General features: G+C 70.1%; 38 protein-coding genes, 1 tRNA gene and 10 pseudogenes (1 of these 49 running past the window's edge). 20 read left to right on the plus strand and 29 right to left on the minus strand.

Going from position 1 to position 57,671, the window contains the following annotated elements; translation table 11 throughout:
- Nucleotides 1-129 precede the first annotated feature (129 nt).
- Nucleotides 130-525 carry a DUF6281 family protein gene (locus ACZ6TU_RS26095; protein WP_467675934.1) on the plus strand — a complete coding sequence of 132 codons (396 nt, stop codon included), beginning with the start codon at nucleotides 130-132 and terminating at the stop codon, nucleotides 523-525.
- 430 nt (nucleotides 526-955) lie between these two features.
- Here the strand turns inward: ACZ6TU_RS26095 and ACZ6TU_RS26100 are convergent.
- Nucleotides 956-1,156 (minus strand): annotated as a pseudogene (locus tag ACZ6TU_RS26100) (sensor histidine kinase); the annotation flags it as partial.
- 525 nt (nucleotides 1,157-1,681) lie between these two features.
- Here ACZ6TU_RS26100 and ACZ6TU_RS26105 point away from each other — a divergent pair.
- Nucleotides 1,682-3,874 carry a transglycosylase domain-containing protein gene (locus ACZ6TU_RS26105; protein WP_467675936.1) on the plus strand — a complete coding sequence of 731 codons (2,193 nt, stop codon included), beginning with the start codon at nucleotides 1,682-1,684 and terminating at the stop codon, nucleotides 3,872-3,874.
- Between the two features lie 170 nt (nucleotides 3,875-4,044).
- Nucleotides 4,045-4,350 (plus strand): hypothetical protein, encoded by a 306-nt coding sequence (locus ACZ6TU_RS26110; protein ID WP_467675938.1) that lies wholly within the window; start codon nucleotides 4,045-4,047, stop codon nucleotides 4,348-4,350.
- On the opposite strand, the gene ACZ6TU_RS26115 is transcribed toward ACZ6TU_RS26110, so the two are convergent.
- Nucleotides 4,323-5,471 (minus strand): acyltransferase family protein, encoded by a 1,149-nt coding sequence (locus tag ACZ6TU_RS26115; RefSeq protein ID WP_467675940.1) that lies wholly within the window; start codon nucleotides 5,469-5,471, stop codon nucleotides 4,323-4,325. The genes ACZ6TU_RS26110 and ACZ6TU_RS26115 overlap by 28 nt on opposite strands.
- A 275-nt stretch (nucleotides 5,472-5,746) precedes the next feature.
- Here ACZ6TU_RS26115 and ACZ6TU_RS26120 point away from each other — a divergent pair, with 275 nt between their 5' ends.
- Nucleotides 5,747-7,252 carry a S53 family peptidase gene (locus ACZ6TU_RS26120; RefSeq protein ID WP_467675941.1) on the plus strand — a complete coding sequence of 502 codons (1,506 nt, stop codon included), beginning with the start codon at nucleotides 5,747-5,749 and terminating at the stop codon, nucleotides 7,250-7,252.
- 116 nt (nucleotides 7,253-7,368) lie between these two features.
- On the opposite strand, the gene ACZ6TU_RS26125 is transcribed toward ACZ6TU_RS26120, so the two are convergent.
- Both ACZ6TU_RS26125 and ACZ6TU_RS26130 read right to left on the minus strand, forming a co-directional pair.
- Nucleotides 7,369-8,739, minus strand: coding sequence for an RICIN domain-containing protein (locus ACZ6TU_RS26125; protein WP_467675943.1), 1,371 nt, complete (start codon nucleotides 8,737-8,739; stop codon nucleotides 7,369-7,371).
- 30 nt (nucleotides 8,740-8,769) lie between these two features.
- Nucleotides 8,770-10,200: an endo-1,4-beta-xylanase gene (locus tag ACZ6TU_RS26130; protein ID WP_469551416.1), complete on the minus strand. Its 1,431-nt coding sequence runs from the start codon at nucleotides 10,198-10,200 to the stop codon at nucleotides 8,770-8,772.
- Between the two features lie 378 nt (nucleotides 10,201-10,578).
- On the opposite strand from ACZ6TU_RS26130, the gene ACZ6TU_RS26135 reads away from it, so the two are divergent.
- Nucleotides 10,579-12,036, plus strand: a complete 1,458-nt coding sequence (locus tag ACZ6TU_RS26135; RefSeq protein WP_467675947.1) for a non-reducing end alpha-L-arabinofuranosidase family hydrolase — start codon at nucleotides 10,579-10,581, stop codon at nucleotides 12,034-12,036.
- 95 nt (nucleotides 12,037-12,131) lie between these two features.
- Here the strand turns inward: ACZ6TU_RS26135 and ACZ6TU_RS26140 are convergent, their stop codons facing one another.
- The 4 genes from ACZ6TU_RS26140 to ACZ6TU_RS26155 form a co-directional block, all read right to left on the minus strand.
- Nucleotides 12,132-13,553 (minus strand): DEAD/DEAH box helicase, encoded by a 1,422-nt coding sequence (locus tag ACZ6TU_RS26140; RefSeq protein WP_467675948.1) that lies wholly within the window; start codon nucleotides 13,551-13,553, stop codon nucleotides 12,132-12,134.
- 182 nt (nucleotides 13,554-13,735) lie between these two features.
- The gene (locus ACZ6TU_RS26145) at nucleotides 13,736-15,673 is read right to left on the minus strand and encodes a S41 family peptidase (protein WP_467675950.1); all 1,938 of its coding nucleotides are present in this window, start codon (nucleotides 15,671-15,673) and stop codon (nucleotides 13,736-13,738) included.
- 51 nt (nucleotides 15,674-15,724) lie between these two features.
- Entirely contained in the window at nucleotides 15,725-17,665 is a 1,941-nt protein-coding gene (locus ACZ6TU_RS26150; protein WP_467675952.1) for a DNA/RNA non-specific endonuclease, read from the minus strand.
- A 429-nt stretch (nucleotides 17,666-18,094) separates the two neighbouring features.
- Nucleotides 18,095-23,326: a family 43 glycosylhydrolase gene (locus ACZ6TU_RS26155; protein WP_469551423.1), complete on the minus strand. Its 5,232-nt coding sequence runs from the start codon at nucleotides 23,324-23,326 to the stop codon at nucleotides 18,095-18,097.
- Nucleotides 23,327-23,816: 490 nt separating this feature from the next.
- Here ACZ6TU_RS26155 and ACZ6TU_RS26160 point away from each other — a divergent pair.
- Together ACZ6TU_RS26160 and ACZ6TU_RS26165 are read left to right on the plus strand one after the other, a co-directional pair.
- Nucleotides 23,817-24,032, plus strand: a pseudogene (locus tag ACZ6TU_RS26160) (hypothetical protein); the annotation flags it as partial.
- 42 nt (nucleotides 24,033-24,074) lie between these two features.
- Complete coding sequence (locus ACZ6TU_RS26165) at nucleotides 24,075-24,638, plus strand: CGNR zinc finger domain-containing protein (protein ID WP_469551426.1); 564 nt, start codon at nucleotides 24,075-24,077, stop codon at nucleotides 24,636-24,638.
- Nucleotides 24,639-24,706: 68 nt separating this feature from the next.
- Here the strand turns inward: ACZ6TU_RS26165 and ACZ6TU_RS26170 are convergent.
- From ACZ6TU_RS26170 to ACZ6TU_RS26195, 6 genes and pseudogenes are all read right to left on the minus strand, one after another.
- Nucleotides 24,707-24,894 (minus strand): annotated as a pseudogene (locus ACZ6TU_RS26170) (6-pyruvoyl trahydropterin synthase family protein); the annotation flags it as partial.
- Between the two features lie 85 nt (nucleotides 24,895-24,979).
- Nucleotides 24,980-25,362: pseudogene (locus ACZ6TU_RS26175) on the minus strand (GNAT family N-acetyltransferase); the annotation flags it as partial.
- A gap of 169 nt (nucleotides 25,363-25,531) precedes the next feature.
- Nucleotides 25,532-26,146: a GTP-binding protein gene (locus ACZ6TU_RS26180; RefSeq protein WP_274814497.1), complete on the minus strand. Its 615-nt coding sequence runs from the start codon at nucleotides 26,144-26,146 to the stop codon at nucleotides 25,532-25,534.
- On the minus strand, nucleotides 26,094-26,537 hold the full coding sequence (locus tag ACZ6TU_RS26185) for a DUF742 domain-containing protein (RefSeq protein WP_467675958.1): 444 nt from the start codon (nucleotides 26,535-26,537) through the stop codon (nucleotides 26,094-26,096). Before ACZ6TU_RS26185 ends, ACZ6TU_RS26180 begins: the two co-directional genes overlap by 53 nt.
- A 48-nt stretch (nucleotides 26,538-26,585) precedes the next feature.
- Complete coding sequence (locus ACZ6TU_RS26190) at nucleotides 26,586-27,062, minus strand: roadblock/LC7 domain-containing protein (protein ID WP_274814499.1); 477 nt, start codon at nucleotides 27,060-27,062, stop codon at nucleotides 26,586-26,588.
- The gene (locus tag ACZ6TU_RS26195) at nucleotides 27,043-29,562 is read right to left on the minus strand and encodes an ATP-binding protein (RefSeq protein WP_469551431.1); all 2,520 of its coding nucleotides are present in this window, start codon (nucleotides 29,560-29,562) and stop codon (nucleotides 27,043-27,045) included. The genes ACZ6TU_RS26190 and ACZ6TU_RS26195 overlap by 20 nt, the downstream gene beginning before the upstream one ends.
- Before the next feature lie 528 nt (nucleotides 29,563-30,090).
- Here ACZ6TU_RS26195 and ACZ6TU_RS26200 point away from each other — a divergent pair.
- Complete coding sequence (locus ACZ6TU_RS26200; protein WP_469551434.1) at nucleotides 30,091-31,251, plus strand: substrate-binding domain-containing protein; 1,161 nt, start codon at nucleotides 30,091-30,093, stop codon at nucleotides 31,249-31,251.
- A gap of 150 nt (nucleotides 31,252-31,401) precedes the next feature.
- Here ACZ6TU_RS26200 and ACZ6TU_RS26205 read toward each other — a convergent pair.
- The 5 genes and pseudogenes from ACZ6TU_RS26205 to ACZ6TU_RS26225 all read right to left on the minus strand — a co-directional run.
- Nucleotides 31,402-31,482: transfer RNA gene (locus tag ACZ6TU_RS26205), tRNA-Val, on the minus strand.
- Nucleotides 31,483-31,522: 40 nt separating this feature from the next.
- Complete coding sequence (locus ACZ6TU_RS26210) at nucleotides 31,523-32,461, minus strand: D-alanyl-D-alanine carboxypeptidase family protein (protein WP_467675964.1); 939 nt, start codon at nucleotides 32,459-32,461, stop codon at nucleotides 31,523-31,525.
- Nucleotides 32,462-33,132: 671 nt separating this feature from the next.
- Entirely contained in the window at nucleotides 33,133-35,385 is a 2,253-nt protein-coding gene (locus ACZ6TU_RS26215; RefSeq protein WP_469551438.1) for an FG-GAP repeat domain-containing protein, read from the minus strand.
- A 171-nt stretch (nucleotides 35,386-35,556) separates the two neighbouring features.
- Nucleotides 35,557-36,600, minus strand: coding sequence for an ABC transporter ATP-binding protein (locus tag ACZ6TU_RS26220; RefSeq protein ID WP_469551442.1), 1,044 nt, complete (start codon nucleotides 36,598-36,600; stop codon nucleotides 35,557-35,559).
- Nucleotides 36,597-36,890: pseudogene (locus ACZ6TU_RS26225) on the minus strand (ABC transporter permease subunit); the annotation flags it as partial. The pseudogene ACZ6TU_RS26225 and the gene ACZ6TU_RS26220, both read right to left, overlap by 4 nt.
- Nucleotides 36,891-36,894: 4 nt before the next feature.
- Here ACZ6TU_RS26225 and ACZ6TU_RS26230 point away from each other — a divergent pair.
- The 4 genes and pseudogenes from ACZ6TU_RS26230 to ACZ6TU_RS26245 form a co-directional block, all read left to right on the plus strand.
- A complete protein-coding gene (locus tag ACZ6TU_RS26230) occupies nucleotides 36,895-37,521 on the plus strand; it encodes a hypothetical protein (RefSeq protein WP_469551445.1) in 627 nt (208 codons plus the stop codon).
- Between the two features lie 132 nt (nucleotides 37,522-37,653).
- On the plus strand, nucleotides 37,654-38,412 hold the full coding sequence (locus tag ACZ6TU_RS26235) for a DUF899 domain-containing protein (protein ID WP_467675972.1): 759 nt from the start codon (nucleotides 37,654-37,656) through the stop codon (nucleotides 38,410-38,412).
- Between the two features lie 145 nt (nucleotides 38,413-38,557).
- Nucleotides 38,558-38,893, plus strand: a complete 336-nt coding sequence (locus ACZ6TU_RS26240; protein WP_469551449.1) for an alpha/beta fold hydrolase — start codon at nucleotides 38,558-38,560, stop codon at nucleotides 38,891-38,893.
- 314 nt (nucleotides 38,894-39,207) lie between these two features.
- Nucleotides 39,208-39,387 (plus strand): annotated as a pseudogene (locus tag ACZ6TU_RS26245) (MFS transporter); the annotation flags it as partial.
- A 67-nt stretch (nucleotides 39,388-39,454) separates the two neighbouring features.
- Here ACZ6TU_RS26245 and ACZ6TU_RS26250 read toward each other — a convergent pair.
- From ACZ6TU_RS26250 to ACZ6TU_RS26265, 4 genes are all read right to left on the minus strand, one after another.
- Nucleotides 39,455-40,561 carry a hypothetical protein gene (locus ACZ6TU_RS26250; RefSeq protein WP_469551451.1) on the minus strand — a complete coding sequence of 369 codons (1,107 nt, stop codon included), beginning with the start codon at nucleotides 40,559-40,561 and terminating at the stop codon, nucleotides 39,455-39,457.
- 23 nt (nucleotides 40,562-40,584) lie between these two features.
- Nucleotides 40,585-41,142 (minus strand): RNA polymerase sigma factor, encoded by a 558-nt coding sequence (locus ACZ6TU_RS26255; RefSeq protein WP_469551454.1) that lies wholly within the window; start codon nucleotides 41,140-41,142, stop codon nucleotides 40,585-40,587.
- A gap of 153 nt (nucleotides 41,143-41,295) precedes the next feature.
- A complete protein-coding gene (locus ACZ6TU_RS26260) occupies nucleotides 41,296-43,191 on the minus strand; it encodes an ATP-binding cassette domain-containing protein (protein WP_469551457.1) in 1,896 nt (631 codons plus the stop codon).
- 329 nt (nucleotides 43,192-43,520) lie between these two features.
- Nucleotides 43,521-43,946 carry a Rossmann-fold NAD(P)-binding domain-containing protein gene (locus ACZ6TU_RS26265; protein ID WP_469551459.1) on the minus strand — a complete coding sequence of 142 codons (426 nt, stop codon included), beginning with the start codon at nucleotides 43,944-43,946 and terminating at the stop codon, nucleotides 43,521-43,523.
- Between the two features lie 101 nt (nucleotides 43,947-44,047).
- Here ACZ6TU_RS26265 and ACZ6TU_RS26270 point away from each other — a divergent pair.
- The 3 genes and pseudogenes from ACZ6TU_RS26270 to ACZ6TU_RS26280 form a co-directional block, all read left to right on the plus strand.
- Nucleotides 44,048-44,600, plus strand: a pseudogene (locus tag ACZ6TU_RS26270) (EamA family transporter); the annotation flags it as partial.
- An 83-nt stretch (nucleotides 44,601-44,683) separates the two neighbouring features.
- Nucleotides 44,684-45,391, plus strand: a pseudogene (locus tag ACZ6TU_RS26275) (B3/B4 domain-containing protein).
- Nucleotides 45,392-45,416: 25 nt separating this feature from the next.
- The gene (locus ACZ6TU_RS26280) at nucleotides 45,417-46,076 is read left to right on the plus strand and encodes an FMN-binding negative transcriptional regulator (RefSeq protein ID WP_469551463.1); all 660 of its coding nucleotides are present in this window, start codon (nucleotides 45,417-45,419) and stop codon (nucleotides 46,074-46,076) included.
- Between the two features lie 15 nt (nucleotides 46,077-46,091).
- On the opposite strand, the gene ACZ6TU_RS26285 is transcribed toward ACZ6TU_RS26280, so the two are convergent.
- The gene (locus ACZ6TU_RS26285) at nucleotides 46,092-46,748 is read right to left on the minus strand and encodes a TetR/AcrR family transcriptional regulator (RefSeq protein WP_467675987.1); all 657 of its coding nucleotides are present in this window, start codon (nucleotides 46,746-46,748) and stop codon (nucleotides 46,092-46,094) included.
- Nucleotides 46,749-46,885: 137 nt separating this feature from the next.
- Here ACZ6TU_RS26285 and ACZ6TU_RS26290 point away from each other — a divergent pair, with 137 nt between their 5' ends.
- On the plus strand, nucleotides 46,886-48,097 hold the full coding sequence (locus ACZ6TU_RS26290; RefSeq protein WP_469551466.1) for a cytochrome P450: 1,212 nt from the start codon (nucleotides 46,886-46,888) through the stop codon (nucleotides 48,095-48,097).
- Nucleotides 48,098-48,117: 20 nt separating this feature from the next.
- Here the strand turns inward: ACZ6TU_RS26290 and ACZ6TU_RS26295 are convergent.
- Nucleotides 48,118-48,675: pseudogene (locus ACZ6TU_RS26295) on the minus strand (dihydroxy-acid dehydratase); the annotation flags it as partial.
- Between ACZ6TU_RS26295 and ACZ6TU_RS26300 the strand changes: the two are divergent.
- Nucleotides 48,661-49,149: pseudogene (locus ACZ6TU_RS26300) on the plus strand (zinc-binding dehydrogenase); the annotation flags it as partial. The pseudogenes ACZ6TU_RS26295 and ACZ6TU_RS26300 sit on opposite strands and share 15 nt — an antisense overlap.
- A 27-nt stretch (nucleotides 49,150-49,176) precedes the next feature.
- Here ACZ6TU_RS26300 and ACZ6TU_RS26305 read toward each other — a convergent pair.
- Nucleotides 49,177-50,919 carry a PP2C family protein-serine/threonine phosphatase gene (locus ACZ6TU_RS26305; RefSeq protein WP_467675993.1) on the minus strand — a complete coding sequence of 581 codons (1,743 nt, stop codon included), beginning with the start codon at nucleotides 50,917-50,919 and terminating at the stop codon, nucleotides 49,177-49,179.
- Between the two features lie 245 nt (nucleotides 50,920-51,164).
- Between ACZ6TU_RS26305 and ACZ6TU_RS26310 the strand changes: the two genes are divergently transcribed.
- Nucleotides 51,165-51,689, plus strand: coding sequence for an ATP-binding protein (locus ACZ6TU_RS26310; protein ID WP_469551470.1), 525 nt, complete (start codon nucleotides 51,165-51,167; stop codon nucleotides 51,687-51,689).
- 56 nt (nucleotides 51,690-51,745) lie between these two features.
- Here ACZ6TU_RS26310 and ACZ6TU_RS26315 read toward each other — a convergent pair whose 3' ends face one another.
- Nucleotides 51,746-53,257, minus strand: coding sequence for an MFS transporter (locus ACZ6TU_RS26315; protein WP_467675996.1), 1,512 nt, complete (start codon nucleotides 53,255-53,257; stop codon nucleotides 51,746-51,748).
- A gap of 213 nt (nucleotides 53,258-53,470) precedes the next feature.
- On the opposite strand from ACZ6TU_RS26315, the gene proP reads away from it, so the two are divergent.
- Entirely contained in the window at nucleotides 53,471-54,967 is a 1,497-nt protein-coding gene (gene proP, locus ACZ6TU_RS26320) for a glycine betaine/L-proline transporter ProP (RefSeq protein WP_467675998.1), read from the plus strand.
- A 117-nt stretch (nucleotides 54,968-55,084) separates the two neighbouring features.
- On the opposite strand, the gene ACZ6TU_RS26325 is transcribed toward proP, so the two are convergent.
- Together ACZ6TU_RS26325 and ACZ6TU_RS26330 are read right to left on the minus strand one after the other, a co-directional pair.
- The gene (locus tag ACZ6TU_RS26325) at nucleotides 55,085-55,741 is read right to left on the minus strand and encodes a DUF5701 family protein (RefSeq protein ID WP_469551474.1); all 657 of its coding nucleotides are present in this window, start codon (nucleotides 55,739-55,741) and stop codon (nucleotides 55,085-55,087) included.
- 74 nt (nucleotides 55,742-55,815) lie between these two features.
- The gene (locus tag ACZ6TU_RS26330; RefSeq protein ID WP_467676001.1) at nucleotides 55,816-56,652 is read right to left on the minus strand and encodes an alpha/beta fold hydrolase; all 837 of its coding nucleotides are present in this window, start codon (nucleotides 56,650-56,652) and stop codon (nucleotides 55,816-55,818) included.
- A 173-nt stretch (nucleotides 56,653-56,825) separates the two neighbouring features.
- Here ACZ6TU_RS26330 and ACZ6TU_RS26335 point away from each other — a divergent pair, with 173 nt between their 5' ends.
- Nucleotides 56,826-57,671, plus strand: partial view of a phosphotransferase gene (locus tag ACZ6TU_RS26335; RefSeq protein ID WP_467676003.1) — the 5' portion only. 105 nt of this gene lie beyond the right edge of the window; only the first 846 of its 951 coding nucleotides appear in the window; its start codon is at nucleotides 56,826-56,828; its stop codon lies off the right edge, out of view.

Raw genomic sequence — 57,671 nt, forward strand, 5'->3', positions numbered from 1 at the left:
CACCTGCTAATGATCACGTCCTAGACCAGCACGAGCGAGTCAATCTCCACCCACGCCAGAGACCCGACCTGCGAGTTCAAGATGAAACGATCTCACTGGGTTACCAGGCAGTCCCCATGGGAGGCGTCGATGAGATGGTCCGGGAGCTCCGCGGGTCTGCCGCTGCTGATGGCGGCCATGGCCGTGGCGGCTGCGGCGTGCACGACGAGCAACAGCAGTGACGGCGACGGGTCGGCGTCCTGCGCCTACCGGATCCTGCATCAGGACCGGACATACGTGGACGTCGCGGACGTAACATTCACGGTCGGCGGAAAGCTGGGCACCGCCACCCAGCCCGCGTGCGACGACACAGGCGGCCAGGAAGAGACCCTACCGGCGGACACGATGACGGCCTACGAGGTGAACGGCGTCCCACCCGAGGTGGCCATCGCGGTCGGCGACACACCTGCGGACGCGCGGATCGTTGCCGTCTACTCGCACAAGGAACTGCCGCCCGAGGTGCGGAAACTGATCGACGGATCCTGACGCCGGTGCGAGCGGCGCCACCGCCCCGCACCAGCCCGGCCTGCTGCTGCGGCGCTCGAACACGGCGAGGATCACGCTGAGGGCCGTCGCCGAGTTCTCGATCTTGCAAGCGGCGCGCGAAGTGTCCAGCGCGTTCAGCACCGGTTCGTACTGCTGCAGCCCGGCCACCCACCGACGATCCGCCGAGGCCGTTGCCAGCGCCTGGTCGGCGCCGGCCGACTCGGCGGCGTACTCGAAGGCCGCCTCGTGGTCGCCGATGTCCAGCAGCCCGGCCACGGTTGTGCATACGGTTGGTGAATTCGTGCTGCTGGGCGCGCAGGGCGTCGGCCGGCCCGCGCACCGAGTCCAGTTCGCGCAGCAGCCCGATCAGCTCGGTGCGGTCGCGGACGGTGACCACCGCGCCCAGTTCACGGCCGTGCAGGGTCACCGGCATCCGGTTGACCACCAGGCAGTGGTCGTCGGTCAGCACGCTGAGGTCAGTGCCGGTCAGGGTGCCGTCCAGGGCGCGGCGCAGCCGCCCGTCGGGCAGCACGTCGTCAAGCCTGCTGCCGAGCGCCGTGCCGAGGCGGAGCAGATTGCGGGCCTCGTCGTTGACGACGGTGATCCGGCCGTGGGGATCGAAGGCGATCACGCCCTCCCGGATGCCCGGTCGAGGGCCTGATCGAAGTATCGAGTCGGTCAGCCGGAGGCCATTTCGTATCGATGGAGCGGTCAACAGGGCGCCAAGCAGTCGCCTCTGCCCGGCATGGTCTGCTTAGGCTCAGCTTGGCGCCGGTCCCTCGAACCGACACAGAAGCAAAAGCGCTGGGCCGTTCACCTGCACGAAGCCTTCTCACTCGCACGCACGGTCACGCCTCTTACGACCGACTCCGGCATGCGAATCTCACTGAAGGCAGCAAGGATGAGCGATTACCGTAGCGGGCCTCCTTCGCACAAGGACCCTGCGGGCGGACAGCCCGGGATGACCCGAGCGGAGATGCGCAGGGCCGCCCGGACGGTGAACCGGCGCTCGTCGCGCAGGACGACGGCGAGACACGGACCGAGCGGGCGATCGGCCGCTTCTTCCCGGCGCGGGACGTCCGGGAAGCGGCGGCTGATCGACTATCCGCGGGCCGGCAGACGCGGTCCGCGGCGCTGGCTGCCGTCCTGGAAGCAGGTGTTGACCGTCCTCATGCTGCTCTTCGGCGGCATGGCCGGCGCGGTTGGCTTCGCCTACGCGACGGTGTCCGTTCCGAGCGTCAATCCGAACACCCAGCTCCAGAACAACGTGTTCTACTGGTCGGACGGTTCGCAGATGGCCAGCGTGGGCCAGGTGAACCGGCAGAACGTCAACCTGTCGCAGGTTCCGTCCGATGTGCGGTGGGACTTCCTCGCGGCGGAGAACGCGTCCTTCTACACCGATCCGGGCATCGACCCCCAGGGCATCCTCCGGGCGCTTTACCACATGGCGGAGGGCGGCCAGGTGCAGTCCGGGTCGACCATCACGCAGCAGTTCGTGAAGAACACCTACCTCAGCCAGGACCAGACCCTGTCGCGCAAGTTCAAGGAGATCATGATCTCTTTGAAGATCGGAGCGAAGCTCAGCAAGCAGCAGATTCTCCAGGGCTATCTGAACAGCAACTACTACGGCCGCGGGGCCTACGGCATCGAGGCCGCCGCCCAGGCGTACTACCACCTCCCGGTGGAGAGGCTGAACGTCAGCCAGGGAGCGTTCCTGGCGGCCACGGTGAACGAGCCGAGCGTGATGATGAACGCCGACGACCCGCAGGCCCGCCCCCAGGCCACCGCCCGCTGGAAGTACGTGCTGAACCGGATGGCCGCCATCGGGAAGTTGAGCCCCTCACAGGAACAGCGGTATCTGCGGGCCGGCTTCCCGGTGCCGAAACCGATGACCCACTCCGGCTCGCTGAGCGGGCAGGTCGGCTACCTCGTCCAGATCGCGCAGCAGTACGTCGAGCAGCACTCGTCCCTCACCGACCAGCAACTGAACCAGGGCGGCTACCAGATCCACACCACGTTCGACAGGCACCAGGTCGCCGAACTGAGCGCCTCGGTGGCCAGGATGCGGGGGCGGCACCTGGACCCGCGGCACCGGCCGGCGGACCGGAACGTGCAGGTCGGTGCCGCCTCCGTCGACCCGGCCACCGGAGCGATCGTGGCCCTGTACGGCGGCGACGGCTGGAACAAGGGCCACTACACGGACAACGCCAACAGTTCCGGCGTGCCGGTCGGTTCCACCTTCAAGCCCTTCGATCTCGCCGCCGCCCTGGACCACGGCGCGGTCCTCTCCCCCGGGCAGCCGCCGTCGCCGATCACGCCGGAGAGCAGGTTCGACGGCGACAACGGCATCAAGATCAAGAACCAGCAGGGCCAGTACCTCCCGGACGGCAGCGACCCCACCGGGCTGCTCCATCAGCAGAACGACGTCTCCACCAAGTGGGGTTACATCACCCTGCGCAAGGCAATGGAGCAGTCGGTCAACACCCCGTACGTCCAGCTGGGCGAGTACGTCGGGTACGACACCGTGGAGAACGAGGCGCTGGCGGCCGGCCTGCTGCGCAGCAGCCTCCAGTACAACACCGCCGGCTTCTACATCGGCACCTCCACCCCGTCGGCCATCCGCATGGCCGACGCCTATGGCACCTTCGCCGCGGAAGGGGTCCACCACGAGCCCTACTCGGTCACCATGGTCCTCGACGGCGGGCGGCAACTCCCCGGTTTCACCCCGCCCGTCGGCGCCCGGGCCATGCCCGCCTCGACCGCCGACACCGTCACCAACGTGCTGAGGGACGTGGTGAAGCACGGCACCGGCACCAACGCCTTGGGCCTCGGACGACCCGCCGCAGGCAAGACCGGCACCACGGACGACTACAAGTCCGCCTGGTTCATCGGCTACACCCCGCAGTTGTCCACGGCGGTCACCATGTTCAAGGAGGGCTCCGGCAACTCGGGCCTGCGGTCCATGTCCGGAGTCGGCGGCTACAGCAAGGTCTTCGGCGCGGACATGCCCACCCAGGTGTGGCTCGGCTACATGTCCGCCGCCCTCCAGGGCCAGCCCGTGAAGTCCTTCCCTCCGGCACCGCCACTCGGCCAGGGAGCCAACGAGAACGGCGCTCCGTCCGCCACCCCGTCGGCCTCCCCGACCGAGTCGCCCTCGAGCACCCCCTCACCCACCACACCGGCACCGTCCCCGTCCGTCACGCCGTGCAGCGACATCCCCGGCGGGTGCACCTCTCCCACCGCTCCCACACCCTCCCCCTCGCCGACCAGTCCCGGCCTGACAGGAGGTCTCCTCGGCCCGGGAGGCGGCAAGCAAGGGAACGGTGGCGGGTCATCACCACACCGATGACCTGGGCTCCGGCTCCGGCCCCGCCAGAACGTCTCAGGATGAGGTGCGCAGGCGGCGGAGCCTGATCCTTACCGCTTTAATGCCCATAAGTGAAGAAATCATGACTAAACCGCAATAACCTATGTGCGTTCAGCGACCGTTGTCGGCTTTTGTAGGTGCTTGTCGGCGCTGTGAGAGGGCCCGCCCTGTCCACGTACGCCCGGGCGCCGCGGCGACACCGCATTCGCCGCCGCGCCGACATGCCGCTCATAGGCGGCGTCCGCCCGCCGGTCGCCATCCTGATGGTGCTTCTGCTCTCGGTCGCCGGACTCACCGTCTACGCCCTCGGCTCCATCCCAGGCGAGCAACTGCCGCTTGCGGTGCGGGACAGCGAGCAGCAGATCGCCGCGGACGCTGCCGTGTCGGTCCGGGGCTCCATGAGTGCGGAGGCGAACGGGAGTTTCACCCTCTACGACTGCCGTCCGGCGGCCGGCTGACCGGCGCGGTGTTCACCCCGGGAATACCTGCGCAGGAGCAGTCGTCTGGCCGGGCGTTCCAGACCCTCGTACAAGGCCCAGGACAACCCCAGCGCCACGGCGAACGCGACGACGGTGGTGGTCAGCGCCGGCAGCACGCCGAAGTGCGGAGAGGTGCCGAGCAGGTTGGTGCCGATCCGCAGCACCAGGAGATGGATCATGTAGAAGGCGAAGGAGAGTTCGCCCAGCCGCACCAGCCTTCGGTGCCGCCACATCGAGGGGAGGCCGCGTAGGTCGGCGACGGCCGCAGCCGGGATGAGCAGGGCGAAGCCGATGAGGGTGCAGGTGGTGGCCGGGTATCCGGCGGGGACGTGGGGGACGAGGAAGTAGCCGACGATCGCCACAGCGAGTGAGGCCTGCGGGCTGGGCCCGCGCCACTGGCCGAGACCGACGATGCGGGCGACAGCGGCACCGAGGACGAACTCGGGGAGGCGGGCCGCAGGGAAGGAGTAGAGCGGCTGGCCCAGCCAGTGGTGCGCGTCCGACCAGGCCAGCACCAGCACCGCCAGCACCGACAAACCGGCCAGGACGGCCGATCCCCGGGCTCCCAGGCGGCGCAGCCAGAGAGCCAGCAGCGGAAAGGCGGCATAGAAAAATGCCTCGCAGGCAAGCGACCAGCTGACGGGATCCAGCGTCTGCCACCAGGGGCGCCACCAGGAATGCAGCAGCAACACATTGGCCAGGGTCTGATACAGGGTGGGCTTCACCTGATGGGCCAGGGTGAGGCCCATGAACAGCGCGATCGCGGCGGTGACGAGGTGGACCGGATAGATCCGGGCGATACGCCGCCACCAGAACGCCGGTGCTCGGTCGCCCGGCCGTGCGGACCACATCAGGACGAAGCCGGAGAGGATGAAGAAGAACGACACCCCGGTGGCCCCGGCCCCGAACCCCCACGTCGCGATACGCCCGCCGGTACCCCCGAAGTATCCGAAGTTGCGCACATGCAGCCCGAAGACCAGCACCGCCGCCATCCATCGCAGTCCCGTGAGCGACGGCAGTGAAGGCGCCGGAGTTGTGGAAGCGGCCTCGACTGCGGTCGCTGTGGCGGGCAGCTTCCGGGTTGCCCCGGCCGCCGCCATCACGTCACCTGCCGAGTGTTGTGCATGTGCGGCATGCGCGTGAGCCTTGCCCGATCGTCGCCTTTCATTCCGGGCTCGTGGGGAGCATCACATCGGTGTGGGCCGTCCGCTCGACCTGTTCGGCAAGGGCCATTCTTTGATCATTGTTGACAGGACGAATGTGTTGGCCCGGCAGCCGCGAGGGCTAGCCTCGCCACGTCCGCACCCCCTGTACCCACCCCCCACCTGAGGTGGCGGACGCCCAAGTCCCCTTTCGCACTCAAGGAAGGACTCTGATGGCACGCACCATCAGACGGTGGCTACTCGCGGGGGTGGGAACCCTCAGCCTCGCGGCGGCGGGCGCCGTCCCCGCGACGAGCGCGGCCCACCAGGCCGCCTATCCGCGCGTACGGCCTACCGTGGCCGACTACACACAGGTGACCACCAGCCAGACCCCACCCACCCAGTCGCAGTGCGCCTCAGCAGGACGCCGCTGCTTCACCCCGCAAGCCATCCAGGCCGCCTACAACGTGGGCCCGCTGCACTCAGCCGGGGACGACGGACGCGGTCAGACGATCGCCGTCGTCGACTCCTACGGCAGCGACACCATGGCCCACGACCTGCATGTCTTCGACCGTGCATTCGGCATCGCGCCCATGTGCGGGGAAGAGGGCGTCAGCTGTGCGTCCGGCATGCCGACCTTCAGCGAGCTTCATCTTCAGGGCTCGCCCGCCACCAAAGCGCCACCGTCCACGAGCAGCGGCCCCGGGCAGGAGGACAAGAGCGCGTGGGCACTGGAGGTGGCTCTTGACGTCGAGACCGCCCATGCCATGGCGCCCGGCGCCAACATCCTGCTGGTGACCACCCCCACCGCCGAGACCCTCGGGGTACAGGGCTTCCCTCAGATGATGGCCGCCGAGCAGTACGTCGTCGCGCATCACCTCGCCACCGTCATCTCCCAGTCGTTCGCCTCCGCGGAGGGCGCCTTCGGCAGCGCTCAGTCGCTGGAGAAACTGCGCTACGCCTTCAAGTCGGCGGCACAGAACGGCGTCACCGTTCTCGGCTCGTCGGGTGACGACGGAAGCGCCGGCTCGGCCAAGACACCTGTGGGCCAGGGCGGGTCGACGCTCTCCGGTCCCGCTGTCGAGTGGCCGGCATCCGACCCGCTGGTCACCGGAGTGGGCGGCACGAACCTGTGCACCGACCCGGGCGCCACCAGCGGCAGGGTCGTCGACAGCGCCTCCCCGCCGGGGGCTTGCCAGAACGCCCCCGGCCAGTCGGAGACCGGCTGGACCGGTTCCGGCGGCGGCTACAGCAGCGTCTTCGCCAAGCCGGACTACCAGTCGGGCACGCTGCCGGCCGGCAGCACGGCCATCGGCGCCATGCGCGGCGTTCCGGACATCTCCCTGCAGGCGAGTCCGTCGACGGGAGCTCTGGTGTACCTGTCCCTCCCGCCCGACGGCCAGAGCGGGCTGAAGTGCGGCAGCACACCGTGCAGCACGGGCTGGTACGACATCGGCGGCACGTCACTGGCGTGTCCTCAATGGGCGGGCCTGGTCTCCATCGCCGCCCAGATCAACCACGGTGGACTCGGACGGATCAACCCGGCTCTGTACAAGCTCGCGTCCGACCCGGCCACCTACGCGGCCGACTTCAACGACGTCACCGTGGGCAACAACACCGCCGAGACGTCGGTCCCGGGCTATGCGGCCGGCACAGGATGGGACCCCGTCACCGGACTGGGGACGCCGAACGCGGCGAAGCTCCTGCCCGACCTCGTCAGCGCCGTGCACGGCGGCTGACCTTCCGGGCCCCAGCCGGGCATCGCGCCGCCGGCCGGCGGCGCGATGCCCGTTGCCTCCTGGATCGGCTGGACGCCCCTGGACGGTCGTTACGACCTGTGGGTGGTGCGGGCATGTCACTGGAACTGTGCGAAGAACCTCCAGATCTCCGCTTTGGTCCAGGTGGCGACGCCGCTTTCGCCGGGGGAGCCGTCGACCGGACCGGGTATGTGGCCTCCGTCAAAAGCGGCCCATTGGACCGGGTATCCGGCACGGCATCCCGAGTAGGTGGTGGTGATGTGCGTTCGGCTGCCCGGCGCGGGCTCGCGCGGCCTCTGCGGGGTGCAGCCGTTGTTGCTGACGAACTTGTCGCGCAGGGACCGTCCTTGCCCGATGTTGAGGACGGAGTCGCTGATGCCGTGGATTCCGAAGTAGGCGATGGGCTGATTGCCGCCGCTGCACCCGCTGATCTGAGCGCCGGAGATGACCGCGACGGCCCTGAAGGCGTTCGCCCGGCTGCATGCGAGTGCGTAGCTCATACCGCCGCCCCAGCTGAAGCCCGTGGCGAAGCGCTGTGCCGGGTTGACACAGAGGCCGCCCTCGATGCGCCGGATCATGTCGTCGACGAAGGTGACGTCCTCACCGCCCGAATTGGCCCAGCCGTTGCCGAGGCCCTGGGGGGCGACGAGGATCGCGCTGTTGTTCGACTGTTCCTGTTGGCCGTAGTAGGACCAGGCGTTCCCGCTCGTGCCGCCCGAGGCGACGTCGCCGGCGGTTCCGCCCCGCCAGTGGAACGCGAAGATCAGCCGGTAGCGGTGGCTGTTGTCGTAGTTGGCGGGAACCCTGAGGATGAAGCTGCGGCTCTTGCCGCCGCTCTGAATCGTGTGCGTACCGCTCGCCAGAGTCGGGGCACTGCCGCATCCGCCGCCGCCACCCGACGACAGCTTGACCATCTGCCATTGCTGGTTGGCGCCGCCCCAGTCGGAGTACTGGACGACGTTGCCGCCGTCGGCGGTGGAGGCGCCCTGCACCTCCACCGCCTTGCCGCTGGTGCGGTTGATCAGCCGGACGTGACCCGCGTCGGAGTCGGCCAGGCGGAACTGCTGGTTGGCCCCGTTGTGGTCGGCCCACTGCTGGATCGCGGCACCGTCTGCGGTCGAGGCGCCGGCAACGTCCAGAACCTTGCCCGAATGCCGGGCCTTGAGGCGGTAGAAGCCGCCGCCGGAGTCCACGAACTGCCACTGCTGGTTGGCTGCGTCGTTGCGCGTCCACTGGCTGACCCGCGCGCCGTCGGCGGTGGACGTGCCGGAGACGTCCAGCGCCTTGCCGCTGTTGCGATTGACCAGGACGTACCAGGCATTGGTGTCCACCGTCGCCGCCTCGGCGGGCGTCGGATTCACCGCGGTGAGCATGCCGATCGCGAGGGTCGCCGCCACCACGGCGGCGACCCGGGACCACCAGCGATGTCTGCGTGGAGGGGCGGGGGAAGCCGCACCGTAGGTCTTCATCGATTCACCCCTTCGTTTGGGCAGGTCCCATCAGGCGCGGGTCCAGCGTTGGTTGCTGCCGTTCGAGCAGGAGTAGAGCTGGATCAGGGTGCCATTGGCGGTGCTGCCTGAGACGGCGTCGAGGCAGAGGCCGGACTGGACGCCGACGATGGATCCGTCGGAGTTGAGGCGCCATTTCTGGTTGTCGCCGCCCCAGCAGCCGTAGATCTGGACTTTGGTGCCGTTGCCGGTGCCGGCGGCGTCCAGGCACTTGTTGCCGTAGACCTTGAGCTCGCCGGCGGCGGTGTACGTCCACTGCTGGTTGGTGCCGTTGTGGCAGTCCCACAGGTTGAGCTGGGTGCCGTCGGTGGTACTGGTGCCGGGCACGTCCAGGCAGCGGCCCGAACCGACGCCCTTGATCGGTCCGCCATCCGAAGGGGGCGTAGTAGAGCCGCCGTTGAGTGCGTTGAGGACGGCGGTGTAGGCGGGCTTCTTGCTGCCGTTGCCGTTGAACAGCAGCGGCGTCTGCTCCGCTCGCCAGGAGTCGGTGTCGCGCACACCCCAGACGGTGATGCCGAGGCAGCGCGGGACAGCCAGGCAGTCGTTGGTCACGTTGGCGTAGGTCGTGGCCGGGGCGCCCTGGATGTCGAGTTCGGTGATGGCCACGTCGACGCCGAGGGCGGCGAAGTTCCGCAGGGTGGTGCGGAAGTTGCTGTTGTAGGGGCTGCCGCTGTTGAAGTGCGACTGGAAGCCGACGCAGTCGATCGGCACGCCGCGCTGCTTGAAGTCCCGGACCATGGCGTACATGGCCTGGGTCTTGGCCCAGGTCCAGTTCTCGACGTTGTAGTCGTTGTAGCAGAGCTTGGCGGCAGGGTCGGCGGCGCGCGCGGTGCGGAAGGCGACCTCGATCCAGTCGTTGCCGGTGCGTTGCAGGTTGGAGTCGCGCCGGGCTCCCGAACTGCCGTCGGCGAAGGCCTCGTTCACGACGTCCCACTGGGCGATCTTGCCCTTGTAGTGGGCCATCACACCGTTGATGTGGCCGATCATCGACTGGCGCAGCGAGCTGCCGCTGAGGCTCTGCATCCAGCCGGGCTGCTGGGAGTGCCAGGCCAGGGTGTGGCCGCGCACCTGCTTGCCGTTCTGCACCGCCCAGTTGTAGACGCGGTCAGCGGCGGTGAAGTTGAACTGGCCCCGCTGCGGTTCGGTGGCATCGATCTTCATCTCGTTCTCGGCGGTCACCGAGTTGAACTCACGGCCCGCGATCGTCGTGTACGCCGAGTCGCCCAGCCTGCCCGAGGCGATGGCGGTGCCGAAGTAACGGCCGCTCTGCGCCGCCGCGGCGCCGAGCGTGTTCTCGGCGGCGTGTGCGGTCGGCGGCGCGACCAGTGCGGTGACCGCACCGAGGACGCCGACGACCAGCGCCAGCAGCAGGCCGCGGATCTTCCGGCGGACAACGGGTCTGGGAAGGGCATACGAGCCCATGACTGTGCCTCCAAGGTAGAAATCAAGGAAGGACTGAAGCGCAGGAATGCGTCGTCCGCTGGTGCGAACCTCACCGGTGCACAGATTGCCCAGGGCCGACGGTGGTTCGATATTTCGAACTAAGGCCGGGTTCTCAGACAGGGATGATTGAGGGATTGACGATGCATCGTCAATACTCCTCGCAAAAAAACTTTCGATTCCTCGCCCGAAACATTCGCGTGCGAGGCGAAGCGCTGTTTGTGGACAGATCCGTGACAGGCCTTGACCAAAGGGCCCCTCATTCCTAGCTTGTGGCGTCAAAGCTTCCGGGAATTCTTCGAAATGTTTCGAGATGGTTCCTCGGGGTCCCCTCACCCCGCCCCCAAAGGAGTGCCCCTGATGCGTCTGAGACGCTTACTCGCCGTCCTCGCGCCCTTGCTGCTCGTGGCCACCTTCCTCGGGGCCCAGCCCGCCGGCGCCGCGACCGTAGACCCCAACGCCTCGTACGTGCTGGTCAACCGCAACAGCGGCAAGGCCCTGGACGTCCACAACATGGCGACCGGCGACGGCGCCCGCATCACCCAGTGGGCCAGGAACGATCAGAACCAGCAGCAGTGGCAGTTCGTCGATTCCGGGGGCGGCTACTACCGCATCAAGTCCCGCCATTCGGGCAAGGTGCTGGACGTCCACAACTGGTCCACCGCGAACGGCGGCTCGATCGTCCAGTGGGCCGACCTGAACGCCACCAACCAGCAGTGGCGGCTGGCCGACAGCTCGGACGGCTACGTGCGGCTCATCTCGCGCCACAGCAACAAGGCTCTGGAAGTACAAGGCGCCTCCACCGCCGACAACGCGAACATCGTCCAGTACGACGACTGGGGCGGCGCCAACCAGCAGTGGCAGCTCGTCAAGGTCGACGGCGGCAACCCCCCCGGCTCGTGCAATCTCCCGTCGACCTACCGCTGGACATCGACGGGCGCGCTGGCGCAGCCCAAGGCCGGGTGGGCCTCGCTCAAGGACTTCACCGTCGCCCCCTACAACGGCAAGCATCTCGTCTATGCGACGACGCACGGCGCCGCGGGAACGGGAGCGGGCTGGGGTTCGATGAACTTCGGCCTGTTCACCAACTGGCCGGAGATGGCCTCGGCCGGCCAGAACACGATGTCGGCTTCCACCGTCGCGCCCACGCTCTTCTACTTCGCGCCGAAGAACATCTGGGTGCTCGCCTACCAGTGGGGCGGCGGGAGCGCCTTCTCCTACCGGACGTCGAGCGACCCCACCAACCCCAATGGCTGGTCAGCACAGAAGGTGCTCTTCTCCGGAAGCATCACCGGCTCCGGCACCGGCCCCATCGACCAGACGCTCATCGCTGACGGCCAGAACATGTACCTGTTCTTCGCCGGTGACAACGGCAAGATCTACCGGGCCAGCATGCCGATCGGGAACTTCCCGAGCAGTTTCGGCTCGAACTACACAACGATCATGAGCGATACGGCGGACAACCTGTTCGAAGCCCCGCAGGTCTACAAGCTCCAGGGCCAGAACCGCTACCTCATGATCGTCGAGGCGAGGGGCTCGCAGGGCCGCTACTTCCGCTCGTTCACGGCCACCAGTCTGAACGGCTCATGGACCCCCCAGGCCGCGACCGAGAGCAATCCCTTCGCCGGCAAGGCCAACAGTGGCGCCACCTGGACCAACGACATCAGCCATGGCGAACTGATCCGCACCAGCGCCGATCAGACCTTCACCGTCGATCCCTGCAACCTGCAGTTCCTCTACCAGGGACGCAACCCCAACTCCGGCGGCGACTACGGCCAATGGCCCTACCGTCCGGGTCTGCTGACACTGCGGCGCTGACGGCGTGACACGAGTCCGGTTTCCGGTAGGAAGCCGGCGTGGCGGGCTCGGCGGAAGGCCGAGCCCGCCCGGGTCACGCGACCACGTCAGCGGTCTCAGCCGCCACGCCGTACCCGGGCCGCTCTGCGGGCCTCCGCGAGCTTGCGGGCCTCGCTGCTCTTGCGGGACGACCTGCCGCCGGAACCGCCCTCGGCGTCCTTGGTGCTGCCCAGGCCGCGGAACGGGGCGTTGTGGTTCTTGGGGCGCGGTACGGCCGGCCCGCCGTCGAGCAGCTTTCCGGAGGGGGCCTTGGCACCGGTGATCCGGCTCAGCTCAGCCTCGCCGGACCGCACCTTGGTGACCTTGGGGGCTACATCGGCGTCCGCCATGACCTGGCTCGTCTCGCGGCGCTGTGCCGACAGGACGAGCGTCACGACGGTGCCGGAGCGGCCGGCCCGGGCCGTGCGGCCCGCGCGGTGCAGATAGTCCTTCGGGTCGGTGGCGGGGTCGACGTTGACCACGAGGTCGAGGTCGTCGACGTGCAGGCCGCGTGCGGCGACGTTCGTCGCCACCAGCGCGGTGACCTGCCCGTTCTTGAACTGGGCCAGGGTCCGGGTGCGCTGCGGCTGAGATTTCCCGCTGTGCAGGGCGGCGGCGGCCACGCCGCTGGCCCGCAGGTGCCGCGTGAGCTGGTCGACGCCGTGCTTGGTGTCCAGGAACAGCAGGACGCGGCCGTCCCGAGCGGCGATCTCCGTGGTCACGGCGTACCGGTCCGGGCCGTGCACGACGAAGACGTGGTGCTCGATCGCGAAGACCGCGCTGGACGAGGGGTCCACGGAGTGGACGGCGGGGTCGCGCAGGTAGCGCTCCACCAGTTCGTCGACGTCACGGTCGAGGGTGGCGGAGAACAGCATCCGCTGCCCGTCGGGACGCACTTGGTCCAGGATCTCGGTGACCTGCGGCAGGAACCCCATGTCACACATCTGGTCGGCCTCGTCCAGGACCACGATGCGGACCCGTCCCAGCCGGCAGCCCTTGCGCTCGATGAGGTCGTGCAGCCGACCGGGCGTGGCGACGACGATCTCCGCGCCGTCCCGCAGCACGGCGGCCTGCCGTCCGATGGACACTCCGCCCACCACGGTCGCGAGCCGCAGCCGCAGCGCCTCGGCATACGGGGTGAGCGCCTCACCGACCTGCTGCGCCAGCTCCCTGGTGGGCACCAGAACGAGCGCCAGCGGCTCTTTGGGCTGCGCGCGCCGCCCGGCCGTCCGGGCGAGCATCCCCAGGCCGAAGGCGAGCGTCTTACCGGATCCCGTGCGGCCCCGGCCCAGGACGTCCCGTCCCGCGAGCGCGTTCGGCAGCGCCGCCGCCTGGATGGGGAAGGGTACGGTCACACCGTGCTCATCGAGCGCCCGCAGAACCTCGGCCGGCAGCCCCAGCTGCGCGAAGGACGCCGCCCTGGGCACCACCGAAGTGGCGCCCGACGCCTCGGACACCTCGTCCTGCTGCCGGGCATCGGCACGTACTGATTCGCTCACAGAGAGCCTTCCTCCGAAGGGACCGTACCGAGGAAGGCGCGGCGGGGACGCGGCCACCAGCCAGAGACACCGAACGGAGACCGGCACAGCGACGCTGCAAACGCGCAACGTTAGCACGGTCCACGCCGCCCGGGCCTGACCTGGTTGCGCCGCTCACAACCAGGTCAGGCCCGAATGGAGGCCTACGGCAGGTCCCTGGTCGTGCTGGCGACCAGGCGGCCGGCCTCGAAGCCCTCCAGGTGGGCGGTGTGGGCGGAGGCGGCGCCGTGGACCAGCAGGTCGGCCTGGCTGCCGGTGAAGTCGACCGAGGCGCGGGGACGCTGGTCGAGGTAGACGTCGACGCGGTCGATGTTCTCCGCCGTGAGCTTCAGACGGAGCCCACCGTCGGCGGCGGCGGCCTCTGTGATCGTCACGGCGTGCGGAGCCAGACCCTGCAGGAGCCGGCCCGCGTGGTCCAGGAGATCGGTGTTGCCCTCCAGCAGGTCGCGGCGCGTCATACGATGCAGCTCGTCGGGGACGACTCCCAGGTCCTCCACCGGCGTGCCCGAGTTCGGGCCGACCCGCAGCGTGCGGCGTATCGACACCCGCATCCCGGCGCCCTTCGGCAGGCGCGTGTAGGGCGTGCCCGGGTCGTCCGCCAGGAACTCGGACAGCAGGTCGTGCGTCCAGACGTTGGCGCCGCCGGCGCCCGTGTTCTCGTCGGTGCCGAGCACGGGGCCGATGCCGTGGTCCTGGAAGCCGGCCGCGAAGATGTCCGTGGCCGAGTAGCACCGGGCGTTGGTGATGAGCACGACGGGCCCGAAGTACTGCTGACCGATGGCGTTGGCGCCGTTCTCGGGGCTGATCGGGAAGGCCCCGGAGTACACCGAGCCGGTCTCGACGGCCTGTTCCATGGACGGCACCCACGGGCCCAGATCCAGACCCGGACCACCCTGGAAGCGCCGGCAGATCCGCAGATTGAGCGGGGTGTTGACGAACTGCACCGGTTCGGGGGTGATCCGGCGCGGCGTCAGCGCCTGCAAGGTGAACTCGGCGGCGTGGATGTGCCCTCCGCCGTTGTCCCGGACGTCCACGATCAGACCGCCCTGCGGAAGTTGCCGGATGAGCCGGACGAACTCGGCGACGAACGTGCCGGGGCTGTCGACGTTGAACGTGAAGATGCGGATGTGGCCGAACGTTCCGGACGGCGTGGTGACGGCCCGGGCCCGGAACACCTTGGGCATGGTGGTGACGATCTCGCCCGCCTCCAGGTCCGGCAGGGGTTCGTCCGCCTCGGCTGCCCGCTCCTGGGCGACCACCCGGGGCGCGAACAGCAGCACCTTGGCCCGCTGGGTCTCGTCCCCGTCGAGGTCCAGGCCCTGGGACACGGCCGTGCCCCGGTCCGCGGAGACGAACGAGGGCAGGTTCTCCACGATCTGCCAGCTCTGCCGGAGTTCCCGGGCCGTTCCGGCGAGGTCGAGGTAGCTGACCGTCACCCACTCCTCCAGCGGCGGGAGATGGATGGTGAGCGGCCGGACGGTCAGCGACTGCACACCCCGGCTGCGCCGGGCCGCCGTGTTGCTGCCGGCGAACCGGGCCGCGTTGAGGTCGACGGCGTCCAGGACGGGGATGCCGCTCCAGTGGGTGATCTCGACCCCCGGCTCGAAGCCCGGCGCCGAGAAGCCGCTCGCCACGTGGGTGACCAGGAACCGGGTGCGGTCCTGGTCCGTGCAGGACTCGACGAGGAACGGCAGGAAGGCGATCTTGCCCTTGAAGGGGTCGGGCAGCAGGTAGTTGGTGTGCAGGTCGCGCACCGAGTGGAAGATCTCCGACATCTCCGCGTGGAACTGCCACTCCCTCGGCATGGTCTGCGGTGTCTGCCGCTCCATGCGCCGGCGCAGCAGCCGCAGCCGCTGGACCGGGTTGACGGCGTGCATCGCGGTCTTCAGCGGCAGGTGGACGTAGTTCTGCTCCAGCAGGAGCAGGGCCTGGTCGACGAGGAGCCGGCGGTCCTCCAGGGACAACTGGCCGGCGCCGTGCAGGAAGGCGGGCAGGGGAGCCGCACCGAGCAGGTGGTCGCGTACCGGTTCCGCCGCATTCTGCAGGAACTCGGGTGCGTTGTCATGAACCGGTCGGGTCATGGTGATGCACCAGTCCTTCGGGGTGTGTGATCGGGGGTTTGACGAGGGTGGTCAGTCCCACTGGATGTCGGCCGTGGTCTCCAGCGGCGCGCGGTCCGCCGCCGCCTCGGGCACACGCAGGGTGTCGCCCTTGTGGAGGGCGGCGGGGAAGCGCACCCGAGTGCGGTCCTCGACCTCGCCGAGGGTGACCTGGAAGACCCGGAACTCGTCCAGTTCCAGCGCTTCGAGCTGGTCCAGGTTCTGGGTGAGCAGAAACGCCCTGGCCTTCAGTTCTCCGTTCTCGGTGAAGGCGATGACCTTGTAGAACTCCCGGGCTATCCGCACGCCCCGGTAGACCCGGTCGTCGTCCTGGAAGACCGGCCCGCCGAAGACGCTGATCCTCAGGTCGTCGACGTCGACGTCGTCGAAGACGGCGTCCTCCAACGCACCCCACACCCCGTTCTTGGAGCTCTGGTTGAAGTCGTCCATCTGCGGGGTGATGTTCGTGTAGAAGAAGGAGTCGGTGTTGGCCTTGCGCGCTTCCGGCAGGCTGCCCCAGAGCAGGTCGGCGCGGCGGGCGATGTGTCCCCGGTCGAGCCGGTTGGCCTGGTAAAGCTCGTTGCCGACCTGCGCCGTGCCGGGCAGCCGCTGGTCCTTGACGAAGGGGATGCCGCTGCGGCTGAGCTTCTTCAGCGAGCCGCCGTCGACGTTCCAGGCCACCCAGAACGGGAAGCGCCGCTTCTTGCTCAGGGTGAGGGAGAAATGCGTGTACGGGATGACCGGCGAGCCGTCCAGGAGTGCGGCGTCGCGCGCGAGGTCGGCGTCCAGCTCCGGGGCCTCGACCCGTTCGCCGAGGAAGTCGGCGTCATAGCCGGCGATGATCTCCAGTTGTTCCGGCGTCGGCTGGCTGAGGGTGATGTCGAGCTTCTCGAACACCGAGGTCGACAGGCAGGCGAGGGCGTGCTCGTCCGGGTCACCGGTGCCTTCGCCGGCGAAGTGCAGGCCGGCCAGCACCGTGCTCACGCGGTCGTCGCCCTCCTTGAACAGCCACACCGCGCCGGAGTCACCGCCGCTGCTGACCTCACCGTCCGCCGACGGATGGTCGGGGTCCGGGCCGATCTCGAAGCACCCGATGGTCTGCAGGCCCGTCACTCCGCCGTAGTCGATCTTCGCTACGGTGTCGACGCGGCGGACGATGCCATGGGTGACCCCGGTGGACCGGCCGCTCTTGACCACCTTGTCGTCGAGCTCGGGCTCCCCCATGGTCCGGGGGGCGACGTCCAGTTCGAGGAACTCCGGTCGGAAGTCGCGGTCCTCGATGGTCGCCACCGCGCAGTCCCCGGCCACGCCCAGGTGGGAGCGCTTGAGCACGCCCATCCTGTTGCGGTCGATGCGATTGTCGTCCCGTGTGCCGGGCTGCACGACCTCGATCCCCAGCTCGCCGAACGGCCCGTGCAGCACATGCCAGTTGCTGAGCACGTACGGTGTGCCGTCGGCCCGGTCGAAGACGACGCAGCCGATGGTGCCGGCCGACACCGTCACGGCGCCGACGCTGGCCCCGGGCCGGACGGGATCCAGCCGGCTCTTGCGCGTCGGGCTCTCGACCTCGGCCACCATGTGGAAACTCGGCTTGTAGGTGCGCTCGATGACATCGGTGGGCACCTCGAAGCCGTCGACGGTGATGGTGGCCGGGATCAGCGAGGAGCCCAGGGACTCCAGCGCCTCCGGCTCGGCCTTGGTCGCCACGGTGAACTGCAGGGCCACGTCGCCGCCCGGCTGATCGCCGGTGACCTTGCGGCCGACGCCCACCGACGTGATGTTCGGGTCCTCCAGCAGGTGCGGGCCCCGGACGCGGATGTACTGCCGCAGCGACGAGATGAGTTCATCGTCGGAGGGGGAGCTCTTCTTCGCCGAGGCCGTCTTCGCGGCGGGCTTCGACGCGGACTTCGACGCGGCCTGCGGTCGCGGGGTCTTCGAGGTGGTCTTCTTCGTGTTCGTGGTTCTGGTGGCCATGCTGGCACGCATCCCTTCGTGGGCGAGACGGCACCGGAGATGCGCCGGGGGCTGGCCGGCACGGCGTGCTGGGGCCGCGCGCAGTCGCGGTCCGGGGCGGCGACGCCCGACAGCGATTCCGCTGGGATATGTCACCGGACCCGCATCGCTTCCCGGTGTTGGAGAACTTCAAGAAATGCGGCTTTTGCCCCTCATATCCATGATGGTCGAGCGGCACGAAGAGGCAAGTTGACATGCGAGCTACCGCTTCCGCACCACGCCAAGTCATCCCGCAGTCAACGACTTCCAGTGAAGCGTCAAATATTGAACTTATACGCAATGTTGGGCCGGCGCGCGGGGCTTGTGCCGGCCCTCGGCATGCGGCCGGTGGGTTCATGGCGCGGCATCGAGCCGCCATGACCCACCGGCCGGTGACCTTTGCGGACGGACCTAACGCCGGTGGTTTCCGATCACGACGATGCCGTTCGTCCTGGCGCCCGTCTTGTTGTCGTAGAGGACATCGCCGGTGGACTTGTTCCAGATCTTGATGCGGAAGGTGTCCGGGCCGTCGGTGGTGGTGACTCTGAAGGCGTAGCCGCTCTTGCCGTCCACCGTGCCGGTGCCCTGGTAGACGGCCTGGGATCCGTTCACCACGAGCCAGTCGGAGCCGGTCGAGCGGAAGGTGAGCCTGGCGGAGCCGAAGACGAACGTGGCCGTGCCGGTGGGGACAGTGGCTCCCTTCCGGTACTGGGCGCCCAGGGTGAACGCCGCCTTTCCGGTCAGCCCCGGCTTGGCCGGGTAGGCACCCGCCGGCGAGGTGATCGTGCCCGCGCCGGCAGCGGGGCCGGCGGCACGGTCGTAGACGATCAGCTCCGCGAGGGTGGTGGTGTCCGTGCCCTCGTCATCGTCGGTGACCGTGACGACCGGGCGGTGGATGCCCGCGTCGTCGTAGACGTGTGCGGCGCGGCAGCCGGAGTCGGTGACCGTGCCGGTCGTCGGCTGCTCGCCGTCCTTCCAGTCGACCGTGCAGGTGTGGCGGTCGGCCGTGCCCGGGTCGTCGAAGGACGCGGTGACGACGGCCGCCTTGCCCACCGGGAGGGGCGAGCCGGGGCCCTCGGCGGACGTGATCGTCGGGGCGGCGTTGGAGACCTTGACGGTCGTGGTGTCGGTCCCGCGCCCGCCGGTCAGCGTGACCTGGAAGGTGCCGTCGTCGGTGCAGGTGAGGGTCGTCCGGGCCGCCGCGGGGTCCTTGACGGCACACGGGGCGCCGTCCTGGACGGTCCACTTGGGGGTGCCCGCCCCGGAGACCGTGCCGGCGAGCGTGATCGCCTCGCCCTCGGCACCGGTGGCGTCCGGCCCGGCATGGATGACGGTGACCGGGTCGATGCCGCCGAGGGTGGGGACGACCTTCTCGATCAGTCCGTCGGAGTCGAACTCCAGCTTGTCGATGGTCGTTTCGCGGTGGGTGCCGTCACCGCCGGGGATGGCGAAGCGGTGGTAGGCGATGTACCAGTCGTCGGTGTTCGGGACGTGGACGACGGAGTGGTGGCCCGGGCCCTTGATGCCCTGGGACAGGTCCTTCTCCAGGATCACGCCCTGTTTGGTCCACGGGCCGGTGGGCGAGGGGCCGGTCGCGTAGGCGACGCGGTAGTTCTCGTCCCGGGTGTCGTTCTCCGACCACATGAAGTAGTAGGTGCCCTTGCGCTTGATGACGAAGGTGCCCTCGTTGTAGCCGCTCGGGGTGATGTCCGTGACCTTCGAGGTGTCGATGGAGGTCATGTCGTCGCCCAGCGGGACGACATAGGCGCGGCCGTTGCCCCAGTAGAGGTACTTCTTGCCGTCGTCGTCGGTGAAGACCGCCGGGTCGATCATCTGGCCGCGGAAGTCACCGGCCTTCAGCAGCGGCTTGCCCAGGGCGTCCTTGAACGGTCCGGTGGGCGAGTCGGACACCGCGACGCCGATGTTCGCGTCGGCGCAGAAGTAGAAGTAGTACTTCCCGTCCTTCTCCGTCATGGCCGGTGCCCAGGCCCTGCTGTCCGCCCAGCTGACGTCCGGCCCCAGGTCGAGGATGACGCCGTGGTCCTTCCAGTGGACCAGGTCCGTGGAGGAGTAGGCCTTGAACTGCGTGCCACTCCAGCCCTCGAAGCCGTCGGTCGTCGGGTAGATGTAGAAGGTGTCGCCGAAGCGCTCGATGTTCGGGTCGGCGTTCAGACCCGGCAGGACCGGTGTCTTCATGATCAGTGCCGACACGGTCCAGGTGCGCTTCGCGCCGTCGGAGCCGGTCACCTCGTACGTCACGGGCTTGGTGAAGTCCTGCACGCTGCCGGAGGCGGGGCTGATCGACGCACCGTGGGCGAGGCTGAACTCCGGTGCCAGCGCGGTGACGTCCGTGCCCGCCTTCAGCGGCAGGGTGACCCTGCTGTCGGCGTCGTCGATCAGTGCGTCGACCTTCAGCGCCGGGTGCGTCACCTTGGCGATGCCCGTCGTGTTGCCGCTGAGCTCCTGGACCTCCGCGGCCGACAACGCCCGGTCGTAGACGCGGAAGTCGTCGACCTCGCCGCCGAAGTACGGGTCCGCCCCGTACAGCGACTTGCCGATGTAGCCGCTGTAGTCCTTGTTCGCGTCGTACAGGTCGGCCGGCTTGATGCCGACACCGGTCGCGCGGGCCGCCTCGAGGCCCTCGACGTACAGGACCATCGTGCCGGTCGAGCCGTCGAGGGTCACGGTGACGTGCCGCCACTGCCCCGGCGTGAGCTGCGAGCCCGCCGTCACCTTGGACTCCGCCTGCCAACTCGCCTTGGTGATCGCCGAGTACAGCTTGGAGCTGCCGTTGGACGGGGTGGCGAAGAGGTACTTGTCGCTGTCGGGGCCCAGCCCGAACAGCCACTGGAAGCCGTCGCCGCCCTTCCACTTGGCGTACGTCGACACGGTCACGCTGTCGGCGTTCTTCAGCACGCCGTTCGGGATCTTCACGTACGGAGAGGTGGTGGAGCCGCCGGAACCGCCGGACATCTTGAACGAGCCGCCGCGCACGCCGCTGCCGAAGTCGGGCGTGCGGACGTAGGTGCCGTGGTAGCCGTGCCCGCTGGAGTCACGGGCGATGCTGCCGCTCGTCTCGTCGAAGTCGTAGTGCAGGAGCAGGCCGGCCGGAGCGTCGGAGCCCTCCTGCGACACGGTGACCTCGGCCCGGACAGCAACCGCGGCGCCGTTCGGCAGGCTGCCGGTCACGGTGAAGGTGCCCGGCTGTGCGTACGACGACGCCGGGACGTCCGCCCAGTCGACGGAGACGGGCCGCTTGACGCCGTCGGCGTACTCGGCGACGACCGTGGCCGGCAGGACCGGGGCCTCACCGACCCGCGTCTTCACCGACACGTCCTCGACACTCTTCACGAGCTGGTCGGGCTGGTAGGCGCGCAGCAGCCGGTCGTACTCGGCCTGGGTGACCGGCAGCACGGTGCCGTGGCGGGGCTTGGCCGGCAGGTCGTAGCCGGTGGAGGGGGTCCAGGTGCCGGAGTCGAGGTCCGTCGTCTCGAAGGGGATGTAGCCGCGGCCGCCGAACTCGTCGAGGAACGCGTACCACTTCTCCTCGGTGTTGGACTTGAACACCAGCGGTCCCTCGGCGGCGTTCATCGCGCCCTTGCCGATGCCCTCGGCGACGGCGGTCCAGGACGGGTTCAGGATCGAGTCGCTCTTCTCCTCGAAGATGAACTTGCTGTTGGGGGTGGAGGAGGTGTTGTTCCGCTCGTCCTTGGACAGGCGGTAGTACGTGCCGTCGTGCCGGATCATCGTGGAGTCGATGACCGAGTAGCCGCGGTCGATCCAGACCTTGGGCTCGCTGAAGGTGTAGAAGTCACGGGTGGTGGCGTACATCATGCGGTTGTACGTGTCGCCGGAGTGGTCGGCGTTGTCGTACAGCTTCGACGCCCAGAAGACGACGTACTCGCCGCGCTCGGCGTCGTAGAACGCCTCCGGCGCCCAGGTGTTGCCCGCGCTGTCGGGTGAGACCTTGACCAGGCGCTGGTTCGTCCAGTGGACCAGGTCGGTGGACTCCCAGACCATGATGGACTTGCTGCCGGTGCGCTGGGAGGCGTCCCAGTCGCCGTTGCCGTAGATCCTGAGGTCGGTGGCGATCTGGTAGAACTTGTCGCCCTCCGGGGAGCGGATGATGAACGGGTCGCGCAGGCCCTTCTCGCCGAGCGTGGAGGTGAGGACCGGCTTGCCGTCGTTCAGCTCGCGCCAGTGCAGCGGGTCGTTGCCCTTGCTGAGGGCTGCGTAGAGCTGTTCGCCGTCCGAGGTGCCCTCGCCGGTGAAGTAGCTGAACATGTAGCCCTTGAGGGCCGCCTCGGCGGGCAGTTCGGGCACCTCGGCCGTGAGGACACGGGTCGCCCGGGCCTCGCCCTTGGTGACGGTGGCGGTCAGCTCGACGGTGGTGGCGCCGTCGCCGTGCGCGGGGCGGTGGACCTCGCCGTCGGCGGAGACGACGTCCGGTTTCGCGGAGGACCAGGTGACAGCCGTGCCGTAGTCGCCGCTCCTCGGCAGGGTGAGGTTGCCTCGGACGTCGTCGAGGTTGTGGACCGTGAGCGCCTCGGCGGCCTTCCGCGTGGCGGCGTCGTCGTCGAGCGCGGGCCGGACCGTGACGTCGAAGGTCTTGGTGCCGGTCACGGTGCCCTTCTTCAGGGTGGCCGTGAGAGTGGCCCGGCCGTCCGGTGAGCCGGCCTCGGGGCGGGTCACCTTGCCGGTGTCCGACACCACGGACGGGTTGTCGCTGTGCCAGCTGATGGAGGAGCCACCGGCCGGGCCGGTCCTGGGCAGGTCCAGGTCGGAGGTGATGCCGCTGGTGTCACCGAGGCTGAGGGCCTCCTTGTCGTCGGCGACGCCCTGCGTGGCGACGGGGAGGGAGAGCTGCTCGACCTCCGGGGCGTCCAGTGCCCGGTCGTACACGCGGAAGTCGCGTATGCGGCCCTTGAAGAGCTTGTCGCCGTCGTAGACCGACTTACCGATGTAGTTGGCCTTGGTAGTGCCGGATCCGATGGCGCCCGGGGTGGTGGTGACCGCAGTGTTGCGGCCGACCTCGATGCCGTCCTCGTAGAGCACGCCCGTGGAGCCGGTCTGGGCGTAGGTGATGTGCTTCCACACCCCGCGGGTCAGGTTGTGGGAGTCGGACGGCTTGGTGGTCTGCTCGGTCGACCAGTTGCCCGTCGCGACGGAGGTCCGGAAGGAGTTACCCGTGGTGAACAGGTAACCGTTGCCGGTCCCCGCGCTGGTGTTGCCGAAGCCGTAGAGGAAGTAGGGCGTGCTCTGGGCGGAGTCGATCAGTACGTCCATGGAGACGGTGATCGCGTTCATGCCCTTCATGACGTCGTCCGGCGCCTTGATGTAGGTGTCGGACCCGTTGAAGGCGAGCCCCTGGCCGGATGCCGACCAGTCGGCGGTGCCACTGATCGTGCCGTTCCGGCCGTTGCCGGAGGCGTCGGTGACGGTGCTGCCGGAGCTTCCGTCGAGCTTGTACCACAGGGCCAGGCCTTCGGTGATGTCCGCGGCTTCGGCCGCCGGTGCCGCCGGTGCCGCCTGGGCGGAAGCGATGGGTCCGGCGAGGGTGAGCAGCATCGACGCGGCGGTCAGTCCGGCGAGATGGCCCGCCCGACGTCTCGCGCGGCTGCGAAGGCGTGCGACGTGCGTCATGTCGAGGTTCCCTGCTGAGGCATGGCTGATGACGGACAAGGCGGAACGCAAAACGAGGAGCCGACAAGGCGACGGCAAGTCCTTGCCATGAGCCTGCCGTTACACGCAGGTGACGTGTGTTGCGAGAGTCTCAGTCGACGCCCTGGGCAGCGTCAATAGGTTCCGAACAATGTCCGACGGGTCGAACAAATCCGTCCGGCTCGCGGTGGTCTACGGTGGTGAGCCGGGCATCCTGCGTGTGGGCTGGTCAGCGCCACAGCGATCACCACTGACGCGGTGCCGTCGACCACCCACGCCGAGCTCCAGGCCGTGATCGACGTCGGCGTCGCCGCGTCGGCGCCACCGAACGGCGTGGCCTCCGGCATCGTCTTGGCGGCCGCGGCCGCCCCCTCCTCGCCCTCACCCGCGGCGTCCTGGCCCACGCGTCCGCTCCGTACTCGGGCAGCCGCTCCCTCTTTGTGGCCGGGCTCAACCACGCTTCGAATTCGTCGAGCCCACCAACCCCCTCTCCCCCGCCCTGTGCGACGAACTGGAGGCGGTACTGGGGCCTGGCCCCGGCGCGATCGCCGTGGCCGGCCACGACCGCTGGCTGCGCCGACGGTGGCAGGGCCTCGAACTACGTCTGGAACCGGGTGGCGGCCGACGGGAGGAGGTGTCGTACGAACTCGAACACACTGCCACCAGGGAGAACCGTCTGGAGCGGTGACGCTCCTTGCACCCGGCAGGAGTCACCTGTCAAGGTGGTGATGTGAATCTTGACCATGTATTCGTATGCGGACACCCGGCTCTCGACTTCGCGGCCACCCTCCGGGCCCGGCGCTCGACCCGGTTCGAGATGTTCGTGACGCCGGAGCGGCTGAATGCCTGGTACCTGGAGTCCAGTCTGGTGGACACGATCACTCCCGGCGAGGAGGACGACGTCCGGGCGGCGACGACCGTACGCGAAGCCATCTACCGGCTCGTCACGGACCGCCGTCTCGGCGGGGAGTTCGACCGCGAAGCGCTCGCCGTGGTCAACGCCGCCGCGCGCAAGCCTCCCGTGACACCGCAGCTCACCCTGGCCGGACGGCACACCGACGCGACGCCGGAGCAGGCGCTGGCGACCGTCGCCCGGCAGGCCGTGGAACTGCTCAGCGGCCCGGACGTCCCCTTGATGAAGGAGTGCGGCAACCCCGAGTGCACCCGGGTCTACATCGACCGCTCCCGGGGCATGCGACGCCAGTGGTGCGGCATGGAGTCCTGCGGCAACAAGATCAAGGCCGCCGCATACCGCGCACGCAAGAAGACCGCGCCCGCCGCGACTGCACGCTGACACCCTCACCTGGGCGGCGCGCGGTCCCGGCGAATGCGGGGCTCAGTCGGCGGCGAGGTCTTTGAGGGCCTTGCGGAACACTCCGTCGAGGTGTTGATCCGGTGGAACCGCTCCTCGCCATCGAGGTTGCAGTAGCTGAACTCGCCGATCACCCGGCCGAGTTCCGCGGTTGCCGGAGACCGGTGTCGACAACGATGTTGTCGTCGTCCTGCTCCGGGCGCCGGAACGTCGCGTCCACGACGAACGTCGCCCCGTCTGGCGTTGACACCGGCTGGTCGCCGACTACACGGCGGCCTGACCGGTGCCACCCATCCCAGATAAGTCCGAACGAGCCGCGCACATCAGTCACTTGACGGTAGGTCCGGGGTGTGCGTGCGACCGCGACAGGAGTTCGGCTCGAAGCCGATGCGCGGGTACACGGTGCCCCGGCGACGGTCGCCTGCAGGGTGGCCCAGGTCAGTCCGGTGGCGCGGGAGCCCTCGTACAGCGCCTTGCGCGTCACCGTCTCGCCGTAGCCTCGGCGCTGCTGTCCGGAATCCGTGGCGACGAGCACGACGAAGAGCCGGCCCTGTGCCTCGACCGTGGCGGCGCAGGCGAGCGGGGCGCCGTCCCGCAGAGCCGGGTAGGCGTACGCCTCCCGCTTCCACAGCGCGGAGCCGACCAGACCGTCGCGGCCATCCTCCAGGGGGAAGCCGTAGGCGCGCGAGTTGATGTCCGCGCCCGCTGCTGCGCACACAGGTTCCGCCGGAGGATTCCGGCGGAACCTCTTCGTCCTCACGCGCTCTCACACAGGTCTCACCGACTGTGCGGACTCCCTCGGAATCCGAGGCCCTGTCACCCGAGTTGATCGTCAAGTACGCGACGGACCACCTGAACTGTGTCGGCGTTCACGTTCAGGGCGCCACGGCAGCTTCCGCACGGGCCAGGGCGACTTCCAGTACGACCAGCAGCGCATCGCGGACCGAGCCCGTCTTCCGCGCGTCGAAGACGATCAGCGGAACGTGCTCGGCGATGTCCAGTGCCCACCGCACCTCGTCGAGGTCGTGCTCGACCTCCCCGTCGAAGGCGTTGACGGCGACCGCGAAGGGGACGTCTTTGTGCTCGAAGTAGTCCACCGCCGCGTAGCAGTCGTCCAGTCGGCGGGTGTCCACGATCACCAGACCGCCGAGGGCGCCCTCCACCAGGTCGTCCCACATGAAGCCGAACCGGTCCTGGCCCGGGGTGCCGAAAAGGTACAGCTTGAGCGTCGGGTCGATGGTGATGCAGCCGAAGTCCATGGCGACCGTGGTGGTGGTCTTGCCCGGAGTGTGCGTCAGATCGTCCACTCCCGCCGCGACCTCGGTGATCGCGGCCTCCGTGGTGAGCGGCCGTATCTCGGAGATCGAGCCCACGGTCGTGGTCTTGCCGACACCGAAGCCGCCGGCGATGACCAGTTTGACCGGCGTCGGCGGCTGTTCAACTGGTGTCACGGAGTGTCCCCCGTGAGTCGGGGACGGCACGAAGACCATCGATAACCCTTCGCAGTACGGAGAGATCCTGGGCGGTCCCGGCGTTCGGCCGGTGGACCGTCAGATGCCCTGCGGCACGCAGGTCCTCGGCCAGCACGCGGACCACGTTGAGGTGCAGTCGCAACCCGGCGGCCAGTTCCGCCACCGACTGCGGCCGCCGGCAGGCCGCGATGATGTCGTGATGTTCGAAGGTGAGCGAGTGCAGGACGGAGAGCCCGGCCGAGGTCGACACGACCTGGGTCTCGACCGGGATCGGCAGCGCCGCGCCGCCCCCCGACACCCGGCCTGCGGTCAGCAGGAACGGCCGGATCGCGGGGGCGCGGCCGGCGGCCTGATCCGGCGAGCCCCCGGCGTGCCCCGCTGCGTCGTGTGGTGGTCCGCCGACGGCCATCACGATCCCTTTCCGATGTGCCTGTACCCGTGCCCCGGGCGGGGACGGTCAGCCGGCCGGGGCCGCGCCGACACTGTTCTTCAGCTCCAGCACCAGCTGGGGGGTGAGCGCGGCCCCGGCCCGGTTGGCGAAGAGGGTCATCTCGTAGGCGATGTTGCCCAGCTTCGCCTCCTTGGAGGTCACCACTCCCAGGACGGCGCCGCAGCCGATGGCCGACACCAGCACATGGCCACCCTCCAGATCGATGATGACCTTGTTGAGACCGCCGAGCCCATAGTTGCCGGAGGCGCCCGCGGCGAGACTCGTCAGGCCGGACACGATCGCGGCGAGCCGCTCGGAGTCGGCGTGCTCACGCAGTTGGGAGACGGCGATCAGCAGGCCGTCGGACGACACGGCGATGGCGTCGACCACACCGGCGGTCTCCGTGGCGAACCGGTCGAGCAGCCAGGTGAAATCGGCCGCGGCGGCTCGCAGATCGGTGGGTTCCGGCCGCTCGGAACTGCTGTCAGCTGTCGACGTGGTCACTGCCGGACTCCTTCTGGGATTGCTGGTGGTGCGATGGTGCTGATTTCATCCGGGCGTGAGCACTGTCCTGCTCTGCCCTGCGCACGGCTGCCTCGAACTCGTCGAGCTCCGAGCGGACGGCCTCGGCGTCGGCGGGCTGCCGCACCGTCGGCGCCCCCCGGTCCGCCCGCGAAGAGGTCATGGCGAGTGTCGCCCCCCGTACCCGCCGCCGCAGCGGCCGTGAGTCCTCCGCGGCACGCTGTTCGCCCGAGGCGGCCGTCCGCTCCCCTCCGGCGTCCTCGACGGTCCGTTCCGCGGTGGTCGGTCCCACGCCGGTGCGCGCCGGGCGGCGCCGGGGAAGCGCGTCGCGCGACGAGGGGGCCGCCGACCGCTCGGTGACACCGGTGGCGGAGACCGGTACGCGCGACGGCGCGGGCGCGGCGATCTCCTGCCCGGTCCTCACCGGGAACGCCGTTACGGCTCCGATCGGGCCCGTGTCCACGAGCTGCTCGGGGCCCTCGGCGTCCTCGGGACTCATGGTCAGCAGGAGCGCGGCGGGGATCCAGACGGTTGCGGTGACCCCGCCGCCCGGCGTACGGCTCAGCGACACGCGCACACCCCACCGCCGGGCAAGACTGCCGACCGCGAAGAGGCCGAGCACCCTGGTCGGCACCAGGTCGAGCCGTTCCCGGCGCACGAGCCGGGCGTTTTCCTCGGCGAGGCGCTCCGCGCTCATGCCGAGGCCGTGGTCGATGACCTCGATCAGCGCCCCGCCGTCCTCGGTGACGTCGGTCCCGGGGCGGACGGCCACCTCGACGGGCGTGTGGGAAGGCGAGAACGCGACCGCGTTCTCCAGCAGTTCGGCGAGCATCAGCGTCAGGTCACCGACGATGTCGGGCGTGACGGTGACCTCCGTCTCGGGCCGCAGAGACACCCGCTGGTAGCCCTCGATCTGGCCGAGCGACGCCCTGATGACGTTTGCCAGGGGGGTCGGCCAAGCCTCGACGCCGGTCTCCCGGATTCCGGCGAGCAGCATCAGGCTGTCGGCGTTGCGCTGGAGGCGTACGGCGATGTGGTCGATGCTGTACAGCCGTTCGAGCAGTTCGGGGTCGGTCTCCTCGCGTTCGACGGCGTCGATCAGCATGAGCTGACGCGTCGTCAGGTTGCTTACCCGCCGGCCGACGTTGCCGAACATCTCGGCGACGTTGCGCCGGCTGAGCACCTGCCGCTCCAGCAGTTGGGCGGCGGTGACCTGAACCTGGTTGAACGCCTCGGCCAGTTCGCCGATCTCGTCACGGACCGGGACCGGGATCGCCCTCGGCCGCAGCGGGGTGCTGTCGGCGGACTCGTCGTCGGAGACCCGGGCGAGTTCCTCGCCCGCCACGTCGGCCACCTCCTGGGCGGAGCGGGTCAGGGCCTCCAGGGGGCGCACGACCGAACGCCGGATCAGGACGCAGAAGGTCAGCCAGGCGGCGAAGCCGAGAACGGTCAGACCAAGCAGGTAGACGGCGTTCCGCAGGGCATCCGCGGAGACGGCGTCGGCCCGGGCGGCGGTCTGCTCGATCAGCGACCTGGTGATGCCGAGTCGGGCTTCGGACTGCCGGGTCCCGTCGGCGATCGCCTTGCGGAGCTGCGTCGGCGTCTGGCCCTGCAGTGCCCCGGGATCGATCTGGAGCTCCGCGAACCGGGCTTCGACACCGTACCGTTCGGCACTGCGCCGGATGCCGTCCATGCGCAGGACCTGCGCCGGTGTGGCGGTGCGCTCGAACCGGTCCAACTGGTGGTCGTAGAGCTTGCGAGCGCCGACCGCCCGGCTGTACTCGGTGAGGGCGTTGGCGTCCCTGGTCTGGGCGGAGAACACGGCGCTCTCGAAGGCCGCGTGGGACGCGTCGGCGCGCAGCACCGTGTCCAGGAGTGTCACGACCGAGGACGACGAGGTGCCGGAGTAGCGCCCCAGGCCGATGCCGTCGATCAGGTACTCGACCGCGGAGGCGTACGCGGGGTCGATGTTGGCGGCGGGGACATAGCCCCGCTCGAGCTTCTCGCGCAGGACACCGAGGCCACGCATGTAGTCGAGCGCCTGCGTCTCCTCAGGCGGCAGGCCGGAGGCGAACGCCGAACGCACGGCGGCGACCTGCGCGTCGGTGCTCCGCTGTGCCCGACGGTAGTCGGTGATCGGCGGCAGCGGGACTCCGGGGCGGGCCGAGTCGTAATGCACGGAGAGCAGGAGCGCCTGCCGGTGTTCGGCCTGTACGTCGTTGATGAGCTGCGCGACCTGTTCACTGTCGCGCACCAGGTCCGCGATCCGGCCCGCGTCCCGGGCCTGCCGCACCTGGCCGTAGGCGCCGACGCCGAGCAGTACGCCGACGACCGCGATGGGCGCGATCACCAGGACGTTGAGCTTACGCCGGAAGGGCCACCGGTCGAGAACGGTCGCCACCTTGCGGCGAAACCGCGGAGTCCGGCGGGCATGCCTGGGCGGGTCCGGTGCGTGCGGCGGGTTCCCTGTGGTGGCGGACACCCGGGCCTCCTTCGACGTGCTGCTGAGCGGTGACGGGGGTGTCGTGTTCACGGACCGCCGACCGGCCGGCACCGGACGTGACACTTTCGCGGCCTTCATCGCTGATAGGAACGAAGAGATCGCGCCAGGTGTCTGGAACCAGCTGGGCGAGAGTATCGCCTTTACCATGACATGACAAAGTTTGGGTCATAAAGAATCGATGACGGAACGTTTGCGAAGTATCTCCCAAGTACAATGCTTCGCCCGATGAGGCGCTCGTCCTGCTGCACACCGCTGATCGATCCACGGTGCTCAGTGCGGACGTTGACGCGGACCGACCAGTCGAACGCGCCCCTCGGCTCGGGCACGCGCTGCCTCCCCGAGCCACCCGAGCCACCGCCGGGCATCACCGCCCGCAGGCCTCGCGGGCCTCTCCTCCCGCCGCCGTCCTGATCCTCACGACAGTGGCCACGCGCGGGAACCGTCGCCGACCCCACGCTCCGCCTCCCCACCCAGCCCTGCCCTCTCTCGCACCGTGTTGGAGACCCCGTGCACCCCACCCGCAAGGCGGCCGTCACGGCCACCGCTCTCCTGGCCTCGGCCACCATCACCCTCACCACCGGCTGCGAGAGCGGTTCTCCCACCGGCGGATCCGTCGCCGCCTCCCCCAGCGGCTCGGCCAGGCCCGGCTGCCCCACCGCCCTCGCCGAGGCCAAGCGGGCCGTCAAGACGGCCGAGGACGTCAACGCCCCCTGGTCCGGACCGACCAGCGGGCCCCGGGCCGTCCCCGACAAGACCATCGTCTACATCGCCCAGACCCTGACCAATCCCGGGGTGGCGGGCGTCGCCAAGGGCGTCCAGGAAGCCGCCGGCGTCATCGGCTGGCGCGTCCGCACCCTCAACGGCCAGGGCACACCCTCCGGAATCAAGGCCGCCTTCGCCGAGGCCCTGGCCCTCGAACCCGACGGCATCGTCATCGGCGGCTTCGACCCCACCTCCACCGCCGCACAGGTCGAGCAGGCGAACGCGGACGGCATCCCGCTGATCGGCTGGCACGCCGTCGCGGCTCCCGGCCCCAGCGAGCACCCGAAGCTGTTCAGCAACATCACCACCCGGGTCGAGGAGGTCGCGAAGATCAGCGCCGACTGGATCATCGCCCGGTCCAACGGTCGCGCGGGCGTCGTCCTGTTCACCGACGCCTCGATCCCCTTCGCCAAGCGCAAGTCGGATCTGATCAAGAAGGAACTCGCCACCTGCTCCGGCGTCAAGCTGCTGAGCTACGAGAACGTCCCCATCCCGCAGGCGGGCAGCCTCACCATCAAGAGGGTGTCCTCCCTGGCCTCCCGCTTCGGCGACAGGTGGACCCATTCCGCCGCCATCAACGACCTGTACTTCGACCACGCGGGCCCCGCCCTGCGTGCCGCAGGCAGGCAGGGCGACGGCACCCCGCTCAACATCGGGGCCGGTGACGGAGATCCCTCGGCCTTCCAGCGCATCAACAGCAAGGAGTTCCAGGCCGCCACCGTGCCCGAACCGCTGTCCGAACAGGGCTGGCAGATCATCGACGAGTTCAACCGTTCCTTCGCCGGCAAGTCGGCCAGCGGATACGTCGCCCCCGTCCACGTCACCACCGCCGCCAACAGCGGCGGCGCACTGTCCTGGGACTCCGAGGGCTACCGCGAGGCTTACCGCAGGATCTGGGAGAAGTAGACGCACAGCAGACCGGCGACCGGCTGGACCCGTGTTGTTGAGCCGTTGGGCGCCAAGGCCGGTGCTGACCCACCCTCCGGCGCCCTCGTCGCGCAGGACCAGGACGAGTACCAGCACGTCGTGGTACGGGCCATCTCGAGGGCGCCGGTGTGGTGGCGGCGGGGGCAGGTTTTGAACCTGCGGTCTGGGTTGTGAGCCCAGCGAGCTACCGAGGGTGCTCCTGCCCGCGCCATTACCCACCAGCGTTCGTTCGAGTGCGCGTCGGCCCAGGTCAGTCCCTCTGTGCGCCCGTCGGCAGGGTGCGCAGCCGCATGGTGCTCGCCGAGCTGGTGCCGAAGGCGTAGTCCAGCAACTTGGCAGCGTCTGTGTAGCGGTACTGGTCGTTGAGCAGCACGCCGATGACCGTCTTCTCGTTGCGGGTCGCGGCGAAGACGAGGCAGGGGCCGGACGGCGTGTTGGTGCCCGTCTTCACGCCGATCGCGCCGCTGTATGAGCCCAGCAGCTGGTTGGTGTTGTACCAGGTGTACGTGCGGGTGCCGCCGGTGCTCGTCGTCGCGTACTGCACGGTCTTCGGCTTCTTCACGATGCCCGCGAACGTCGAGTACTTCATCGCGCTGCGCGCGAGCTTGGCGAGGTCGCGCGGCGTCGTGTAGTTCGTGTTCTGCGTCGAGTTGCCGTCGAACGAGTCGAAATGCGTGTTGGTCAGGCCGAGGGTGTCCGCCTTGGCGTTCATCTTGCTGATGAACGACTTGGTCCGCGCCGAGATGGTCGTACCGGTGCCGAAGGTGTCCGCGAGGGCCATCGCGGCGTCGCAGCCGGACGGCAGCAGCATCGCATGGAGCAACTGGCGGATGGTGACCTTGTCGCCGGTCTTGAGATCCGCGGTGCTCGCGCCCTTGGCAGTGACGTAATCCCGGTAAGCCTGCTTGATGGTGACCTTCCGGTCGAGATTCAGGTCGGGGGTGCTCAGCACGACGCGAGCCGTCATGATCTTGGTGGTGCTCGCCATGGGCCGCTTGGTGTCCGCGTACTTGCTGTAGAGCGTGGAGCCCGTCGCGCTGTTGAGCATGAACGCGCCCTTGGCGCTGACCGAGGGCGCGGTCGCGGCCTGCGCGGGCGCGGTCAGGGCGCCGCCCGCGAGCAGCGCGCCGGTGGCGCCGGCGACAGCTACGGCTCTGCGGATGCGTACACCCTTGATGTCGGTTATCACTATGAACGCTCCGAGTGTGCCAAATGCCAGACGGCATTTGCGAAATGAAGCGGGGGGAGGCTCTAGGGAGACTCACGGGGCACACCGGGGGTTGTACGGCGGGCGGAAGTGATTCCGGGAGACCTGCGAGCGGCCGCTGCGGCGGACGCGTCCCGGATCAGCGTGCTGAACGCGCGGCACCCCGACGAGGCGGTCGGCGTCGCCGCACGGTTGAACGTGAACCGCACGCCGACAGCGGAGTGGCACGCGCGGCATCGACCGACGTCGCCCGCCATGTGGGGCGCGGTACCCGACGGCGGGCGGCGACCCCTGCCTCGACTGCCTCGACTGCCTCGACCTCGCGCTCCGCGGCCGCCGGGCCCGGAAAGCGGTGCGGCAGCCGGCCCAGTCCGTACATCTCCCGGCGGTGCGGTTCCCGCTCCGACGCGGGCAGGGCCGCCGAAGATGGTGGTGCGGGTCCAACCGCCGACTACCTGCCGGCGACCGTCGACGTGATGGCGTGGGCCGACATCACGTCCTGCGCGGTGTGCCGGCGCGCCTGGCTGCCGCCGTGCACTAGAGCGACGACGTGCGGATCCGCCACCGTCCTGAGGGGCCAGAGCGGCGGATCCACACCGCGAGAGCGCCCAGCGGGCCCGCACCAGTGGGGGCCCTCCGGTGCGGGCCGCCGGTCAGGAAATGGTGCGGCTGCCCCAGCCCGAGCCGACGCGGACCCGGTTGCCGAAGGTGCCGCGGCCGGTGCCCGGGTTGAGCCAGGCCACGCCGTCGGAATCGACCGAGAGCAGATCGGCTTTGGCGTCGCCGTTCAGGTCGGCGGCGCCGAGCACCTGGCGGTAGGTCTTGCCCCAGTCGCGGAAGACCAACACGCGGTCGGCGAGCTTGCCGGTGCCGGTGCCGTTGTAGCGCCACAGCTCGCCGGAGCTGTCGAGGGCCAGCACGTCTCCGTGCCCGTCACCGCTGAGGTCCCCGGCGCCGATCACGCGGGTGTACTTCCAGCCGGACCGGATCTTGACGCGCGGGGCGAATCCGGCGCTGCCGTCGCCCGCGTACAGGTAGATGTCACCGGTCGAGGCGGAGCGGGCCAACAGGTCGGTGCGGCCGTCGCCGGTCAGGTCGCCGGGGGTGGTGAGGACGTTGTAGCCGCGCCAGTCGGTGCCGGTCTTCCGGTACGGGGAGCCGGGGGCGGGCACTCGGCCCGCCGGGGTCTTGTACATGCGTGCCTCGCCCGTGGGCAGCACGGCGAGGACGTCGTTGACGCGGTCCCCGTTCAGGTCGCCGAAGCCGGTGAACCGGGTGCCGGTGGGCCAGCCGGTGGCGACCGCGCCGCTGTGCACGGAGCCCGCGGCGAGGTGGCCCGCGGCGTCGCCGTCGTACCGGGTCAGGGTGGTGCCCCCGGTCAGGGCGAGCACGTCGGCGCGGCGGTCGTCACCGTAGTCCCGGACGCGGGGCAGCGGGCGGGTGGTGCCTGAGACGGTGTGCAGCGGGCCGCCGACGGCGGAGCTGTCGTACCAGAGCGCGGTGGGGCGGGTGCCCGCGACCGTGAGGGCGCCGCCCACGGTCCGGTTGTCGGTAGTGGTGGCCAGCGTCTTGGGCGCCGACCAGCCGCCGCGGGTACGGAAGCCGGAGACGAACCGGTACTTGCCGTTGCCGATGGACACGGCCCATCCCGCGTGCACCGTACCGTCGGAGGCGATGCCGGAGCTGACGGCGTAGCCGGCCGAGCCGAGGGGACGGCGATCGTCGGCCTGCTCGACGGCGCCCCAGACTCCGGAGCCGGCGGAGCGGGTGGTGGAGATCACCGCCTTGTCCCCGCCTCCGACGAGGGTGACGTCGCCGTTCGGGGCGGTCAGCGGACGGGGAAGGGCGCGAGGGGCGTACCAGCCGGTGAGCCCCGTCTGCTCGGTGGCACTCCACACTTCACCGGGGGCGTCCTTGCGCGCGAAGCGGACGGGGCCGCCGACGGTCGCCCACAGGAGGGTGAAGCCGCCGGCCGGGTCGGCGTCGAGGCGGAGGGCACCGGGCTGGGTACCGGTGACGGCGGTCAGGTCCTCCGCGTCGCCCCACGCGGTCGCGCCGGCCTTGCGCTCCATGATCCGGGAGTAGTACGAGGGCCCGGCCGTGGAGGTGACGCCGCCGCCGTCGCGTGGGCGGTCGTCGAGATTCCATGCGACGGCCGCGTTGCCCGCCTTGTCGATGGCGGCGTGCAGCCCGGTCAGGGACCACTCTCCGTCTTCGGCGTCGCTCGTGACGGTGTCGAACACGGTGGGCTCGGACCAGGCGCCGCCGGAAGCCGGCCGCTCGGACATGCGCAGCTCGCGGCCGCCGGGGATCCGGACGTCCCAGACGGCGGTGAGGCGGCCGGTGGCGCTGCCGAAGACCAGGGGGTGATCGGCCCAGGAGGAGAGGGTGGCGACGGTGGTCGGGTCGGACCAGCGAGTGGCGCCGGAGGCCAGGGTGGCGGCCTTCAAGAGGCTCTTGCCCTCCGGGAGGCGTTCGCGCCAGTAGGCGACGAAGGAGCCGTCGGCCTGCTGGGCGAGGGTGCTCGCGTCGAGGGGGTGGTCGGCGGCGGTGGACAGCGTCTGGGGCGCGGCCCAGGTGGTGGTGCCCGCCGGGCGGACCTGGACGGTGAGCCGACGGACCTCCAGGGTCTGTGTCGGGTCCTGTGGCTGGTCACGCAGGGCGACCAGGGCACCGTCAAGGCGGGCCTGCAGGCTCAGGACGCGGTGCTGAGCGGCAGGGGCGAGCTCGGTGGCCGTGCCCCATACGCCGGGCTGTACGGGGTCGGTGACCACGGCGGCCGCCCCCACCGTCGCCCCGGCCGCGGTGCCCGCGGTCGGCACGGACGCTGCCTCGGCGGACAGAGCCCCCACCAGGCTCCCGCTCAGCACGAGCGCGAAAGCCCCTCTGATGACATGCGAGTTCACGATCCGGTCCCCCCCGGTTCCAGACTGGGTGATCAAAGTGGGTGGATCTTATATGACCGGAGTGAAACTCCGACATCCCGACGGCCGGGCCCGCGGCAGTCGGCGGGCCACCTCCGCCGGTGAGGGCCGAGTCGACAGCCGCCACACGGGTGAACCCGCACGCCGGGCCGCCTACGGATGGAAGCCCCCCTCGCCCTCGACGCGGACGCCCGTCTCCTCTCCGGGGCGGATCGAAACCGAGCCCACCACGCGGATGCCGATGGGTGTGTCGTGGCCGTCGACAGCCACGGTGACCATGGCGTCGTGGCCGTAGTGCGAGACGTCGGTGACCGTCCCTCTGACCGCGCCCGCACAGTCCGCGTCGGTGAGGCGGAGTTGTTCCGGACGGAGCAGGACCGTGCCGGTGCGGAGACCCCCGGGCGGGGCGGCCAGGGGCACCGTGCCCAAGGCGGTCCGGGCCGTGTTGTCGGCGTCCACAGTGCCGGGGAGCAGGACGGCGTCGCCGACGAAGCCGGCGATCCAGGGATCCGCAGGGCGTCGGTAGAGGTCCTGCGGGGTGGCGCACTGGGCGACCCGGCCGTCCCGTACGACGGCGACGAGGTCCGCGGTGGACAGGGCCTCCTGCTGGTCATGGGTGACGAGCACGGCCGTGGCGCCGCTCGCCCGCAGCGCGGACCGTACGTCCGCCCGCACTCCTGCCCGCAGCGCGCTGTCGAGGGCGCTGAACGGCTCGTCGAGCAGGACGAGTCGAGGTCGCGGGGCGAGCGCGCGGGCCAGGGCGACGCGCTGCTGCTGACCGCCGGACAGCTCGTGCGGCATGCGGTCGCCGTATCCGGTGAGGCCGACCAGTTCGAGCATCTCGTCCGTGATGCGCCGCCGTTCGGTTCGGTCGACGCCGGTCAGGCCGAAGGCGACGTTGCGGGCCACGCTCAGGTGCGGGAAGAGGGCGCCCTCCTGGGGCACGATGCCGATACGGCGCCGCTCCGGCGGGACGTGGACGTCGGGCCCGCTCAGCAGCCGGTCGCCGAGTCGGACGGTGCCCGCGTCGGCGCGCAGGAAACCGGCGACGACCCGCAGCATGGTGGTCTTGCCGCAGCCGGAGGGGCCGAGGACCGCCGCCAACGCGCCTGCGGGGACGGTGAGTTCGAGTCCGCACAGGATCGGCTCCCCGGCTCCGTAGGACTTGGTGAGTCCTTCGACGTGCAGTTCGTTCATGTCCGGTGCCTGCCTAGGAGGTACGAGGGGACTGCGGCCAGCAGGATCAGCGCGGCGGCGTACGGGGCGGCTGCCGCGAAGGAGCCGGCGCCGGTCTCGGTCCACAGCCGGGTGGCGAGCGTGTCCATGCCGGTGGGACGCAGCAACAGGGTCGCCGGGAGTTCCTTCATGCAGACCACGAAGGTGAGCGCGGCCCCGGCGGCCACACCCGGGGCGGCCAACGGCACGGTGACCTCCCGCAGCACCTGCCAGGGTCGTCGCCCGAGTGAGCGGGCCACGTCCTCCAGGAGGGCGGTGCTGCTCAACAGCCTGCTCGACCAGGGGAACGACCGCTTCGACTGGGCCTACTGGTTCGTGGAGGCCCTGGTCTACTTCCTCGTCGTCCTCGCCGCCCTCATGGCCGTACCGCTGCTGGACCGGCTGGAGCGGCGGTACGCGTTCGGCCTGCCGCTGGCCCTCACGGCCGTCGGCCTGGTCGGCCGCTACGACATGCCGGGCCTGGCGTCCGCCCGTCCCCAGCTGAGCCCCACGGTGGTGTTCTGGCTGTTCACGCTGGGATGGGCGGCCGCGCGAGCCAAAACCGTACGTCAAAGGGCCCTGCTGACGGCGTTGCTGCTGCTCACCGTGCCAGGCCTGTTCCAGGACCAGCCCCTGCGCACGAGCATCGTGATCGTCGGCCTGGCGCTGCTGATCTGGGTACCGGCCCTGCCCAGCCTCAGCCCGCTCAACGCACTCGCGGGCGTCCTGGCGAGCAGTTCCCTCTACATCTATCTGACGCACTACCAGGTCTACCCCTACCTCCAGGAGGACTTCCCGCTCACCGCCCTGTTCACCTCCCTCGTCGTCGGCGTCGGCTACGGGGTGGTCGTGACCCGGGTGACGCGGCACTCTGCCGCACGACTCGTCAGTCTCACCCCGTAGACGCGGCCTTGAGTTGGGTCCGGGTCGGTGTTCGACTGCCGTTCTGTCACCGAGCAAGGCGCTGGTGGTGCTCGGCAGAAGTTTTGTCCGGCGTGCCGATGAGCTCTTGCGGGCTGTTGGGTCAGTAAGGGCATGACTGCTATGAACACGCCGCCGGTCGTCTCCCGCTCGGAGTGGCTGGCCGCAATCGACGCCCTGCGCGCCCGGGAGAAGGCGCACACCCGGGAAGGCGACGCGATCGCCGCCGCACGGCGCCGGCTGCCCATGACCGAGGTCGACCCGTCGACTCCGCTCGTCGGAGGCAACGGAAAAGTCCCCCTGATCGACGTCTTCGACGGCCGTACCCAGCTGTTCGCGTCGTATCACATGTGGCACGACGGCCGCCCCGCCGCCGAGCAGTGTGAAGGCTGCACCTTCTTCACCGGCCAGGTCCGTGAACTGTCCTATCTGCACCAGCGTGACGTCACCTTCGCCGCCTTCTGCCAGGGCCCCTACGAGGAGTCCGAACGCTACCGCCGCTTCATGGGCTGGGAGCTGCCCTGGTACTCCGTGCCCGCCGAGTCCCACGAACGGCTCGTCGCCGGTCGTCGTTTCGGCATGAAGGCGTGCTACCTCCGGGAGGGGGGCCGCGTCTACGAGACGTACTGGACCACCGGCCGAGGGGTCGAGCCCATGGCGCCCTCCTACGGCATCCTCGACATGACCGTCTACGGACGGCAGGAGACCTGGGAGGACTCCCCTCCGGGCTGGCCGCAGCCGTACGAGCCCCGCGGCCAGCAGTTCCGCGAGGACGGACGGCCGACCTCCCAATGGGCACGGATCGCCGCCGGGCACGACGACGACCTCCACGGCGGACAACCGAGCGCGGGCACCTCGGGCTGCTGCGGCTGAACCCGGTCCCGCCAGCCACAGCGGAGCCACCGTCCGAAGACGGCGGTGGGCACACCACGTGTGCCCACCGCGGTCCGCTCTCCGGCGGTGAGGCGTGCCAAGGCACCCACGGGTTCGCCGCGCCGGCCGGCTCACCGCGTCCACCTTGCCGCCCTCAACGCTGCCGCTGCACGGTTCCGGCTCCTCCTCGGACGCCTTCGACGAGGTCGCGGCGCGGCTTCGCCCGACCTACGAGGTGATCCGGCCGGACCTGCCGGGGTGCGGACTGTCCGGGCCCCGGACGGACCGGGACTACCGCATCGAGTCGTATGTCACCTTCGTCGCCCGTTTCCTCGACGGGGAGTCCGTGGACACCTGCGCGGTCGCAGGAAACGGTGGCCCCGAGACGGCTCCAGGTCAGACGGGAAGCTCCTTGATGTCGGACGGCTCGTGCGGCTCGATTCCGTTGAGGCGATGGCGGAACTCGCTGGAGCCGGGATAGGCGTCGCGGCGGGAGCGCATGATGGAGCCCAGCGGACGGTGAGCCTCCAGGGCGTGCACGAACTGAAGGACAGCACGTCGTCGGCGTAGCGGCGGCGGGCGTCTCCGCGTAGTGCACATCGGTCACAGCGGAGACGGCAGCGACCGTGGGGATCGTCACCTGGCCGTCGCAGGTGACCGTGATGAGGTTGTCGGCGCCCATGTCGAGGTGCTCGTCGAGGTTGACCGGCGGGACCACGAACGGGCCGATGGCCGCGGGCGTGAGGTCGACGGTCTTCTTGCCGTACGGTGCCGGCTTCTGGGCGTTGGCCAGGTCTGCGCTACACGGGTGCCTCCGCGACGTTCATCCTCGCGAACACACTCGGCGGCGGCTTCGCCCCGCTCAGCCACTGGGCGTCGCCCCTGGCGCTGGGTGGCTACGCGGGCGGGCTGTGCCTGGTCATGGCGTGTGTGCTGGCTCTGCCGGAGACCCGGGACGGGGAATTCGACCTCTGACAGCCACCTCTCAAAGGCATGGGTGCCGGCCCCGGCGCGACGTGCGCGCCGGGGCCGGGGTGCCGGGTCAGCCGATGCGGTCGGTCCAGCCGACCTTGAGGTAGGTCGTGCGGATGAGCGGGGCGGCGCCGAGTTCGCTGGTCTGCTCCAGTACGCGGCTGGTTTCCGGGTCGATGAAGTAGTAGGGGCCGTCCACGTGGGTGAGGGAAGCGGCGGAGTGCTCCGCCTCCAGTTTCTTCTTGGGAACCTTGCGGGGGAGGTTGATCACGGTGCCCGGACGGCCCTGGCTGTCCTTGACGTTCTGGGTCATGGTCACGCCCGGGGTGTCCGCGACGATCTGGAACAGTGCGGAGCGCAGCCGGGGGCTCGCCGGGGACTCCGCGAGCAGCGACATGATCTGGTCGAACCGCTGTGTGGCGTCCTTGGAGAAGTGGGCCTTCAGCGCTTCCGGGTCGGTGGGCAGCCGGTCGAAGTCGGTCCAGGACAGGCGTCGGTCGCCCACGGGCCAGTCGGCGATGTTGTGGCCCGACACGGTCATCTTGCCGCTGGGGTGCCGAATCCAGGTGGTGCCCGACCGGTCGCTGTAGACGGTCACCGTGGCCGTCGCCCGGCCGTCCTTCGCCCAGTAGTGGGACATCCAGTACTTCCCCTGGGGCGTCGGGACCTCGGTCGAGACCTCCGCCATCTCGTTCAGGAACCGGGCGGCCGCCGAGGCCGTGGACGCGGGCTTGCCTCCCACGTCCAGCACCGGATACACGACCGCGCCCGCAGCGAGCACCGCCACCGCCGCGCCCGCGACCACCAACCGCCGGCGGCGCGGGCCGCGGCTTCGCCGGCTCCCGGTCCCCGACGGTTCCTCCCCGTCCCGCCCGTGCTCTGCGCGGCCGATGACCCGTGGTGTCTGCGGAGGGGCCAGGTACGCCGTCGGACCGTCCCGTCGCGCGACGGCGGGCGGCAGCATGGCGTCATGAGCCAGGGCGGTGCGCGTGTTCGTGGTCTCGCGCTCCGCGAGGCGTGCCATCAGTTCACGGACGGCCGTGAGTTGGTCCGCCCGGGGCGGAGCCACGGCTCCGGCCGCTATGAGTTCGTCGGCGCCCGGGAAGTCGAGAATGTCGTGGCGTTCGTTCATCCTGCCCGTCCCGTCCATCCGGTGATCTCCGTTCCTGCTGTTCATGCCGTTCACTCCTTCTGTGTCCGTCACGTCGGGCCACCTGTCAGGTCGCAGGAGGCGCCGGAGCGCATGCGGTTGCGGGCGCGGTGCAGTCGGGTGCGAGCCGTCGCGGCGGGTATGCCGACCACGGCCGCGGCCTCGCTCGGCGTCAGCTGCTCCCAGGCGACCAGCAGCAGCAACTCGCGTTCGTCCGGGGGAAGTTCGGCGAGTTTCGTGCGCAGTCGTGGGGCCATCGCGGCGGCGACGAGCCGGTCGTCGACCGCCTCCCAAGGATCGTCGGCGCCGCTCGATCCCGCCGAGCCTGGCGGCCGGGGTTCCGCGAGCCGCCTCCAGTGCGCGGACAGGACGTTTCTGGCCACGCCGAACAGCCAGGCCCGTACGGACCCCCGATCGGGATCGAAACCGTGGCGCGTCGCGTACGCCTGGAGCCACAGCTCGGCGAGCAGGTCGTCGGCGGCTGACGGCGCGCGGCGCGCGAAGTAGCCGTGCAGGCCCTCCGAGTGGCGCTCGACCAGCGACTCGAAGGCTGCCGGATCGAGCGCTGTACGGGTCGGCACATGCTTGTCGTTCAGGTCCTTGGTCACCGGACCTCCGTCTCAGGACCTCTGCCGGCGACCGCCGGTCGGCGGTCTCACCCTCTACTTGGCGGAAACCGGCTCAAGCGTTCGCGAGCCCCGGTGGTGCCGTCGCCGTCGCCGACGAGCAGGGCGGGGACAGGGTGCGAGGTTCATGGTGCGTCACCGGTCCTGGGACAGGGAGACGAGTTCCGCGAAGAGTCCTCCGGCGTTTGCCAGGTCGTCGTACGTGCCCTGTTCGATGACGCGGCCCTGGTCCATGACGAGGATGCGGTCGGCGAGCTTCGTGTTCTCGAGCTGGTGGGTGACGACGATCGTCATGCGCTCGGCGGCGATCCGCTTGATCTCCAGGAAGATGGCGTGCTCGCCGCGGGCGTCCATCTGCGAGGTCGGTTCATCGAGGATCAGGAGCGGGGTCTGCCTGTAGAGGGCGCGGCCGCACGCGAGGCGTTGCCACTGCCCGCCCGACAACTCGGCGCCGCCCCAGAGCTCTTTGGCCAGGAGGGTGTCGAGCTGCTGGGGCAGTTTCTCGATGGCCTCGCGCATGCCGACGGCGTCGACGACGTCCCACACCGGTCCGTCGCCGTCCGTCCGTGGCTGGCCGAGGGTGACGTTCTCGCGGGCCCGCAGGGGCCAGGCGGCGAAGTCCTGCGGGACGAGCGCGGTGCGTTTCCACACGGCGTCGGGGTCGGCCTGGGCGAGGTCGGTGTCGTCCCACAGGACGCGGCCCTTGTCGGCGAGCAGGACGCCGGTGATGAGTCTGGTCAGGGTCGACTTGCCCGAGCCGTTCTCGCCGACGACGGCAAGGATCTCGCCGCGCCGCAGCGTGAGCGATACGCCCGCGACGGCGGGTTCCTCCTTGCCCGGGTACTGGTAGACGACCTCGTCGAGGCGGATCCGGTCCACTCGTTCCGGGATGGCCAGGTCCCCGCGCCTGGGCGCGCGTTCACCCGCCATGTCGAGGAAGGACCGCATGTCGGCGAGGTAGAGCGAGGTGTGGAACATCGCGGCGCCGTGGATGACGAACTGGGAGAGCGCGGCCAGTGTGGTCTGGACGGCGACCACAGCGGTGGCCGCGACGGGCAGGGCGATGCGGCCGGTGGCGGCCAGCCAGGCGAGCGTTGCCCAGGTGCACAGCAGGAAGATGCCGCCCAGGGCGCTGGTGCCGAGGGTGATGCGCAGCATGCGCGGGGCAGCGGTCAGGGTGCGCTGGTCGATCCGGTCGGACAGGGCGCGGTACCAGTAGGTGAGGTAGCCGGTCATGCCGTTGGCGCGGACCTCGTCGCCGAAGCGGGAGTAGGTGGCCCACCAGCGCATCATGGAGCGCACATTGCGGTCGCCGAGGTTGAGGTAGTGGGTCTCGTAGTCGACGCGTGCCGACAGGACGGCTCCGGCGCCGGCCGGGAGGACGGCCAGCAGGAGCAGGGGCAGCAGCAGCGGGTGCAGCGTCGTGACGACCCCGCTCGCGGCGGTCATGCGGATGAGGGCGGACATGAACCGCTGGGCGTCCTGCACCATCAGCCGGGTCCGGGTGACGCCGATTTCGGCGGCCTCCTGCCGGTCGGCGAATCCGTCTTCGCCGTAGGCGCTCGACTCCACGCGGCACACGGCGGTGACGAGCGCGATGTCCGCTTCGGTCGTCAGCAGCGGGGTGATCCGTCCGTCGGCATACGAGGACAGGGCTCCGCTGATTCGGCCGATGGCCGCCGCCGTCGTCACGACGATCAGCGCGGGCAGCGCGGCGTGCAGGCGTTCGGACACGGTGCCGGTGCCGAGGATGTGGGTCATCGCCTGTGCGGTGAACGCGAGGACGAAGGCAGCCGCACCGCCTGTCAGCAACTGGCAGGCGAGGAGCAGCACGACGCCGGTCCTGTCGACGCTCCACGCCATCCGGGCCGTATGCCCGAGCACGGAGGGCAGACGTCGGCACATCGCGGCGAAACTGGCGTCTGCCAGCGGGTTCTTGCCGAACTTGCCCTCGAAGGTGATGGCGGCCGGGGGTGGAGGGGGTGGCGTCTTCGCGTTGTCCGTCGAGGCGTCAGTCACCGTCACCTGCATCGCTCCTCGGGTCGTGCCGCACCTGGTCGGCTCGGCGGTGCACGGCATAACGACGCAGCACGGGAATCGAACACGATCGATTCCGGACGCCTGCGCCCCCAGACACAGCAAGGGCGCGAACGGGTGGACGCGGTACTGAGGCCACCCCCGGACGGCTTGAGTTGGCCGAAACGCCGAGGTCTGAAACGGGAGTGACGGATGAGGTTCACGGCTTCCTGAGCCGGCTTCGCCGGAGCGGAGTCGTACGGCGGTGACGTACGTATGGGATCGCGCCGCGACGGGTGCACGCCGCGGCGCGATCAGGGCTCGGCGAGGGAGCCGGTGCGGGGTCAGAGCTTGAAGACGAGCTCCGCCTGGTCGCGCTTGGTGGTGTGCAGTTCCCAGTAGAGGGGGGAGATCTGCTCGGGCTCGGCCACCTCCAGGCCGGGGATGACGGAGACGCCGATCGACGCGTCGATGCCGACGTGGGCGGCCTGGATGCCGGTGCCGGCGTCGGCCAGCTCCTTGTGCAGGTTCATCGCCCAGTTGCGCAGGGCCGCGGCGGCGGCGTTGACGTTGGCGACCCTCGGGCCGGGCCAGATGGATCCGGCGCCGGTGGTGTAGAGCAGGGTGCCCGCGCCGGCCTCGCGCATCGCGGGCAGTACGGCCTGTGTGGCGGCGATGGCGCCGTACAGCTGGAAGTTCATGTCGTACTCCACGTGAGACGGCTCGGTCCCGGCCGGAGCGGTCAGCGGGGTGATGCCGAACGTGCCCACCGGGGAGTACTCCAGTACGTCGATCCCGCCGAACCGCGTGGCCGCGCCCTTGAGCGTCGAGGCCGTGGGAGCCGAAGGTGCGGGCGATGGCCAGGCCCAGCTGGGGGCCGGCTCCGACGATGGCGATGCTGGTCACGGCGAGTTCTTTCGTAGCGAAGGAAAACAGTCACGGGAATCGGATGGCAGATATTCCGATGAACGTCCTGTCGCCCGTGACCGCGCTGGTCTCCGCCGCGCTGCCCGCCGGTGTGGGCCTGCCGCAGGGCGAGCACCTGCCCGCCGCGGGACCGGTGGGGCTGCCGCTCGCGCTGGTCGCGGTCGTGCTACAGCGGATTGGCCCCGCTGACCATCGGCCGGGCGGTCTCCTCGGCCGTGACCCTGGCCGCGGCGGGTCTGATGCACCGCAGGCTGGGCAGCGAGCGGCCCGCGTACGCCGTGTCGGCAGCCGCGGGTGCGCTGGACTCCGTGGCGAACCTGCTGTTCCTGTCGGCCGCCCGCAGCGGGGACCTCTCCGTCGTCGCCGTGATCACCGCCCTCTACCCGGCCGGTACGGTCCTGCTCGCCCGGGGCGTGCTCGCCGAACGGATCCACCGCGGCCGGCTCGGCGGCCTCGGCACCGCCGCCGTCGCGGTCAGCCTCCTCGCCCTGACCTGAGCAGTCCCCGCACCTGTGCGCCACCGAACACCTCTGCACCACCGAACCAAGGCCCGCCCCGACGCGAGAAACGGAATCCCGCCATGCCCACTTTCCACCTCACCCCCGACGTCGCGGACGCCTTCCCCGACACCCTCATCGCCCTGGTCACCGCCACCGGCCTGCGCGGCCGCGAACCCTGGCCCCACACCGCCACCGCAGTGGAGGAACTGGAGCGGCAGCTCTCCGACGGCACCTGGCAGCCCGCCGACGAGACCGACCCGCGCATCGAGGCCTGGCACACCGCCTACCGCTCCTTCGGCACCAACCCCCGCCGCATCCGCCCCAGCGTCGATGCGCTCGGCCGCCGCCTCGCCAAGAAGGGAACCCTGCCGCGCATCAACCCGGCCGTCGACTCCTACAACGCCGTCTCCGTCCGCCACGGCCTGCCCGCCGGCGCCTTCGACCTGGCCCACGTCATCGGGGACATCGCCATCCGCTACGCGGACGGCACCGAGTCCTTCACCCCGCTCGGCGAACCCGACACCGTCGAGCACCCCAAGCCCGGCTAGATCATCTACGCGGACGCCACCGGCGTCCTGACGCGCCACTGGAACCACCGCGACGCCCACCGCACCCACGTCACCCAGGACTCCACCCACGTCGCCTTCGTCCTCGAAACCCTCCACGCCACCCGCGACGGCGACCTCCTCAAGGTCGCGGCGGAGGAGTTGCAGGGCCTGCTCGCCCCGCACGCCGCGCAGACCGCCGCTCACTACCTCAGCCCGGCCGGGCCCCGGGCCACCGCCTGAGACCCGGCCGCGTGAAAGGCTGCCCATGTACCTCCCCAAGCACTTCGTCCCCGACGAGGCCGCGGTCCGTGACCTGCTGGCCAACCACGGCGCGTCCGACCTGATCACCATGACCCCCGAGGGCTTCGTGGCCACTCCGCTGCCTTTCGACTACGACGCGGACGCCGGCGAACACGGCGCCCTCATCGGCCACCTGGCGCGCGGCAACGACCAGTGGCGCCGGCCCGTGCAGGGCGAGGCCATGGTGATCGTCCGCGGACCCGAGGCGTACGTGACGCCGTCGTGGTATCCGGCCAAGGAGGAGCACCACCGCGTGGTGCCGACCTGGAACCACATCACCGCGCACGTGTACGGGCAGTTGGTCGTGCACGACGACCCGGCCTGGACCGAGAGCCGGATACGCCGCCTGACCGACCGGCACGAAGCCGGGCACGCCGAACCCTGGTCCGTCGACCATGCCCCGGCGAAGTTCGTCGAGCGGCAACTGCGCGCCATCGTCGGCGTCGAGGTGGTCATCAGCCGTGTCGAGGCCAAGTTCAAGCTCAGCCAGAACCAACCGCAGAGCAACATCGAGGGCGTCGTCGCGGGGCTCGAAGCGCGCGACCGGCCCGACGACGCGGCCGTCGCGGCAGCGGTACGCGCCCACACCCCGCACACCGACGGGGTCGGTCGTCGAGAGCGCTGAGGCGGGACCGGACCCTCAGTCGGCGTCTGTGCCCGAGAGTCGCCTGGTGACGAGGCCGAGTGCGTGGGCCAGTTGTTCGCGGTGATCGTTCAGCACCCCGGGGGTGATGCCCCGGCCGGCCGTCTCACGGGCGAACTCGTCGGCTGCGACCTTGAGTACGGCGTTCATGGTGGCGGCCTGCACGCGCACCTCGAACGTCTCGGGGGGCATGCCCATGCGTTCGGCGAGCACCTCGGTGAACGTCTCTTCCGCGCGCTCCCGGAGCACGAGGTAGGCGGCGCGCAGCGCGGGTTCGTCATGGGTCATCCGGACCACGGCGAGAACCGCCTCGACGTCCTCGCCGGATGTCGAGGCGAGGACGGGCCGGTAGGCCGCGCGCAGGTGCTCGATCAGGCCGGCTTCGGGCGGCCAGGTGTGCAGGACCGTCCGGAAGGCGTCGAGCATCTTCGTGAGCAGCGGCTCGACGCAGCTCTCCTTGGTGGGGAAGTAGCGCCACAGCGTGCGTTCGGAGACCCCGGCGGCCCGCGCGATCTGCTCGCCGGAGGTGGCGGCCACACCCTGCTCGGCGAACAGCCGGACCGCGCGGCGGGAGATGTCGAGGCGTTGCCGCCCGCGTTGCTCGTCGCTCACCGGCGGCCGGCCCCGGCGGGGTGTACGACCGCTGTCCACCATGAAGTCCTCCATCTGGCGATCTAAACACGCGCGCGACATGGGACGACTGTCCGAAACTTTAATGACAGTTACTGCCAATAAACTGCTACGGTCAGAGCGGCTCGAAGATCGCATGCGGAGATCACAGGAGGAGCGCCATGAGCGTTACCGCCGAGCGACAGCAACTGCCCTTCCCGAGGCCGAACGTTCTCGACCTCGCGCCTCTCTACGACGTACTGCGCCGCGAGGCGCCGGTCACGCCGGTCACCACACCGGCCGGTGACCCCGCCTGGCTGGTCACACGCTTCGAGGAGGTGCGCGACCTGCTCGGCGACAAGCGACTCGGCCGCTCCCATCCCGAGCCGGAACGGGCCTCACGCCTGACGTCCGCCGCGGTCATGGACGGCCCCACGGGCAACTACGACACCGAGGAGGCCGACCACACGCGGATGCGGCGGCTGCTGACCCCCGCGTTCTCGGCCAAGCGGATGCGGATGCTCTCCGACCACGTCCAGCGCCTGGTCGACACGTGCGTCGACCGGCTGATCACCGAGCACACCGCCGCCCCCGACCGGGTCGTCGACCTCCAGGCCGGGCTGGCCTTCCCGCTGCCGGTCGCCGTCATCTGCCGACTGCTCGGGGTGCCCGAGAGCGACCGTGAGCGCTTCGCCTCGCTGTCGGAGCGCATGTCCGACTACACCATCGGCGACGCAGCCCACCAGGCACGGGACGAGTTCAACGAGTACATGACCGGTCTCGCCGAGACCAAGCGCGGGCGGCCGGGCGAGGACGTGATCTCCGACCTCGTCCATGCTCAGAGCACCGACGAGGACTACGACTACGCCGACATGATCCAGCTCTGCGTCGGGCTGCTGTTCGCCGGCCACGAGACCACGGTCAACCGCATCGGCCTGGGCACGCTCTTCCTGCTCACGCGTCTCGACCAGTGGCAGGCGCTGACCGCCGATCCAGACGGCCGGGTCAACGCCACCGTCGAGGAGATCATGCGCCTGGGCGCGCCCGGCGATCTCGGGCTGCTGCGGTACGCGCACACCGACGTCGACGTCGCCGGTGTCACCATCCGGCGCGGCGATGCCGTGATCCTGTCGGTCAACTCCGCCAACCGCGACTCCTCGGTCTACACCGACGCCGAGACCTTCGACCCCGACCGCCCCGAACGCACCCACCTCGGTTTCGGCCACGGCGTGCACTTCTGCATCGGCGCGAGCCTGGCCCGGGTGGAGTTGCGCATCGTGTTCGCCACGCTGGCCCGCCGCCTGCCCGGGCTGCGGCTCGCCAAGGAGCTGGACGAGCTGGAGGTGCGCACCACCCTCACCGGTGGCGTCACGGAGCTGCCCGTGACGTGGTGAACCCCCGAGGTGACCGGCTGTCAGTGCGACTCACGGGTCACCTCGGATCCGCTGGAGCCGACGAGGAAGTCGAGGTCGGCTCCGGTGTCGGCCTGGAGGACGTGGTCGACGTAGAGGCGTTCCCAGCCCCGCCGGGGCGCGGCGAAGCCGGTGACGGTGGCCTTGTCGGGTGCCCTGCGGGCGAGTTCGCCGTCCGGCACGTCGACGTCGATACGGCGGGCCTCGACGTCGAGGGTGATGAAGTCCCCGGTCCGTACGAGGGCGAGAGGGCCGCCGGCTGCGGCCTCGGGCGCCACGTGCAGGACGACCGTGCCGTACGCGGTGCCGCTCATCCGGCCGTCGCAGACCCGGACCATGTCCCGGACGCCCTGGGCGAGGAGCTTCTTGGGCAGGGGCATGTTGGCGACCTCGGGCATGCCCGGGTAGCCCTTGGGTCCGCAACCGCGCAGGACGAGGACGGAGTCGGCGTCGACGTCGAGCCCTGGGTCGTCGATACGGGCGTGGAAGTCCTCGACGCTGTCGAAGACGACGGCCCGGCCCCGGTGCCGGAGCAGGTGCGGAGAGGCAGCGGCCGGACGATCGGGCTGCTGGTGGCGATGTTCCTGCGGGCGTCCGGTGCCGAGGCGCATCTCATGGGCACGACCGAGAGCTCCCTCGCCTTCGCCCGCTCCCTGGGCTTCGAGCACGTGTGGACGGAGGACTCCGTGCCGGACGTGCCCTTCGACGCGGTCGTCGACGCCTCGAACGCCGCCCGGCTGCCGGATCTGGCCCTGGAGCTGGTCGAACCCGCGGGCCGTCTCGTGTACATCGGGCTGGCCGGCGAGCCGAGCAGGATCGACACCCGCGCACTCGTCCTCAAGGACGTGACCGCGACAGGTGTCCTCTCAGCCTCCCCCGGCCTCGACGCCGCCATCCGGGCGTACGCCGCCGGATCGGTCGATCCCAGGCCGCTGGTCGCCGCCACCGTGGGCCTGGACGAGGTGGGCCCCGTCCTCGCCGGCGAGCGCCCGGCCGGCTCCGGGCCCGGCCCCAAGATCCATGTCGAACCCTGAGGGGCCGTCGCCGGGTCACCCGTCGGGTCACCGACTGGCGGCTCGTGCCGTGGCGGAAGGTGTGCGCAGGGCCAGGAGGGCGACGTCGTCCTCGTTGTCGGCGGGGCGGACGCGGCGCAGCAGGTGGTCGGTGAAGGAGGACAGGGGGCGGTGGGCGAGGGCGGCGGCGTGCCGGCGCAGCCGGTTCAGGCCCTCGTCGAGGCTGTGGCCGGGTGCTTCGATCAGACCGTCGGTGTACAGCACGAGGGTGGACCCGGGCGGGAGCAGGATCGTGGCGTCGGGGCGCGGGGTGCCGGCACTGGTGCCCAGCAGGATGCCGTGGCCGTCGGTGAGGTAGCGCGCCAGGCCGTCGCGGCTGATCAGCAGGGGCGGCGGGTGGCCCGCGTTGGTCCAGGACAGCTGCCACTGGCCGTCGTCGTCCGCCGCCTCGATCCGGGCGAAGATCATCGTGGCCATGTCGACGTCCGTGATGTGCTGGAGCGCTTCGTCGAGCCGTGTGACGATCCGGCTGGGCGGTTCGTGCTGGGACCAGGCGTAGGCACGGAGCATGTTGCGCACCTGCGCCATGCCGGCCGCCGCCTCGAGGTCGTGCCCGACGACGTCCCCGATGGCCAGGGCGGTCGATCCGTCGGACATGGGGAAGGCGTCGTACCAGTCGCCGCCGACCTGTGAGGCGTCGGGTGCGGGCAGGTAGCGGACGGTCATCTGGAGACCCGGAACTCCCGGCATCTGGGGCAGCAGATGGTTCTGCATGGTCTCGGCGACCTTGCGCTGGCGCTGGTACAGGCGGGCGTTGTCCAGGGCGAGGCCGGCGCGGCGTGCGATGTCCTCGACCAGCGGGAGATCGGCGGCAGTGAAGGCGACCGGGTCCTCGGCCCGGCCCAGGGTCAAGGCCCCGAGGACCGCGCGGGTGCTGCGGATGGGCGCGATGGCCGCCGAGTGCATCCCCGTGGCGTCGAACAGCCGGCTCTGCTCGACCGCGAGGCCGGAATCCGGTTCGCGCTGGTAGGTGTCGGGTCCGGCCACCGTGGAGGCCACGCCGCGCAGGGCTCTGGACAGGGGCATCGGGGACGCCTCCGGGACGGGCGGCATCGGGCCCTGAAGGTCGTCCCGGCGCACCAGGGTGCCGCCGTCGGCGTGGACGACCGCGGTACGCCAGACCTCGTCGTGCTCGGTGATCAGATCGATGATCACCCAGTCCGCCAGCCGGGGCACGACCAGGCTCACCAGGCGTTCCAGCGCTTCGTCGACGTCGAGCGTGGAGGTCAGCCGCGTGGTGGCGTCGGCCAGCAGGGCCAGCCGTTCCAGCTCGGGCAGCGGCCTGCCCGTCGGTTCCGGCCGCGGGCCACTTTCCGGCGCGGGTTCGACGGTGTGGAAGAGCACGAGCGTGCCGGCCCCCTCGTCGCCGATGTCGTACGGAGTGACCAGCCAGGCGATGGGCAGCAGGGAACCGTCTCCGCGTGCGAAGTAGTCCACCTCGGCCTGGGCGGTCCGCCCGGCGTGGAAGGCCTGCCGCATGCGGCAGGCTGTCCTGGGCAGCGGCTGCCCTTGGGCGTCCCGGTGCAGCAGGTCGTGCGCGTCATGACCGAGCAGGTCCTCGGTGGACCGGGCCAGTGCGTTCCGGGCAGGGGTGTTGGCCGCGAGGATGCGGCCCTCCTCGTCGACGACGTAGGCCCCGGTTCCGATGGCGTCCAGCCTTCGGGTCAGCGAGGTGTCGAGTACGGCCACGGACCGCTGCGCGGCGGTCTCCGTATGCTCCGGCCCTGCCATGTCGTCGCCTCCTCGCTGATCGGCCGCCCGTGCCGGCTGTCGGCCCGTCCGCCGTGGGATGCCCTTCGGTGTGCATCCCCGTGTGCCCCGTGGCGTCGGAACCAGCCCCCGCGTGGCTGCTGCCGCTGGGAGCGGTTTTGCTGAGAACGCCCGGAGACTGCCCTGGTATGCGTGGTCCACGCCCGGGTAAACGCAGGACGACAGAGCCACCCCGGTAGGGGCGAACACAACGAAAGAGCATCCGTATGGTCCTCCCGCTTGGGAAGCAGGCGGCAGATCGACCGGGCGCGGACGAGCACGCCACGCTGCGTTTTGGCACGGCGTGGGCCGATGGCGCGGCAAGCGCCGTCGACGCGCGCCTGGCACTGCGCGCCTTCCTCGCCCGCGGCCCGCACACCGCCCCCGCCCCCGCCCTCGCCCCGATTCCGGCCTCTCTGGCCGTGGACGCCGAACTCGTCGTCAGCGAACTGGTCACCAACGCCATCCGGCATGCTCCCGGGCCCTGCGAGCTGATCCTGCGACTGTTCCGCGGACAGCTGGCCATCACCGTGTGGGACACCTCGGCGGAGCAGCCCACGGTGCGCAAGGGTGACCGGTTCCGTGTCGGCGGCCACGGACTGCGCCTGGTGCACACGGTCAGCGACCGGGTCGCCGTGGCACCCCGCCCCACGGGGAAGCAGATCACGGCCTACCTGCGGCTGGCCTCGCACGACCACGCGGGCGCCGGTGCCGGTGCCGGTGCCGGGAGGACCGTGCTGGCCGTCGGCTGACGTCGGTCCCCCGGACGCGGCCAGCGATCTCAGTACTCGGTGAGCGCGCCGCGGAATCAGTTCTGCCGGGCGTGCATGGGGCTGTTGGCGACATCCTCCGGACACTTCCCGTGCCGCTGCCGCGACCGTCGGTCGCGCCTCCAGTCGGACGTCGCGAGGGCCAGGGAGGCCAGCATGCCGATGAGGGCGGCGCCCAGGGCGGTGGCGAGGGCGCCGCGGTAGTCGTCGCCGCTGCCGAGCACCAGGTAGAAGAGGCCGGGCAGGGCGGCGGTGCCCACCGCGGCGCCGAGCCGCTGCCCGGTCTGCAGGGCGCCGCCCGCCGCGCCCGCCATGTGCACGGGCACGTCGCGCAGCGTCATGGTGATGTTGGGTGAGATCACGCAGCCGCTGCCGACGCCGCCGAGGAACAGCACCGGGGCGGCGATCCAGGGCGCGATGTCGAGGGGCGCGAAGCGGAGCAGCAGCGCGGTGCCGCCCAGCCCGGCGATCACGGCCGTGAGGCCGCCCACGGTGAGCATGCGGCCGAGCCGGTCCACCAGTCGGCCGGCGACCGCGGCCGCGCAGGCCGAGCCGAGGGCGAAGGGCGTCACGGCGAGGCCGGACCGGAGCGGGGAGAAGCCCAGGCCGTCCTGGTAGAAGAGTGCGAAGACCAGCCAGACGCCGCTGAAACCGATGAAGTAGAGCGTGCCGACGCCGGCGCCGACGGCGTAGCCGCGCACGGTGGTGAACAGGCGCGGATCGAGCAGCGGCTGGGTGTCCCGCTCGACGAGGCGACGCTGCCACCGGGTGAAGCCGAAGAGGATCGCGGCACCGGCGAAGAACATCCACCACAGCCCGCCGAAGCCGCCGGAGCCCGCCTGGACCAGCGGATACATCAGCGCGAGGACGCCGAGGCCGAGGAGCACGACGCCGGGCAGGTCCACGTGCTGCCGGCCGGACCGCCGGGTGCGGGGCAGCAGGCGGCGGCCGAGGAGGATGGCGAAGATGCCGATGGGCACGTTGACGTAGAAGATCCACCGCCATCCCTGGTCGCCGGAGGCCAGGGCGAGGATCATACCGCCGGCGAGAGGGCCGACGGCGGACGATATGCCGACGGTGGCGCCGAAGAAGCCGAAGGCACGCCCGCGTTCGGCACCGCGGAACATCTGCTGGATGAGCGCGGAGTTCTGGGGAGCCATGAAGCCGGCCGCCAGGCCCTGGGCGAGGCGGGCCACCACGAGCAGCGTGATGCTGGGGGCCGCCCCGCAGGCCGCGCTGAAGATCACGAAGCCGCTGAGGGCCAGCAGGAAGATGCGGCGCCGGTCCAGCGCGTCTCCGAGGCGGCCGGCGGTGACGAGTGCTAGAGCGAAGGCGAGGGCGTATCCGGACACCACCCACTGCACCTGCGTGGGAGAGGCGTCCAGGCCGCTCTGGACGGAGGGCAGGGCGACCGCCACGATCGAGACGTCCAGCAGGCTCATGAAGCCGGCCACCAGGGTGACCCACAGGGCCCGCCACCGATGCGGATCCGGCTCGTATCCGGCCTCCTGCGCGCCCTGGTCCCGGTCGCCCGCCGCTGACGCTGTCACATGGGCTCCTCTCACCGGGTGGGCACCGGCGAACCAAGTTCCCCTCCGGGGCACGGACACACCACAGCCGGCAGGCAGCGCGGCTCTCACCGCAAGCACCCGACCGTCACCCTCCGTATCCACCAGGGCACCGCTCGAAGGGGTTTGTTTGAGCGCGCGAGATCTGTACAGGCGTGGTGGTCGGGATAGATGACCGGCGAAAGGAACGACGTAATGGCGGCGCCCGACAACGACGAGTCGGTGAATCCGGCAGCCGTGAGACGACACCGGGTGCTGTTCCGGGCGATCGAGAAACGACGCCACCCGAAGCTGCGCCGCAGCGACATCACCGTGACCGACGAGGCGGCGGTCAAGCGCGCCACGAAGGCCGCCGCCCTCGGCAACGCGATGGAGTGGTACGACTTCGGCATCTACAGCTATCTGGCCTCGACCATCGGGAAGGTGTTCTTCCCCTCGGGGAACGACACCGCCCAACTCCTCAGCTCCTTCGCGACGTTCGCGGTGGCCTTCCTGGTGCGGCCCCTCGGCGGAATGGTGTTCGGGCCGCTCGGCGACAAGGTCGGCCGCAAGCGCATCCTCTCCCTCACCATGATCATGATGGCGGTGGGGACCTTCGCCATCGGCGTCGTCCCCTCGCACGCCGTCATCGGTCTCTGGGCCCCGGCCCTGCTGATCTTCTTCCGGCTGGTGCAGGGCTTTTCGACCGGCGGGGAGTACGGGGGCGCCTCGACATTCATCGCGGAGTACGCGCCCGACAAGCGGCGCGGCTTCTTCGGCAGCTTCCTGGAGCTGGGCACGCTCGCCGGCTACGTCGGGGCCTCAGGCCTCGTCGTCCTCCTCCAGACCCTCCTCAGCGACGACCAGATGTTGGCGTGGGGCTGGCGCATCCCCTTCCTGGCCGCGGCCCCGCTCGGCCTCATCGGCCTCTACCTGCGGCTGAAGCTGGACGAGACGCCCGCCTTCCAGAAGCTGGAGGGCGGCCAGGTCAAGGCGAGCGAGGCCGCCGAGGCCGTGGAGACCTCGGCCGCCGCCGACCTCGGCAAGATCTTCACCCGGTACTGGCGGCCGCTGCTGCTGTGCCTCGCGCTGGTCGCGGCGTACAACATCACGGACTACATGCTGCTCTCGTACATGCCGACGTACCTGTCCGACGAACTGGGCTACGAGACCAACCACGGGCTGCTGATCCTGCTGCTCGTGATGGTGCTTCAGATGTGCGTCATCAACCAGGTCGGGCGGTTGTCGGACCGCTTCGGGCGCAGGCCGCTGCTGATGGCGGGGATGCTCGGGTTCCTCTTCCTGTCCGTGCCGTCCTTCCTGCTCATCCGGCAGGGCAGTGTCGTCCTGATCGCCCTGGGGCTGCTGCTGTTGGGGCTCTCCCTGGTGACGATGCTCGGCACGATGTCGGCGGCGCTCCCGGCGATCTTTCCCACCCACGTGCGGTACGGCTCCCTCTCGGTCGCCTACAACCTGGCCACGTCGGTCTTCGGCGGTACGACTCCCCTGGTGATCACCGCCCTGATCAGCACCTTCGACTCGACCCTCATGCCGGCCTACTACTCCACGGGTGCCGCGGTCATCGGCGTCATCGCCGTCCTGTGCATGAAGGAGACCGCCAACAAGCCCCTGGCCGGCTCCCCACCGTCCGTCGAGACGCAGGCCGAGGCCGCGGAGATCGTCGAGGCACAGGCCCCGCGGCCCAGGTTCTGACGCTCCGTTGGCAGGACTGAGGTCCTTCGCCTCGAAAGCCCGGGGCAGCGGCGGCGGTTCGAACCGTACCGCCGCTGCCCCGGGGCGCAGCCCTGCTGTCGGTGCCGATGCCCGGGACTAGGAACTGCGACCCGTCGTGGAGGCGAAGCCCAGCCAGGTGTGCCGGTTGTTCCACCAGCACCAGCCGACCTTCGGGGCGTTGCGGCGCTCGCGGCCGTCGCGCCCGGTGCCGTTGCTGATCCAGATCGCCGGGGTGCGGGCATCCATGCTGCCGTTGGGCTTGCGCAGCCGGGACCCGATGGTCATGAAGCAGCGGTTGCGTTCCAGCACCGCCGGCTCCTGCAGCACCCAGTGGATGCCCTCGGTGAGCAGCAGCGGCGTGCGGTCCTCCTTGGTGAGGACGGGCAGTGCCTCGTCCGGGCTCCAGTTGGCCATGTGGTCACCGCGGTCGACGCCGGTGACGACGTAGAGCGGGGTGTCGGGCAGTTCGACGGCGGTGGGTCTGAACTCGTCGACGTCGGGCATGTCGAGGACGACGAAGCCCGGTTTGCCGTCGCGGCGCAGCAGCGTCGCGAGGGCGGAGGCGGGGGCTCTGTCCGGGTGCACGGCCAGCAGGGCGCCCTCGCCGTCGGCCTCGGCGGCGAACGTACGGATCTCGTCGGCGGACAGCCCGGCGATCTCGTGCACCCCCAGTTCGATCAGCCGCTCGGCCTGCGCGCTCAGGGCCGGGAGTGCGGGGAGGACGGTAGACGTGTCGGGCGTGGCGTCGGGCACGATGCTCCCATGGTCGGTGGTGTGGACGAACTCATGTGCAACGAGCCGGTCTGCCGGGGCGTTCCCGCGACGGATCACTTCTCCAGGAAAGCGAGCAGCGCCGCGTTGACCTCCTCCGCGTGGGTCCAGAGCAGTCCGTGCGGGGCACCCTCGATCTCGACGTAGTCGGCGGCCGGGAGAGCCTTGTGGAACGGCCTGGCGGTGCCTTCAACAGGGAGGATGCGGTCGCCCGTGCCGTGCAGGATCAGGGCCGGTACGTCGATCGCCGGGATGTCGGCCCTGAAGTCGGTGTACCAGGTCGACGGCGCGGCGGCCGCCGCGAAGGAGCCGCCGCCCGCGGCGACGTTCCAGCTGTTGCGGACGGCCTCCTCGCTGATACGGCTGCCGAGGTTCTCGTCGAGGTTGTAGAAGTCCTTGTAGAAGTGGGTGTAGTACGCGTAGCGGTCGGCCTTGACGGCCGCGACGATCCCGTCGAAGAACTCCTTCGGGGCGACCCCCTGCGGGTTGTCGTCGGACTTGAGCAGGCAGGGCTCCAGCGAGGCGAGGAAGGCGACCTTGGCGATCCGGCCGGAGCCGTACCTGGACACGTACCGGGCGACCTCGCCGGTGCCCATCGAGAACCCGACGAGGACGGCGTCCCGCAGGTCGAGGGTCTCCATCACGGTGTTCAGGTCGGCGGCGAAGGTGTCGTAGTCGTAGCCGGTCGTCGGCTGGGCGGACTGTCCGAAGCCGCGCCGGTCGTAGGTGATCACGCGGTAGCCGGCGTCGAGCAGCACGGCGGTCTGCCGCTCCCAGGAGTGGCCGTCGAGCGGAAACCCGTGGATGAGGACGACCGGCTGACCGGATCCGTGGTCCTCGTAGTACAGGTCTATGGCGGTGGAGTTCTCCTGGCCCACGGTGATGTACGGCATGCGCTGCTTCCTCGTTTCCGGGTGGCTGGTGAGGGACCTGGCAACGTTAGGCCCGGAGCCGTGCGGCCGGTTGCCGGTGAGCGCACCGGTTCTTGACCGGGAGCGCACAGGAGCATTCGTCCGGAGATCGATATCCGGTCGCACCGACGTGACCTGCGTGACACCATCGCCGCATGGAAGGGTTTTTGACGTCTGATCAGATCGAGGCCCGCACGTCCCGCGCTCTCGCCGCGGCCGTCGCCGCGGGTCGCGATCTGGGGCTCACGGTGACCGACGCGAGGGTGCTCTACGACGTGTTCTCCGTCGTGGTGCACCTCGCTCCGTCGCCCGTGGTGGTGCGGGTGCCGACGGTCCTGCCGTCGTACTCCGGCCCCGAGTCCCGGGCGGCGCAGCAGCGGCTGGAGCTCGATGTGGCGGGGTGGCTCGCGGAGCAGGGGCATCCGGTGATTCCGCCGAGTCCGCTCGTGCCGCGGGAGCCCGTGCAGCGGGACGGTTTCTCGATGACGTTCTGGCAGTTCGTCGAGCTGGACCAGAGCGTCGAGCCCGATTACGTGCACAACGCCGGCCTGGTCGCCGACCTGCATGCCGCGCTGCGCTCGTACCCGGGTGAGCTGCCGTTCCTGTCGGCGGCCGAACCACGGTTCGTCTCCGAGGGACTTGCCGCGCTCGAAGGGCGGCCCGATCTCCTGGACCCGGCCGACCTCGACCGCGCGCGGCGCGAGTGGGACATCCTGGAACCCGTCATCAGCTCACGCGCGGGGTTCGAGGCGGCGTTCCCCGGCATCGAGTTCCAGCCGGTCCACGGTGACTCCCCCGCGGCCAACATCGTCTCCGCCAAGGACGGCGAGCTGTACTCCGACTTCGAACTGGCCACGTTCGGACCGGTCGAGTGGGACCTGGCGGCTCTCGGCCCCGAATGCGAGGCCGCCTACAACGCGGCCGCCGGGCGGCGGGGTCTGCGGCGGCTGGACGAGGGTGTGCTGCGTGTCGTCAACGCCGTGGGCATGTCCCGCGCGGTG

This window comes from Streptomyces sp. NPDC052064, assembly GCF_055585925.1.

Coding starts and splice junctions, on each gene's coding strand:
- ACZ6TU_RS26095 (WP_467675934.1), top strand. CDS start 130: ATGAGATGGTCCGGGAGCTCCGCGGGTCTGCCGCTGCTGATGGCGGCC.
- ACZ6TU_RS26115 (WP_467675940.1), bottom strand. CDS start 5,471: ATGGCGGCGGCCGGGGCAACCCGGAAGCTGCCCGCCACAGCGACCGCA.
- ACZ6TU_RS26120 (WP_467675941.1), top strand. CDS start 5,747: ATGGCACGCACCATCAGACGGTGGCTACTCGCGGGGGTGGGAACCCTC.
- ACZ6TU_RS26125 (WP_467675943.1), bottom strand. CDS start 8,739: ATGAAGACCTACGGTGCGGCTTCCCCCGCCCCTCCACGCAGACATCGC.
- ACZ6TU_RS26130 (WP_469551416.1), bottom strand. CDS start 10,200: ATGGGCTCGTATGCCCTTCCCAGACCCGTTGTCCGCCGGAAGATCCGC.
- ACZ6TU_RS26135 (WP_467675947.1), top strand. CDS start 10,579: ATGCGTCTGAGACGCTTACTCGCCGTCCTCGCGCCCTTGCTGCTCGTG.
- ACZ6TU_RS26145 (WP_467675950.1), bottom strand. CDS start 15,673: ATGACCCGACCGGTTCATGACAACGCACCCGAGTTCCTGCAGAATGCG.
- ACZ6TU_RS26150 (WP_467675952.1), bottom strand. CDS start 17,665: ATGGCCACCAGAACCACGAACACGAAGAAGACCACCTCGAAGACCCCG.
- ACZ6TU_RS26155 (WP_469551423.1), bottom strand. CDS start 23,326: ATGACGCACGTCGCACGCCTTCGCAGCCGCGCGAGACGTCGGGCGGGC.
- ACZ6TU_RS26180 (WP_274814497.1), bottom strand. CDS start 26,146: ATGGTCTTCGTGCCGTCCCCGACTCACGGGGGACACTCCGTGACACCA.
- ACZ6TU_RS26185 (WP_467675958.1), bottom strand. CDS start 26,537: ATGGCCGTCGGCGGACCACCACACGACGCAGCGGGGCACGCCGGGGGC.
- ACZ6TU_RS26220 (WP_469551442.1), bottom strand. CDS start 36,600: ATGAACGAACTGCACGTCGAAGGACTCACCAAGTCCTACGGAGCCGGG.
- ACZ6TU_RS26235 (WP_467675972.1), top strand. CDS start 37,654: ATGACTGCTATGAACACGCCGCCGGTCGTCTCCCGCTCGGAGTGGCTG.
- ACZ6TU_RS26250 (WP_469551451.1), bottom strand. CDS start 40,561: ATGAACAGCAGGAACGGAGATCACCGGATGGACGGGACGGGCAGGATG.
- ACZ6TU_RS26260 (WP_469551457.1), bottom strand. CDS start 43,191: ATGCAGGTGACGGTGACTGACGCCTCGACGGACAACGCGAAGACGCCA.
- ACZ6TU_RS26280 (WP_469551463.1), top strand. CDS start 45,417: ATGTACCTCCCCAAGCACTTCGTCCCCGACGAGGCCGCGGTCCGTGAC.
- ACZ6TU_RS26285 (WP_467675987.1), bottom strand. CDS start 46,748: ATGGTGGACAGCGGTCGTACACCCCGCCGGGGCCGGCCGCCGGTGAGC.
- ACZ6TU_RS26290 (WP_469551466.1), top strand. CDS start 46,886: ATGAGCGTTACCGCCGAGCGACAGCAACTGCCCTTCCCGAGGCCGAAC.
- ACZ6TU_RS26305 (WP_467675993.1), bottom strand. CDS start 50,919: ATGGCAGGGCCGGAGCATACGGAGACCGCCGCGCAGCGGTCCGTGGCC.
- ACZ6TU_RS26310 (WP_469551470.1), top strand. CDS start 51,165: ATGGTCCTCCCGCTTGGGAAGCAGGCGGCAGATCGACCGGGCGCGGAC.
- proP (WP_467675998.1), top strand. CDS start 53,471: ATGGCGGCGCCCGACAACGACGAGTCGGTGAATCCGGCAGCCGTGAGA.
- ACZ6TU_RS26330 (WP_467676001.1), bottom strand. CDS start 56,652: ATGCCGTACATCACCGTGGGCCAGGAGAACTCCACCGCCATAGACCTG.